The following is a 57516-nucleotide window of genomic DNA, read 5'->3' as shown; positions in this document are numbered from 1 at the left end:
CAGGTGGTGGCGCGAGAGCGCGCGAATGCCGTGCGGCGAGAGGAACTCGTCTTCGTCGAGGAGACGGGCCAGCACGCGGCGGAGCTTGTCGGGCCCGAGGATGCCGAGCATCCGCCGCCCGCCGAGCCCCGGCGCCAGCGGCGCGATGCCTTCCGTGACCTCCGGCCGCCGCGCGAGGAAGCGCCGGATGCGCGCGAGCAGGTTCGGGAAGCGCGTCTCGAGCCCGGCGGGGAAGACCGTGGTCGCGCAGAGCGGCAGGAGCCCGACGAGCGAGCGCACCTTGAGGCGCATCGCCGTGCCGTCGGGCAGGCGCAGCAGGTCGTAGAAGAAGCCGTCCTCGTCGTCCCAGAGGTCGTCGTGCGCCTCGCCCATGCGGTCCATCGCGGCGGCGATCCACAGGAAGTGCTCGACGAACTTGAGGGCGAGATCCTCGTACAACGGATCGTCGGCAGCCAGCTCGAGCGCGATCTGGAGCATGCTCTGGCAGAAGAGCGCCATCCACGCCGTGCCGTCGGCCTGCTCGAGGTGGCCGCCGGTCGGCAGCGGCTTCGAGCGGTCGAAGACGCCGATGTTGTCGAGCCCGAGGAAGCCGCCCTCGAAGACGTTGCGCCCGGTCGGATCCTTGCGGTTCACCCACCAGGTGAAGTTGACGAGCAGCTTGTGGAAGGCGTCGCGCAGGAAGGCGTGGTCGCCGGTGCCGCGCATCGCCCGCTCCATCGCCCACACGTGATAGACGGCCCACGCGTGCACCGGCGGGTTGACGTCGCCGAAGTTCCACTCGTAGGCGGGCATCTGGCCGTTCGGGTGGAGGTACAGCTCGCGCAGCATGAGCGTGAGCTGGCTCTTCGCGAAGTCGACGTCGACGGGCGCCAGCGCGACCGCGTGGAAGGCGAGGTCCCACGCCGCGTACCACGGGTACTCCCACTTGTCGGGCATCGAGATGACGTCGTCGTTGAGCATGTGGAACCAGTCGCCGTTGCGCTGCCCGAGGCGGCGCGGCAGCGACGGGCTGGCGCCGTGCTCGCGCAGCCACTGGTCGACGTCGAAGTAGTAGTACTGCTTGCCCCAGAGCATCCCGGCGACCGACTGGCGCAGCACGCGGCGGCCGTCCTCGCCGAGGGCCGCGGGCGCGAGCGTGTCGTGGAAGGCGTCGGCCTCCGCCCGGCGCGTCGCGACGCTGGCGTCGAAGTCGGCGAACGGGTCGGTCGCGTCGGGGCGCCGCAGGCGCAGGCGCATCACCATCGTCCCGCCCGCCGGCACCTCGGCGCGGCGGTGTGCCGCCGCCTTCGTACCGCGGCGGCCCGGATTCACCGCGCCGGGACGGCCGTCGACGAGCCAGGTGTGGAAGGCGTCCTTCACCCACGGCGTCGCGTTGGGTCGTCCGCCGAGGCGCGCGGTGTTGGTCTCGTTCTCGGTGAAGACGAGCGTCGCGACGTCCTCGACGTGGAGGTGCATCGTGCCGAGCGCCGGGTGCTCGGCGATCACCACGCCGGCCGCGTCCCAGAGGAGAGGGCGCTCGGCGTCGGGCCGATGGGACCACGTGTTGCGGAACCACAGCGTCGGCAGGAGGTGCAGCACCGCCGCGTCGGGGCCGCGGTTGTGCGCCGTGATGCGCACCAGGGTGTCCTCGGGCGACGCCTTCGCGTACTCGACCTCGACGTCGAAGTAGCGGTCGTCGGCGAAGACGCCCGTGTCGAGCAGCTCGTACTCGAGCTCGGTGCGCGTGCGCGCGCGGTTGGTCTCGACGAGGTCGGCATAGGGGAAGGCGCGCTGCGGGTATTTGTAGAGGCAGCGCATGTACGAATGGGTCGGCGTGCCGTCGAGGTAGAACCAGTACTCCTTCACGTCCTCGCCGTGGTTGCCCTCGCCGTTGGCGAGCCCGAACATGCGCTCCTTCAGGATCGGGTCCTTGCCGTTCCAGAGCGCGAGCGCGAAGCAGAGCCGCTGCTGGTCGTCGGACCAGCCGGCGATGCCGTCCTCGCCCCAACGATACGCGCGCGAGCGCGCATGATCGTGCGGAAACGACTCCCAGGCCGAGCCGTCGGGACTGTAGTCCTCGCGCACGGTGCCCCACTGGCGCTCGCTGAGGTACGGCCCCCAGCGGCGCCACGGGACCGCCTCGCGGCGGCATGCTTCGAGTCGCTCGTGCTCGGCGGACATCGTCTCTCGATAGATGGCGGCGCGGCGTCGCGCCAGACAGCGTAGACAGCTCGGCCGAATCCGCATAAGGCGCGAGACGATGACCCGTCACCTCGCGGCCTCCACCCTCGCCCTCACCGCCGTCCTCGCCGCCGGCTGCGCCAAGAGGCAGCCCGAGGCGCTGCCGGCGCCCACGACCACCGTCACCAGCAGCACGAGCCAGACCGGCATCGAGCAGCGCAAGATCACGACCATGACGGCCGAGGTCGTCGCCATCGACCAGGCGAAGCGCACGGTCACGCTGCGCGGACCCGAGGGCAACGAGGCCACGCTGAAGGTCGGCGACGAGGTGAAGAACCTCGCCCAGGTCCGCAAGGGCGACCAGGTCACCGCCGCGTACTACGAATCGCTCGCCGTCAGCGTGAAGAAGCCCGGCGAGGTGAAGCCGGGCATCGTCGCCACGGACGACATCCAGACCGCCCCGCCCGGACAGAAGCCCGGCGGCGCCGGCGCGACCACCCTCACCATCGTCGCCAAGGTGAAGAAGGTCGACAAGGAGCGGCAGACGCTGACCCTCCAGGGCGGCGACGGCAGCACCACGACCGTCGACGTCCAGGACCCTGCCAACCTCGAGAAGGTGAAGGCCGGCGACCTGCTCGAGATCACCTACACCGAGGCGGTCGCGATCGCCGTCGACAAGCCCTGAGCCGGGCGGCCGTCGGGCTCCACGAGATCGCGGAGCCCGACGCCGAGCCGCATCACCACGCCGGCCATCGTCGCGACCGGCACGTCGAGCGGCCGGACGCGGTCCGGCGGAAGCAGGTAGACGGTGCCCGCCGCCGGCGTCGGCACGCTCGGCACGAAGACCGTGCAGAGCCCGCTGCGGTGGCGCTCGACGATGAACGCCGGCACCCAGCCGTCCTCGACCCGCGCGAGCGCCGTCTGCACCTCGGACGTGCCCTCGAGGCCGACGAATCCCTGCGCCGCGCTCTTGAGGAACGTGAAGCCCGGCATCTTGCGCAGGACCGCATGCTCGAGCCGCCGCCCGACGAGGACGCCCGGTCGCGTCCGCGCGACGAGCCCGGCGACGAAGCAGGCGACCAGCAGCAGCACGCCGGCGATGACGTTGGCCGCCGCGAAGCCCGCCACGCTGCCGAGCGGCAGGACGTGCGCGATCGGCGCGAGAACCCTCGCCGCCAGCCGCAGGGCCTGGCTGACCACGAGGACGCTCAGGACCACGGGAACGAGAAAGAGCAGTCCACCAACGAGGATGGTGACGATCGTCCGGACGAACGCGCGCATGCGGAACCCTCCTTGGCTCCGCCTCTAGCAAGCCGGGCCGCCCGTGGGCACCCGGACGAGCGCCGCGAGCGCGCGGCCTATGCGCCCGTCGCGCCCATGCGCGGGGTCATCGCCTCGGCCGCGGCGTGCTCGGCGCGCTGGATCCGGCGGCGCTCCTCGGCGTACTTCACCGCGAAGTGCGGCTTGAAGAGCGACACCATGGGCGGGATGAACATGAGCGCGCCGAGAAGGTGGAAGCCGAGCAGCAGCACCAGCAGCAGCGCCATGTCCGCCTGGAACTTCATCGGGAAGAAGCACCAGAAGATGATGCTGGCGGTGAGCGAGACGCCGGTGAAGAGCACCGTCTTCCCGGTGGTCTCGAACATCGCGCGGATGGCGCTGTCGAAGCCCTCCTCGTCGCCCGCCTTCAGCTCCTCCACGATGCGCGAGAGCACGTAGTAGCCGTAGTCGATGCCGATGCCGATGCCGACCGCGGCGACGGGCAGCGAGTTGATGTTGAAGTCGATGCCGAGCAGATACATCATCGCCTCGCTGAGCGGCTGCGCCACCAGCGACGGCAGCATCACGATGAGCGCGCCGACCACCGATACGTAGGTCGCGTAGCTCAAGAGGAACACCACCACGAGGATCAGGAGGAGGTTGACCTTGTACGACCACTCCACCTCCTCGTTGACCGCGGCGAGGATGCCGATGAGGCCGCCGGCCAGACGATAGCGGACGTGGTGCTCGTCGTTCGCGTGCGCCGCGATGTACTCCTTGGCGCGGGCGATCGACGACATGATCGTCTCGTGGGTGTAGTCCTTGTAGAAGATCGCGACGGTCGCGTTCTTGTAGTCGGCGTCGAAGAAGCGGTCCATCTCGCCGCGCCGCGTGTTCGACGTCAGCAGGAAGAAGAGCTGCGCGATGTGGTCGTTGCGCGTCGGCAGCATCTCCCACTTGGGATCGCCTTCGCGGAACGTGCGGAAGATCTTCTTGAGGAGCGACGCCGCGGTGACCGTGCCGCCGACCTCGTCGCGTTGCCCCATGTAGCGCGCGAACAGGTCGAGGTTGTCGAGCGTGTCGGCGTTCTTGATCGCGCCCTCGCGCTGGACGCACTTCTCCGTCGCCCCGCACACGCCCGCGACGTCGGGATCGCACTGCGTGCAGGCGTCGCCCTCGCAGGGCTTCTCGCCGACGGTGCAGTACGCGAGTCCCTCGGCGATGATGACGAGCTGGCTCGCGCCGGTGAACTTCTGGTTCACGCGCGCGAAGGCCACGTTGTACGGATGGTCGGCGTAGAGCAGCGCCGCCCCGGGCGTGGTGTCGCCGACCTTCAGCTGGTGCTGGTAGTAGAGGCCGACGACGAGCAGGGCGACCAGCGAGAGCCCCATGCCGATGCGCCGCCAGCCGCCGGAGCACCAGATGAGGGAGCGCTCGATCCGGAGGTAGAGCATGCCGCAGAGCGACCCGAACGCGTCGAGGAAGAGGCTGACGGCGCGGCCGACATGGCTGTAGACCGGCAGCACGAAGCCGAGGAAGTCGGCCAGCGCACCGAGCGCCGTGAAGGCCAGCATGGCGACCAGCGGCTCTCCCGGCATCCAGCCGTAGAGCCACACGATCCACCCGATCGACACCAGCACCATCCACGACATGAAGCGCTCGAGCGGCCCCGGCTTGCCGATGTCGGCCTCCTCGGGCGGCGGCGTGTAGGCGAGGATGATCGGGTGCAGCGTGACGACGCTGACGAAGATGGACGCGATCCAGAAGAAGCACAGCAACGCGAGCTTCTGGATGATCGGGATGCGGGCCACGAGGAGGGTCAGGACCGCGAGGCCGTCGGCGGCGAGCGACACCATCGCCGGCGCGTAGATCTCGGTGTACGACTTGACGATCGCCTGATTCTTGTCGCGCAGGCGATGGTACTCCTCGTGATAGCGCTCCATCGACTGCACGGAGTGCGAATGCGCTCTGGCCGTGATGAGCAGCGGAATCACGAGGACCAGCGGATCGAGGTTGATCCCGAACATCGCCGCGAATCCGAGCCCCCAGATCGCCGACAGCGCGCCCGAGAAGGCGGGGATGACGACCCCCTGCCAGCTGCGGAACTCGATCCAGAGGATCAGGAGGATCATGACGATGGACGCCGCGAGGACGTTCACCATCTGCGGCATGATCTCCTGGAAGTAGCCGAACAGCACCGGCATGCCGGTGATGTAGATGTGATGATTGGCGTCCTCTTCGCGCTCCTTCATCGCCTGGAGCTTCTTCCACATCGTCTCGACGTCGAAGTACTCCTCCCAGAAGCCGGCGACGATCTGGGTGGCCTTGTCGTCCTCCGAGACGAAGAAGCCGTGGACGCCCTCGGTCGTGTAGACCTTCTGCTTCAGGAAGGCCAAATCCTCGGCGGTCTCGGGCAGCCGCGGATACATCAGCGGCACGACCTTGATGCCCGAGCCCGCGGTCATCGTCGTCTTCAGCTTCGGGTGCGTGATCGAGATGATCTGCTCGCCGTTCACGCCCGGCACTTCCTGGAGCAGCTCGACGGTGATGCGGTCGACCTTCCGGACCGTCTCGGGGTCGTCGAAGATCGTGCCGTCCTTCACCTCGACGACGATCTGGACCGTGAACGCCGTCCCGAACATGTGCCGGTAGGCGTTGTAGAGCTGAATGTACGGATGCTTCGGCGGATAGAGGCTCGCGAAGTCCGGCCGCACGTGCATCCGCGTGTAGGTGAGCCACGCCAGGCCGAGGGTCATCGCCGCGACGACCAGGGAGACCGCCACTTTGTGGCGGAGCAGGAAGAAGAGATAGGCCTCGATCGTCTTACGGGAGAGCATGCGACCTCGCGACGCCTACGACGCTGGAACGGCTGCCTTACCCGTTCGGGGAACCGTGACCGTGCCGTCCTGCACCTGCGCCGCGAATCCGCCCGCACCGACGAGGAACCCGCCCATCCCCGGTGCGAAGCTAACGTCGCGCAGCCAGAGCAGCTGATCCTTGCCGGGGAGCTCGCGGCGCTGCCACGTGCGTCCGCCGTCCGTCGACACGAGCAGCATGCCGACGTCGCCGACGATGACGCCGTTGCGGCCGTCGACGCGCACGGCGTACATGCCCGGGTTCTGCATCGACTCGACGAAGCTGATCTCGTCGACCGCCGCCGCCTCGGGATGCCCGCGCTGGACGTTCCAGGTCTCGCCGCCGTCCGTGGTGTGGAGCACGAGGCCGTCGATGCCGACCGCCCAGCCCTCGCGCGGGGTCGTGAAGTGGAGGCCGAAGAGCGTCTTTTCGGTCGGCGTCCGCAGCTGGCGCCAGGTGGCCCCGGCGTCGTCGGTGGCGAGCACGGTGCCGAACTCGCCCCCGATGAACCCGTGCTTCGGGTCGGGGAAGGAGACGTCGTAGAGGATGGTGTCGTCGGAGACGGGCAGCGGCGCCTGGTCGCCCGCGGCCGCCGGCGGAGCCACCGTGAGCTTGCCGAGCGAGCGGTCCTGCCAGGTGGCGCCGCCGTCGTCGGTGACCGCGATGGCGCCCCAATCGCCCACCGCCCAGGCGGTCCTGGCGTCGATCGCCTCGACCTTGAACAAGTGTTTGTCTGTCGGAATGGGGCTTTCCTGGAGCTTCCAGCGCTTGCCGCCGTCGCTCGTCCCCAGGATGACGCCCGACTTGCCGACCGCCCAACCAACTGTTTGGTCGGCGAAGTCGATGCCGAAAAGCGGGAGCTTCGTGCCGCTCTCGGCGAGCGTCCACGACTTGCCGCCGTCGTCGGTGCGATAGAGGGTGCCGAAGTTGCCGGCCGCCCAGGCTTCCGTGGCGGACAGCGCCTTCACGCCATAGAAGTTGTCGCGCACGTCGGCCGCATGGGCGAGCACCGGGGCACAGACGAGCAGCCCCCACACCAGTACCCGGGCGCACGGACGCCGCATCGGTGGGGGTCGTTACATACGCGCTACTCGGCCGTCAACAGAACGGCGCGTCAGCTCGTTCCTTGACCCCATGCCGGACGCTGCCGCATGACGAGCCTCGTGCCGCCGCTTCGCTCGACCCGCCCGCCGGCGCGCGCCGCCGCGTGGCGCGCGAGCGGGGCCTGGCGCGACGAGACGCTGTGGGAGGCGTTCGCGGCGACGGTCGCGCGCGCGCCCGCCTGCACGGCACTGATCGAAGACGCGCACCGGCTCGACTTCGCGACCCTCGCCGCGCGCGCGGAGCGGCTCGCCGCCGGCCTCGCCGCGCGCGGCATCGGCGCGGGCGACGTGGTCGCGTTTCAGCTGCCGAACTGGTGGGAGACGGTGGTCGTCTTCTTCGCCGCGGCCCGCCTCGGTGCGACGGCGCAGCCGGTGCTGCCGATCGCGGGCGCGCACGAGCTGCGTTTCATGCTGCGCCAGAGCGGCGCGCGCGCGCTCTTCGTGCCGGGCCGCTGGCGCGACGTCGACCATCGCGCCCTCGTCGCGACGGTCCGCGCCGACCTGCCCGCGCTCGCGCACGTCGTCGTCGTGCGCGACGCACCGTCCGCCGCGATGGAGACGTGGGACGTCGTCGCCGCCGGCGTTGCCGTGGCGCCGTCCCCGCCGCACGATCCCGACGCCGTCGCGCTCCTCATCTATACCTCGGGCACGACGGCCGAGCCGAAGGGCGTGCTGCACACGCACGCGACGCTGCTCGCGGAGGCGCACAGCCTGGGTCCGGTGCACGGCCTCGCTCCCGGCGACGTGACGCTGATGCCGTCGCCGCTGACGCACGTCTCGGGGATCGTGCACGCGATGCTCGTGCCCGCGGCGCTCGGCACGACGGCGGTGCTGATGCCGCGCTGGGATCCGGCGCGGGCGCTCGCGCTGATCGCGGCGGAGCACGTCACCTACATGGTGGGCGCCCCGACCTTCCTGCGCGACCTCGCCTCGCATCCGGCGCTCGCGGACACCGACGTCACGTCCTTCCGCCTCTTCTCGTGCGGCGGCGCCGACGTCGACCCCGCGCTCGTCGCCGAGGCGGCCGCACGCCTCGGCTGCGTCGCGAAGCGCGTCTACGGCTCCACCGAGTTCCCGACGATCACGACCACCGCGCCCGACGACCCGCCCGCGCGCCGCGTCGACTCCGAGGGCCGCGCGATCGGCGCCGCGGAGATGCGCGTCGTCGACGAGGACGGCGCGCCGGTCGCCGCCGGCGCCGAGGGCGAGGTCGTCGCCGTCGGGCCGGAGTGCTTCCTCGGCTATCTCGACGCCACCGCCAACGCCGAGGCCTTCACGCCCGACGGCTGGTTCCGCACCGGCGACCTCGGCGTCGCCGACGCCGACGGCTTCCTGCGCATCACCGGCCGCAAGAAGGACATCCTCATCCGCAAGGGCGAGAACGTGAGCGCGCGCGAGGTCGAGGAGCTGCTCGTCACGCATCCCGCCGTGGCCGAGGCGGCGCTGGTCGGCGTCCCCGACGCTGCCGCGGGCGAGCTGATCGGCGCGGTGCTGCGCCTCCATCCCGGCGCGCCGTCGCCGACGCTCGCGGAGCTCGCGACACATCTGCTCGCTCGCGGTCTGTCGAAGCGCAAGCTGCCCGAGCGGCTCGCGATCGTCGACGCGTTTCCACGCACCGCCAGCGGCAAGATCGTGAAGCGCGCGCTGCGCGACGGCCCGTGGCGCTGAGGTCCGCCCCGGGCCGACGACGCCCCGCTCGCGGGTCGCGGGCTCGGCGTCAGCGGCGGCGCGTGCGTCCGCCGGGGCCGTCCGTGGCGCCGGCGAGCAGGCTCCACGCGCCGAGCGCGATTCCGATTCCGACCACGAGCATGCCCGCGGGGGCGATCATCAACGCCAGCGACGTCCCCGCCAGGACGAGGACGAGCGACAGGCCGAGGGGGCCGAGGCGCCGCCGTCGCGCCGGCGCCCCGGGACCGTCGTCGCCGGGACGCGATTCCGGACGGGGAACGCCGCGGGCCGCGAGCGTCGGGGGAACGTCGTGCAGATCGGATGGCGCCATGTGCGTGCTCCGTGTCGCGAGCGATCGATTCGCGAGCACACGGTGCACACCGCGTGCCGGACGGCGGCGCGTGGCGCCCCGCGTGCGGCGGCACGGAGGGGCTGTACATTGTGCAGACGGGCGCGCCGGCGTGGCAGGGTCTACGCGGTCCGGCGAGCGCTCGTCGTCGCCGGGCTCGGCCCGGCGGCCGCGACGCGGCCGGCCGGTGACGTGGCCACGAGCGCTAGCGCAGCGCCGCGACGACCGCGCGCCACCGCGCCCGGTCGCTGGTCTCGAGCCCCGAGTAGGTCGACAGGCTGAGGCGCTCGACGCGGCGGCCGTAGCGCGCCCGTAGCTTCGCCGGCAGCTCCTCGGGGGTGCCGCGCACGGCGAAGGTGTCGAGCATGTCGTCGGTGATGCGATCGCCCATCTCGACCCACCGCCCCTGCTTGGTGAGCGCGTGCAGCTCGGTCTGGAGATCGCCCCAGCCGTGCACCTCGAGCACGGGACGGTACGCCGGCGTGGAGGCGTAGAACGCGAGCTGCTGGCGCACCATCACGGCGCTCTGCGCCATGGCCTCGTCGTCGACGCCGGTGACGAGCAGCACCTGGGCGCCGATCTCGACGTCGCCGCGCGCGCGCCCGCTCTTCGCGAGGCCGAGGCCGAGCGCCGGCAGCAGACGCTCGTCGAGGAAGCGCGTCGAGTGGAACGGGTGGACGAAGACGCCGTCCGCGACCTCGCCCGCCACCTCGGTCATGCGCGGCTGGACGGCGGCGAGGAAGACCTTCGGCGGCCCCCACGGCGACGGCGGCGGCACGAAGATCGGCGTCATCAGGGTGTGCGTCCAGTACTTGCCGCGGAAGTCGAGACGCTCGCCCTCGTTCCAGCAGCGCCAGATGGCGCGCAGGGCGAGCACGTACTCGCGCATGCGGGCGACGGGCGGGTTCCACGCCGCGCCGTAGCGCTTCTCGACGTGGACCCGGATCTGCGCGCCGAGCCCGAGCACGAAGCGCCCGCTCGACTGCACCTGGAGGTCGTGGCCGACGTAGGCCAGCGTCATCGGGCTGCGCGGGAACGCGAGCGCGACGGCGGTCATCAGCTGCGGCCGCGTCGTGTGCTCGGCGGCGAGCACCAGCGGCAGGAACGGATCGGTCTGGCCCTCGAAGGTGAAGAGGCCGTCGTAGCCGAGCGCCTCCAGCTCGCGGGCGCGCTGCGGCACGTCCGCGAGCTGGGTGATCGTGAGACCGGCGTCGATGCGCATGGCGCGCCTCAGTGATGATGATCGTGGTCGCCGCCGTGCGGGTGCCCGTGCTCGATCTCGGTCGAGGTGGCGTCGCGCAGGGTAGCGATTTCGACCTCGAAGTCGAGGTCGACGCCGGCGAGCGGGTGGTCGATGTCGACGTGGACGGTGGTCGCGTCGACCTTCGTCACCCACAGCATCACCTGCCGGCCTTCGCCCTCGTCGGCGATGAACTGCATGCCGGGCTCGATGGGGGCGTCGGACGGGAAGGCGCTGCGCGGCACCGCCTGCGGGCCCTTGCTCTGGCGCTCCCCGTAGCCGTCGACGGCGGGCACCTGGACGCGCAGCTTGTCGCCGAGCGAGCGGCCTTCGAGCGCGCGCTCGAGCCCGGGGACGATGTTGCCGGCGCCGTGCAGGTATTCCATCGGCGCCTCGTCGGTGCACTCGTCGAGCACCGTGCCGGAGGCGTTGCGGAGCGTGTAGCGGAGGCCGACGACCTTGCCCTTCTCGACCGCGGACGGATTCGTCATTCGGGCTCGCTACCAGGGTCGGCGCGCGGCGACAAATCGCCCCGTGCGAGACCGCCGGTCGCGTCCCGGCGCGGGGCTCCGCAAGGCCGCGGTCGCGCCGGGCGGCGCGATCCCACCCGATCTCCGGCAACGAGCTTCGGACTCGGGACACTAGATCACGCCGTCGCGGCGCAGCCGATCCCGCTCCTCGGCCGAGAGCCCGAGGAGCTCGCCGTACACGGCGTCGTTGTCGGCGCCCAGCGTCGGCGCGCCGTGGGGCGCGTCGCCCGGCGTGCGCGAGAAGCGCGGATAGACGCCCTGCATGCGAGTGGGGCCGATCACCGGATCGTCGACCGTCGCGATCGCGCCGCGCGCCGCGACGTGCGGGTCCGCAAAGATGTCGGCCACCGAGTAGGCGACGCCGAACGGCACCTCGTGCCGCTCGAGGATCGCCTGCAGCTCGGCCGAGGTGCGGCCCCGCACCCACTCGGCGACGATCGCGTTGATCACGTCGCCGTGCTCGGCCCGCGTCGCCATCGAGCGGAAGCGCGGGTCCTCCAGCAGGTCGGGACGCTCCATCGCGCGACAGAGACGCGGGAACAGGCCGTCACCGGCGGCGATGATGCACAGCCATTTGCCGTCGGCCGTCTCCCAGTTGTCGAGCGGCGCCGAATTGCGCAGCCGGTTGCCCTCGCGCTCGCGCACGACACCGAGCCGGTCGTAGGTCGCGAGCGTGTGCTCCATGATCCGCAGGATCGACTCGTAGAGCGACAGGTCGACCCACTGCCCGCGCGGCGGCGCCCCGGTCTCGCGTGCGCGGCGGTCGCGCTCGTAGATCGCGGCCAGGATCGAGAAGGCGTTGAAGACGCCGGTGAGGTAGTCCGAGACGATGACGCCGGGCCGCACCGGCGGGCGGTCCGGATAGCCGGTCACGTACATGAGCCCGCCCATGGCGATGCCGTTGCGATCGAGCCCGGGGCGATCGCGGTACGGCCCGGTCTGGCCGTAGACCGAGACCCGCGTCAGCACGATGCCGGGGTTCAGCTGCGCGAGGACCTCGTAGCCGAGCCCCCAGCCCTCGAGCGTGCCCGGCTGGAAGTTCTCGACGATGGCGTCGGCGAGCGGCACGAGGCGCTTCAGGAGCGCCTGGCCGTCCGGCTTGCGCAGGTCGAGGGTGATCGATTTGCGGCTCCGCCCCTCGACCGCCCAGAAGAGCGAGTGGCCGCCCACGAAGGGGCCGATGGTGCGCATGAAGTCGCCCTGCCCCGGCAGCTCCACCTTGATGACCTCGGCACCGAGGTCGCCGAGCAGGGTGGCGGCGAACGGCGCACCGATGCGCGTGCCGAGGTCGAGGATGCGCAGACCTGCGAGCGGGCCGGACATGCGCCGGCAGTACCAAGCCGCGCCGCCACGCGGCAAGGCGCGAGCCGTGGAGCCGCGGACCTTGACACCCTCGACGGCGGCCGCGCACGATGGCGAAGCTCGCCTCGCGGCGGGTCACCCATGCCGTCACCGCGGATCCGCGTGCTCTCACGCCCGGTCGCATCCGAGTTCCCGAGCGAGTGGTACGGCCTCGCGACGGCGGAGCACTTCTGGATGGCGTGGCGGGTCGCGGCCTTCGTCCGGCAGCTGCGCGCGCTCGGCGTGGACGTGGGCGTGCCGCTGCACGTGCTCGAAGTCGGCTGCGGCAACGGTGTGCTGCGCCGTCAGCTGGAACGTGCGACGCGATGGACCACCGACGGCACCGACCTCAACACGACCGCGCTCGAGCAAAGCGTCGCGACGCGGGGCGAGACCCTCTTCTACGACGTGCACGACCGGCTGCCGGCCTTCGCCGATCGTTGGGACGCGATCGTGCTTTTCGACGTGCTGGAGCACGTCCACGAGCCGGGACCCTTCCTCGACTCGGTTCTCTTCCACCTGAAGCCGGGCGGATGGCTCTTCGTGAACGTGCCCGCGCTGGAGGCGCTTCGCAGCGCTTACGATCGCGCCACCGGCCACCTGCGCCGCTACGACCGCCCGACGATGCGCGCGACGCTCGCGCCCCATGGCCTCGTCGTGCGCGACCTGCGCTACTGGGGGCTCACGCTGGTGCCCGTCCTCCTGGCACGCACGGTGTGGACGGCGACGCGCGACGGGACCGGCGACGTCATCCGCAGCGGCTTCGAGCCGCCGGCCGCTTGGATGAACCGCGCCCTTCTGCAGCTCATGCGCTGCGAGACCGCCGTCGTGCGACGGCCGCCGATGGGTACGTCGCTGCTCGCCGCCGCCCAGAAGCCGGCCGCGACGACGGCGTCCGCCTGAGGCGCGACGCGACGATGCTGCGACGCTTCGTCGACCGCCTGCTGGAGCACGAGACCGTCTATCGTCTGTGGCAGGGTCCGTTCGTCGAGGGGAAGCTCGACGCCGTCCGCGCGCACACCGACCTCGGCCGCGTGCGTCGCGTGCTCGACGTCGGCTGCGGCCCCGGCAGCAACACGCCGCATTTCCATCACGCCGATTACACCGGGCTCGACGTCAACCCGCGCTATACCGCATGGGCCGCCGCGCGCTACGGGCCGCATTTCGTCACCGCCGACGCGGTGTCGTTCGTCCCACGCGCCGGCGCGCGCTTCGACTGCATCCTCGTGAACAGCTTTCTCCACCACGTCGATACAGACGGCGTGAGCCGCATCCTGCGACGTCTGGCCGGCCTCCTCGACGCCGACGGCCACGTGCACGTCATCGACCTCGTGCTGCCCGAGCGCAGTGGGCTGCCGCGGCTGATGGCGCGCCTCGACCGCGGCCGCTTTCCGCGGCCGCTCGCCGCCTGGCGGGCGCTCTTCGCGGAGGCGTTCGAGCCGGTCGTCGTCGAACCGTTTCCCCTCGGAATCGGGGGCGTGACGCTCTGGGAGCTCGTCTACCTGAAGGGCCGGCCACGAACGTGAGACGCCTCGTGCCGCTGCTCGTCGTACTCGCTGCCGGCGCCTGGTTCGCCTTCGTGCGCGCCGGCGCCGTGCCGTTCGATCTCTGGGTCGGCGACGGGCTCGACACGGCGCAACCGCCGCTCGTCGCCCCCGACGGCCGCACGGCCTCGCACGACCTCTACGCCTACTTTTTGCCGCAGATGATCCAGCTCCGCCGCGCGCTCGTCGCCGGCGGCAGCGGGCTCTTCTGGTCGCCGCTCCTGAACGCCGGACAGCCTCTCTACGCCGCGCAGGGCCTCCTCTATCCGACGAGCCTTCTCGCGCTGCTGCCCGACGTCGACCTCGCCGTACGCCTCGCGATCCTCCTGAACCTCGCTGCCGGCGGCCTCTTCTTCTATCTCCTCTGCCGTGAGATGAGCCTCGGCGTCCCCGCGGCGGTCGCGGGCACGCTGGCGTTCGAGCTCGGCAACTCGGCGATCGCGCTCGCCAGCTGGGCGCCGCAGATGCTGGCGCCGTATCCTTGGATGGCCGGCGCGTTGTGGTGCACGGAACGGCTGCTGCGGCGGGGCGGCACACGCCCGGCGGCGGGCCTCGCCGTCATGCTCTGCCTCGGCCTGCTCGCCGGCTATCCGCAGACGGTCTTCTTCACCTATCAGGTCGTCACGCTGCGCGTCGCATGGGAGGTGCTGACGAGCCGCCACGCGGTCACGCGGCGCGCCCTCCTCGCCTTCGGCGGCGCGCTCGCGCTGGGGCCGGCGCTGGCGGCGATCCAGTTCCTGCCGAACGCGATGTCGGCCCTCGGCTCTGCACGGAGCGGCCCGCTGACCGCCGCCGAGCTCATGCCAGGCCAGGTGATGACGCTGACCGGATGGCTGGGGCAGCTCGCCCGCCGCGCCGCGCACGGGCAGCCGGTGATGCTCGTGCCCCTGTTCCTCGCGGCGGCGGCGCTCTTCGCCCCGCGCTGGCGACGGGTCGCGGCGTTCCATCTCGTGCTCGCGGTGCTCTACGGCGCCCTCATGCTCGGGCCGGCGACGCCGCTCTACGGCCTCTACACGGCGCTTCCCGGCGGCGCGATGTTCCGCCTGCCGCAGCGCTTCGCGTGGATCGTGAGCCTCGCGCTGGCCACGCTGTGCGCGCTCGGCGTCGAGGCGCTTGCGGGACGCACGCGGCTCGGCCGCCTCGCGACGACGCTCGCGGTCGCGGCGTCGGCGCTCGCCGTGCTGATCGCCGACCTCACGCTCGGACTCTCGCCATCGGAGCGCGTGCTCGGCGCGGCGGTCGTCGCGTGCGGGGCGTTCGCTGCGTGGACACCGCAGCGCAGCGCCGCCGGCGTCGCGCTCGCCGTCGTGATCGCGCTCGCCGTCGGCCTCGTGCCCATGCGGCCGACGCTCTTCGAGCTCGCCGACTCCGAGCGGCTCTGGCGTCACGCCGACACATACGCGCGGCTGCGCGACTGGACCGGAAGCCAGTTCCGGATATACCAGGCGTTCCGGAATCCGGGGGCCAGCGGCTTCGCCTTCATGCACAAGACGGCGCTGCTACACGGCGTTCGCTCGCTCCACGACAACGAGCCGCAGCCGGGCGGACGCTGGGCGCCGTATATGATCAAGCTGTGGACGGGAGCCGAGTACCGCAGCATCAACCAGTGGTACTATCAGCCATGGACCTTCGCGCCCGGTATGCGACCGCAGCTGCTCGACGTCGCCGCCGTGCGCTTCATCGTAGTGGCGGCGAGCGTCGATCGACCCGACGTCCTCGGCTCGGGCATCCACCTGGTCGAGGAGGCCGACGGTTTGCGCATCTACGAGAATCCGGACGCACAGCCGCGCGCACGCTGGGTGCCGCGGGTCGAGATCGTCACGCCGCCGACCCGCCTCCTCGAGCACCTGGCGACGGCCGACCTCGATCTCGCCACCGTGGCGCTCGTCGAAGCCCCACTCGCGGGCGGGCCCGGCATCGCCCCGTCCGGCACGACCGGTACCGTGGTGTTCGAGCGCGACGACCCCGAGCATGTCGAGCTACAGGTAACGGCGCCGGCCCCGGGCTTCCTCGTCCTCGCGGACCAGTGGAATCCGGGCTGGTCGGCGACGGTCGACGGCCGACCGGTGTCGATCGAGCGCGCGAACTACGCCTTCCGCCTGCTGCCGGTGCCCGCGGGCGCGTCGCGCGTCGCGTTCCGCTATCGGCCGCCGGGTCTCGTCGCCGGCGGCGCACTCACGGGCGGGGCGCTGCTCGTGCTCGGCGCCATGCTCTGGGGCGGCCGGCGCGCTGCATTCGGATCGTCGTCGGCGAGCACGTAGAGCGGCCGCCCGCGCACCTCGTCGAGAATGCGCCCGACGTAGAGCCCGATGATGCCGAGCGCGAGTAGCTGCGCACCCGACAGCAGACCGACGGCGAGCACGACCGACGCCCAGCCCTGCGGCCCCGTGCCGAGAATGAGCTTGGCCCAGAGCGCGAAGAGGATCAGCGCCAGGCTCGCGAGCGAGAGCGCGAAGCCCATGTACGTCGCGAAACGCAGCGGCGCGGTCGAGAAGCTCGTGATGCCGTCGAGCGCCAGCCCGACGAGCTTGCGATACGGATATTTCGTCTGGCCCGCGAACCGCGGCTGGCGGCGATACGCGACGGTGCATTGCCGAAAGCCGACCCACTGCGCGAGGCCGCGCACGTAGCGGTGCCGTTCCGGCAGGCGGCACAGCACGTCGACGACGCGCCGATCGAGCAGCCGGTAGTCACCCGAGTCGGGCGTCAGGGGGAGCGACGCGAGCGCACCCAGCAGGCGGTAGAATGCGCGGATCAGCACCAGCCGCACGGGGCTCTCGCCCTCGCGCACCGTCCGCACCGCCGACACCACCTGGAAGCCGTCGCGCCAGCGCGCGACCAGCTCGGGGATCAGCTCCGGCGGATCCTGTAGATCGCCGTCGATGGTGATCACCGCCTCACCCATCGCGTGCTCGAGCCCGGCCGTCACCGCGGCCTGGTGCCCGAAGTTGCGGCTGAAGCGCAGAACGCGGACGCGGGCGTCGTTGGCCACGACGCCGCCCAGGACGAGCGGAGACGCGTCGTGGGAGCCGTCGTCGACGTACACGATCTCCCACCGACCGGTGCAGCCGTCGAGCGCGGCGACGAGACGCCGGTGCAACTCCGCCAGCACGAGCGCTTCCTCGTAGACCGGAACGACGACGGACAGCTCCGGGTGCAACATGCGCGGCCGGCCGTACCACAGAGACACCCGCGGCTGCCACCCGCACCTCGGCGAACACACGCCGCCGCCGTCGAGATGGCCTCAATGTGATCCGGTTCAAGAGGGATTGAAATGGACAGGAAAGGTCATAAGCCCTGCCTGCTCGCCTTCTGAGCGACACCACCGATGCCCGGCGCGCACCTCGTCTTCGCCCTGGCGACGACGGCCTACGTCCCGGTCGCCGTTCGCTTCGGGGAGCGCGCCCTGCTCGACGTGCACCGCGAGACGTAGCGGCGCTCCGCGAGGACGTGCCGATGCCCGTGCCCGCGTCGCCGCGACCCGCTCGACGCGTGCGCGCGGGCACGTTCGCGCCGCCCCGCGAGCCGCCGGCGGGCAGCCGGCGCCGCTGCTCGCAACTCGCCGCGGCACCCGGCATGTCGTTACGAGGACACGCGGCATGGGGACGCGGGAGCAGATCGCAGACACCGGTTGCGCGCCGGCCGACCCGGCCCGGGGGTGCACCGCCGTGCTCGCCGCCCTGCTGCTGGCGAGCCCGCTGCTCGCCGGCCCGGTCGCGGCCGAGCACGGTCCCGATCCGGTGAGCCACAAGGTCGCGCGCGAGCTGCGCCACGCCCCACCCGTCCCGCGCACCCGCGCCGGGGTCGGCCCCGCCGACGCCTGGCGCCGCGGCGACCGCATGCACGTCTACGTGCGCGTGACCGGCGTCGACCCGGGCACGCTCGAGACGCTGCGCCGCCGCGGCCTCGAGATCGTCACCGCGAGCGACGCCTTCGGCGGCCTCGTCGACGGCTGGACGGACGTCGCGACGCTGGACGCGCTCGCCGACCTGCCGGCCGTGACCATGATCCGCCCCGTGGCGCCGCCGATCACGCAGGCGGGCGCCGTCGTCAGCGCCGGCGACGCCGGGCTCGGCGCCGACGCCGTGCGCGCCGCCGGCTGGACCGGCGCGGGCGTCGTCCTCGGGCTGATCTCCGACGGCATCGACTCGCTGGCGCGCTCGCAGGCGGCGGGCGAGCTGCCGGCGGTGACGGTGCCGAGCGACCCGCGCTGCAACGCCTTCGGCGGCGACGAGGGCACGGCGATGCTCGAGATCGTGCACGACGTCGCGCCCGGCGCCGCGCTCCTCTTCGGGTCGTTCGGGCAGAGCGGCGCGCAGATGGGCGAGACCGTCCGCTGCCTCGCCGACGCCGGCGCGCGCGTGATCGTCGACGACGTGACCTTCCCGGACGAGCCGTTCTTCCAGGACGGCCCGCTGGCGAACGCGGCCCGCGAGGTGGTCGGGCGCGGCGTCTCGTACCACACGTCCGCGGGCAACCGCCGGCGGGAGTTCATGGAGCACGCGCTCGCGCCGGCGTTCTACGGGCCGCCGCTCGGCGTGATCCACGACTTCGGCGCCGCCGCGGGCGGGCCCGGCGACCCCGGCAACGAGATCAGGCTCGCGCCTGGCGGCGGCGCGACCTGCGCGCTCCAGTGGGACGAGCCGTTCGGCGGCGCCGGCACGGACCTCGATCTCGTCGTCGTCCAGGGCTCGGCCGCCAACGTCATCGCGCAGAGCACCAACCCGCAGACCGGCACGCAGGATCCCGTCGAGGTCGTGTCGATCGGCAACCCGACGAGCACGGAGCAGGTCGTGTCGCTGGTCGTGACGCTCTTCTCCGGCAACCCGGCGCGCACGATCCGCCTCGTCTGCTTCCGCTCGGTCCACATGGAGCACGTGTCGCTCGAGGGGGCGATCTACGGCCAGCAGTCCCCGCCCGAGGTGGTCGCGGTGGCGTCGATCGACGTCGCCGACCCGGGCCACGACACCATCGAGGCCGAGAGCTCGCCGGGACCCGCGACGATCCGCTTCCCCGCCTTCGAGATCCGCGAGAAGCCGGACCTCGCGTCGTTCGACGGCGTCGCCACCAGCGTGCCGGGCTTCGAGACGTTCTTCGGCACCTCGGCCGCGGCGCCGCACGCCGGCGCCGTCGCGGCGCTCATGCTCGGGAAGAACCCGACGCTGTCGCCGGCGCAGGTGAAGCAGCTCATGCAGGCGACGGCGGTGGACATCGAGGCGCCCGGCTTCGATCGGCTCTCCGGCGCCGGCCGGCTCGACGCGCGTGCCGCGGTCGGCGCCGTGCCGTGCCTCGACGCGGCCGCGTTGCCGGCGCAGGCCACGTGCGCCGGCGAGCGGCCGCCGAAGCCCGCGACGGCGGGCTACCGCGCGGCGCGGGCCAGCCTGGTCGCACCGGTGAAGTCCGCGCGCAAGACCGCGAAGCGGCTGACCGCCGCCGGACGCCGACTCGCGAAGGGCCTGCGCATCGTCGACAAGAAGAGCGCGCGCGGCGCCCTCGGTGCCGGCTGCGCCGCGGAGCTGCGCGCGCAGCTGTCGCTCGTCGGGCGCGCGCTCGTCTGCCGGTTGGCCGGCTGACCGCGCGTCGCCCGCCGGCCGACGTTTCGTCGGATCGTCCGCGATCGGTCACCCTCCCCTAACACGCCGCTCATAGAAGTCCGGCGGCCGCCGCACCCGGCGTGCCCTGCGAACTTCCGAGAGGTGACCAGATGACGATCAGGACGTGGACCCTTGCGGCAATGGCGCTCGCCGGGCTCGTGGCTGCTCCGGCTCCCGCGCACGCGCAGGCACCCAACGCCTGCGCCGCGGCGAAGATCCGCGCCACCGTGCGCGCCGCTACGTGCGCCGCGAAGCTCGCCGGCAAGCAGACCGCGACCGGGCTCCCCCCCGACGCGGCCAAGGTCGCGGCCTGCGCGGGGAAGCTCGCCGGAGCCTTCGCGAAGTGGGATCGCCGCGGCGGCTGCCCCACGACCGCCGACGCCGCGACCGCCGGCGGGCTCGCGACGGCGTTGGTCGCCGACCTCGGCGCGCAGCTGTCGGTCGGCATCCCGAACGCCTGCCAGGCCGAGAAGCTGCGTGCCGCTGCCCGCAGGGTCTACTGCACCGGCGCCCTGGAAGCGCGGCAGGCCGCGCAGGGCGGCGATCTCCCCCCGACCCGCGCCGCCCGCTGCGCGAGCGCGCTCGCGGCCGGGTTCGCGCGCGCCGAAGCCAAGGGCGGCTGCACGACCGCCGGCGACGTCGCCGCGATCGCCGGCATGATCGACGCCTTCCTCGCCGCCGTCGACGGCGCGCTCTTCCCCCCACCCACGACGACGACCACGACCAGCACCACGACGACCACGACCACGCCGCCGCGGTTCGACCTCGTGTGGAAGGGCTCGTACGACCCGCCCGTGCGCGGCGCCGAGATCGTCACCGTCGACCCGGCCAGCCGGCGCATGTTCATCGCCGCGGGCAACCGCGTCGACATCGTCGATGTCGCCGACGTGACCAGCCCGACCCTCGTCACCTCGGTCAGCATGGCCGCGTTCGGCAGCGACACGACCAGCGTCTCGGTGCGCAACGGCCGCGTCGCGGTCGCCGTCGTCAACGGCGTCAAGGAGAACCCCGGCAGGGTCGTGTTCCTCGACGTCGACGGCAACCTGATCACGTCGGTCGCCGTCGGCGCCGTCCCGGACATGGTGGTGCACAGCCCGAACGGCCTCGTGCTCGCGGTCGCGAACGAGGGCGAGCCGCGCTGCGACGGCTCCACCTACGTCGACCCGGTCGGCTCGATCTCGCTGATCGACCTGTCGTCCGACCCGATCACACAGACCGACGTGACGACCGTCTCGTTCGCCTCGCTGAACGGCACCGAGAACGCGCTGCGGGCCGCCGGCATCCGCATCTTCGGCCTCGGCATCGACGCCGCGCACGACCTCGAGCCGGAGTCGGTCGCCTTCTCGCCGGACGGCACGACGCTCTACACCTCGCTCCAGGAGGCGAACGCCTACGCGACGATCGACGTCGCCAGCGCGTCGCTGACGTCGATCCGCTCGTTCGGCTACAAGGACCACAGCCTCGCCGGGAACGCGCTCGACCCGAGCGACCGCGACGGCAGCGGCAACGATCCTGCCCTGGCCATCGCGACCTGGCCGGTGCTCGGCATGTACCAGCCCGACGGCATCGGGACGTTCACGATCGGCGGCGTCACGTATCTCGCCACCGCCAACGAGGGCGACAGCCGCGGCGACTACGCCGCCTGCGGCGGCAACGAGGAGGTTCGCGGCGGCGACCTCGCCGGCCGCACGCTCGCGGGCGGCCTCGCGGGTCTCGACCGCGACGGCGACGGCATCCCGGCGCTGGCCGACAACGACGAGCTGTCGCGCCTCCAGGTCACGAACCAGTTCCCGCTGCCGGCCGCGCCGAATCCGATCGCGAGCCTCTACGTCTTCGGCGGCCGGTCGATGTCGATCTGGAACCCGGCCACCGGCGCGCTCGTCTTCGACTCGGGCGACCAGATCGAGCAGATCGTGGCCGCCCAGCTTCCCGCCTTCCACAACTCGGGCGTCGGCAAGTCGCCCGGCGACGGCTTCGACACGCGCTCCGACAACAAGGGGCCCGAGCCCGAGGGCCTCGTGGTCGGCGAGGCCGAGGGGCGCACCCTCGTGTTCGTCGGCCTCGAGCGCGCGAACGGCATCATGGTGTGGGACGTGACCGACCCCGCCGCCCCGATCTTCCAGGAGTGGGAGCGCACGCAGGTGGTGTTCGACGGCGACCTCGTCACCGCCGGCGCGCAGCCGGCCGGCGACCTCGCTCCCGAGGGCCTCGCCTTCGTGCCGGCGGCGCAGAGCTGGACCGGCAAGCCGCTGCTCTTCGTCGCCCACGAGGCCGACCAACCGGGCACGGCGCTGCCGACACGGACCAGCATCTTCGAGCTCACGACCGTTCCGTGAGCCCGGAGGCGGCGGCGTGCCGGGATCCGGGCCCCGGCGCGCCGTCGTTCCGCCTACTCGAGGAGCCGCATGTGGCCCTGGTCGTTCAGGGCCTGCGCGAAGGGCGCCTCGTAGGCCAGCTCGGGCTGCTCGCGTACCATGCGGTCGAGGACGCGCGCGTCCTCGCCGACGAGGATGCGCCACCGGTCGGTGCGCACGCCGTCGAGGATCGTCGTCGCCGCCTGCCCCGCCGACGTCGGCGCGAGGTCGCGGAACGCGGTCGCCATCTGCTGCATCGCCGCGACCAGCTGCTCGTCGGTGAGCTGGTCGGCCGGCAGACCGCGCCGGGAGAGCATCTCGCGCATCCGCGCCGCCGTCTCCGCATCGGTGGTGCCGTGCACCGCGCCGGTGTTGAAGACGATCGAGGTGCCGACATGCCCCGGCATCACCAGGGCCGCCTTCACGTGCGGGGCGTTCAGGCGCAGATCGGTGATCAGCGCCTCGGTGAAGCCCTTCACCGCGAACTTCGCCGTGCTGTAGGCGGTGTGCGACACCGCCGGGCCGAGCGACGCCCAGAAGCCGTTCACGCTGCTGGTGTTGATCACGTAGCCCTCGTCGCTCGCGATCAGCAGCGGCAGGAAGGCGCGCGTGCAGTAGTAGACGCCGTACCAGCACACCGCGAACGTCCGCTCCCACTCCGCACGATCGTCACGCACGAAGCTGCCGCCGCCGGCGATGCCGGCGTTGTTGAAGAGCAGGTTCAGGTGCGACGTGCCGTGCGCGGACAGCACCGCGTCGCGGAACGCCAGCACCTGCGGCTCGTCCGACACGTCGCAGACGTGCGTGGTGATGCGCGCGCCGGCGATGGCCAGCGCCTCGGCCTGCGCCTTCGTCTCCGCCATGTTGTCGGTCGAGACGTCGCAGATGGCGACGTGACAGCCGTCGGCGGCGAGCTGCTTCGCCAGCTCGCGTCCCATGCCCGTGCCGCCGCCGGTGACGACCGCGATCTTGCCTCGGAAGCTCTGCATCCCCGAGCGAGTAGCGCGGCCGCGCAGGCAGTGTCCACCGTTCCGGATTGCCATGACCTCGGGGCGTAGATAGTCGACGCCCAGGAGGGCACGTCCACATGCGTGACGCATCCAGGTTCGGTGAGGCGACGACGGCCGATCAGGTTCTCGAGGGCATCGACCTCACTGGACGCCGCGTGCTGGTCACCGGCGCCTCGAGCGGCATCGGCCAGGAGACCGCACGCGCCCTCGCGGCCCACGGCGCCGAGGTGATCCTGACGGCGCGCGACGTGGCGAAGGGCGAGGCCGTCGCCGCCGGCATCCGCGAGAGCGCGGGGAACCCGCGCGTGGTCGTCGAGTCCGTCAAGCTCGGCTCGCTGGCGAGCGTCCGCGACTTCGCCGCCCGCTTCCTCGCGCGCTGGGACACGCTGCACGTGCTCGTCAACAACGCCGGCGTCATGGCGTGCCCGCTCGCGCACACCGCCGACGGCTTCGAGCGACAGCTCGGCACGAACCACCTGGGCCACTTCCTGCTGACGGGCCTGCTGCTGCCGGCGCTGCGCCGCGGCGCGCCGGCGCGCATCGTCTCGGTCAGCTCGCGCGGCCACCACCTGTCGCCCGTCGTCTTCGAGGACGTCCACTTCGCGACGCGGCCCTACGACAAGTGGCTCGCCTACGGGCAGTCGAAGACCGCCAACGTGCTCTTCGCCGTCGGCCTCGAGCGCCGGCTCTCCGCGCAGGGCATCCATGCGCTCGCGCTCCATCCCGGTGCGATCGTGACCGAGCTCGGCCGCCACCTGGTCCCGGAGGACATGGCCTTCCTGCAGCAGCGCAGCGGCCCCGGCGGGCTCCGCCTGAAGACCGTCCCCGCCGGCGCCGCGACCTCGGCGTTCGCGGCCACCGCGCCCGAGCTCGAGGGTCGCGGCGGCCTCTACCTCGAGGATTGCCACGTGGCGCAGGTGAACGACGCCGAGGGCGCGCTGGACGGCGTCAAGTCCTACGCGATCGACCCGGCCCTGGCGGACCGGCTGTGGGCACTGTCGGAGGCGGCGGTCGGCGCACGCGTCGCCGGTTGAGCGCGGCGGCGTGGAGACCTTCCTCCTCGCCTTCATCCCCCTCTTCGTCGCCATCGACGCGATCGGCGTCCTGCCGCTCTTCGTCGCGCTGACGCAGCGCCTCGACGCGGAGGCCCAACGGCGCCTCGCAGGCGAGGCGACGCTCACGGCGTTCGCCATCTCGGTCGTGTTCCTCGCCGCGGGGTCGGCGATCTTCCGTTTCCTCGGCATCTCGTCGCACGACTTCCGCGTCGGCGGCGGCATCGTCCTCCTGACGCTCGCGGTACGCGAGCTGCTGAGCTCGTCCGAGGCCGAGCGCAGCCCCGACCGCGACGTCGGCATCGTGCCGATCGGCGTGCCGCTCATCATGGGGCCGGCCGCGCTGACGACGATCCTGCTGCTGCACGACGCCTACGGCTGGACGTGGACCGCCGGGTCGCTGTGCGCGAACCTGCTCGTCGTCTGGCTGGTGTTCCGCGCCGCCCGCCCGGTCACGCGCGTGCTCGGTCGCGGCGGCGGGCGCGCCGTGGCGAAGGTCACCGCGCTGTTCCTCGCCGGCATCGCGGTCATGATGATCCGCACCGGCGTCACCGCCATGCTCGACGCCGGCAGCGCCGCGGCGAGCATCGAGCGTCATCGGTAGAGGCGCGGAGCTGCCCGACGTCCCCGGCGGCTTCGACGCGCGCGACCCGAACCGGCGGCGCGCCGCAGACCGCCGGCTGAGAGCGCGGGCACCAGCCGGCCTGCGGGACGCGGGAGGCGGTGCGGAGGAGCGTCGCCCCGGCGAGCGCAGCGTGCAGGCGGGTCGGCGGCGGCGCCCTCAGGCACGTACCCGCATCCCCCACGGCGTCGGGTGGAAGCCGGCCTGCGCCAGCGCACGCGCGAGCGGCGTGTCGAGCACCGCCTCGCCGTCGGCACGCTGCACCTCGAGGCGGCCGAGCAGGCCGGCGCGCGCGGCCTCGGCCAACGCCTCGGCCGCCGGCTCCACCACGGCAGGGTCGCCGGCGTACGAGAGCAGCGTGCGCCCGCCGCGCTCGACGTAGAGCGCGAGGCGGCCGTCGACGAGGACGACGAACGCGCCCGCCTTGCGGCCGGGCCGATGGCCGGCGTCCTCCGGCCCGCGCTCGGGCCAGGGCAGCGCCGCGCCCCACGGGCTCGCGGGATCGGTCGCCGCCAGCACCTGCGCACGGCCCGGCTCTGACGCCGCCGCGCGCAGCCGATCGACGGCGCCGGCGTGCGCGAACTGCGCTCCACCGAGGCCCTCGACGAAGTAGCCGCGGCGGCAGCGCCCCGCCTCCTCCATCGCCTTCAGCACGGGATACACGGCGGCGAAGCCGCCCGGCACGCGGTCGGCGAGCACCGCGCCGCGCGTGACCACGCCGTGGCGGAGCAGCAGCTGCTCGACCTGCGCGTGCAGCTGGCGCGTGGTCGCCGCCTCGCGCGCCGGCACGAGGCTCCAGCGTCCGGCCCCGGCGGGTGGTCCGAGGCGCGTCAGGCGCGGCGGACGTCGTCGCAGGCCGCCGCCCGCCGGCCGCGCCTTCGTGCGCCGGCGCTGGAGGAACGCGCGCAGCGGCGCGAGCGTGTCGTTGCTCACGAGCCCTGCCCACACGAGGTCCCAGAGCGCGAGCACGACCTCGGCGTCGTCCTCGCTGCGCGTCGCCGCCGCGATCTGGCGGAAGAAGAGCGCCCCGCCGCCGGCCAGCACCTCGAGGACGCGCGGCGCGAGCGGCGACGGCGGGACTTCCAGCGCCGGCGGCAGCAGCACCGGGGCGCGGTCGGCGAGCGCCAGGACCACCCAGCCGTCGTTGTGCCCGAGCGCGCCGGCACCGGCCCAGACCAGCTCGCCCGCCGCACCGAGCTGATCGAGCAGCACCGGCGCGTAGCCGGGCAACCGGGCCGGCAGCACCTGCGTCTCCAGAGCCGACGCCGGGATGGGCACGCCCTGGAGCTGCTCGACGGCGCGCAGCACGGCGTCGAGCGACGGGCGCTCCGGCCGCATCCCGAGCGGCCGCGCGCGGACGCCGTGCCAGCCGAGCGCGAAGCGCGTGAGCTGCTCGGGCGCGACCGGCTCGACCTCCTTGTGCAGCACGGCCAGCGAGCGCCGGCGCAGGCGGCGCAGCACGTCGACGTCGATCCACTCGCGCCCGCTCCCGCCCGGGCGGAACTCGCCCTCGACGACGCGGCCCTCCACCTCCAGCCGGCGCAGCGCCTCCTCGGCCACGGCGACGCCGAGCCCGAAGCGGGCCGCCACGTCCGCGGACCGGAACGGGCCGTGGCGGCGAGCCCAGCGGCCGACGAGGTCGTCCAGCGGCGCCGCCACCGGCTCGAGAAACGCGCGCGGTACACCGAGCGGCATGGCGACGCCGAGCGCGTCGCGGTAGCGCGCGGCGTCCTCGATCGCGATCCAGCGCGCCACGCCGGCGACGCGGACCTGCAGCACGCGATGCGCGCGCTCGAGCCCCGCCAGCATGGCGTCGGCCGCCGCCGGATCGGGGAGCCGCGGCGCGACCTCGTCGCGGGACAGGTCGCCGAGCATCCGCAGCGCGTCGTGCAGGTCGTCGGGGTCGCGGACGCGGTGCCCGGCGTCGAGCCGCTGCAGCTCCAGCTCGAGCGCCGCGAGCGCGTCGTCGTCGAGCAGCTCGCGCAGCTCGGTGCGACCGAGCAGCTCGGCGAGCAGCGCGCGGTCGAGCGACAGCGCCTGCGCACGCCGTTCGGCGAGCGGCGCGTCGCCCTCGTACATGAAGACGCTGACGTAGGAGAACTGCAGCGCGCTCGCGAACGGCGACGGGAACGGCGTGTCGACCTCGACCACGCGCACGTCGCGGCTGCGCACCGCGCCGAGCAGGGCCTGGAGGGCCGGCAGGTCGAAGGCGTCCTGGAGGCACTCGCGATAGGTCTCGAGCACGATCGGGAACGACGGATGCTTGCTCGCCTGCTGGAGGAGCAGCGCGCTGCGCTGCCGCTGCTGCCAGAGCGGCGTGCGCGCCCCCGGCCGGCGCCGCGGCAGCAGGAGCGCGCGGGCGGCGCACTCGCGGAAGCGGCTCGCGAACAGCGCCGAGTCGGCGATCTCGGCGGTGACGAGGTCGTCGATCTCCTCGGGGTCGAAGAGGATCGCGTCGGCGGGCGGCACGTCGTCGGCGTCGGGGATGCGCAGGACGATGCCGTCGTCGGTCCAGAGCGATTGCACCTGGAGGCCGAGACGCTGGCGCAGGCGCGCCTCGATGGCCCGCGCCCACGGCGCGTGCACGCGGGCGCCGAAGAACGAGTGGATGCAGACACGCCAGTCGCCGACGGCGTCGCGGAAGCGCTCGACGACGAGCGTGCGATCGTCGGGCAGGACGCCCGTCGCCTCGCGCTGCTCGGCGAGGTAGCGGGCGAGGTTGCCGGCGGCGCGCCGGTCGAGCCCGACCGCGCGCAGCCGGGCCGTGCGCGCGGCGTCGGGCAGTGCAGCCAGCTCGCGCACGAAGGCGCCGATCCCCTGCCCCAGCTCGACGTCGCGCCCGGGGGCGTCGCCGCGCCAGAACGGCATCTTCCCCGGCTCGCCGGGCGCGGGCGAGACCAGTACGCGGTCGTGGGTGATGTCCTCGATGCGCCAGCTCGACGCGCCGAGCAGGAACACCTCGCCGACACGGCTCTCGAACACCATCTCCTCGTCGAGCTCGCCCACGCGGGTCGGATGCTCGCCGGCGAGGAAGACGCCGTAGAGGCCGCGGTCGGGGATCGTGCCGCCGGACGTCACCGCGAGGCGCTGCGCGTTCGGCCGCGGCGTCAGGCGGTTCGTGGTGCGGTCCCAGTTGAGCCGCGGCCGCAGCTCGGCGAACGCCTCGGACGGATAGCGCCCCGCGAGCATGTCGAGCACGCCCTCGTAGGCGGCGCGCGGCAGCTCGGCGAACGGCGCCGTGCGCCGCACGACCTCCTCCAGCCGATCGACCGTCCAGTCGTCCATCGCCACCATCGCGACGATCTGCTGCGCCAGCACGTCGAGCGGGTTGCGCGGGTAGCGCAGCGCCTCGATCGCGCCCGCGCGCATGCGCTCGACGACGACCGTCGTCTCGAGGAGGTCGCCGCGGTACTTCGGGAAGAAGACGCCGCGGCTCGTCGCCCCCACCCGATGGCCGGCGCGGCCGATGCGCTGGAGACCGGCCGCGACGGACGACGGCGCCTCGACCTGCACGACCAGGTCGACGGCTCCCATGTCGATGCCCAGCTCCAGCGACGAGGTCGCCACCACGCACGGCAGCGCCCCGGCGCGCAGCGCGTCCTCGATCTGGAGCCGCTGCTCGCGGCTGACCGAGCCGTGGTGCGCGCGCGCGACCTCCGTCTCCGCCAGCTCGTTGAGGCGCGCCGACAGCCGCTCGGCGAGCCGGCGCGAGTTGGCGAAGACGATGGTGCTGCGGTGCGCACGGATCAGCGCCAGCAGCCGCTCCTCCACGTGCGGCCAGATGCCCGTACGCTCCTCGGCGCCCGAGGCGCTGCCGCTCTTCGACGTGCCGATCGGCTGGCCCATCGCGGCGAGATCCTCGACCGGCACCTCGATGGTGAGATCGAAGCGCTTCTCGACCGGAGCCTGCACGATCGCCACCGGCGCGGCCCCGCCGAGGTAGCGCGCCACCTCCTCCAGCGGACGCACGGTCGCCGACAGGCCGATGCGCTGCGCCGGCTGCGCGAGGAGCGCGTCGAGGCGCTCGAGGCTCAGCGCCAGGTGGCTGCCGCGCTTGGTGCCGGCGACGGCGTGCACCTCGTCGACGATAACCGTCTCGACACCGCGCAGCACCTCGCGCGCCGCCGAGGTGAGGAGGAGGAAGAGCGACTCCGGCGTGGTGACGAGTATCTCGGGCGCGTCCTTCGTCATGCGCCGGCGCTCGCCGGCGGTGGTGTCGCCGGTGCGCAGCCCGACGCCGAGGTCGGGCACCGGCAGTCCGAGCCGCGTGGCCGCGCCGCGGATGCCGGCGAGCGGCGTGCGCAGGTTCTGCTCGATGTCGACCGCCAGCGCCTTCAGCGGCGACACGTACAGCAGCCGCACACCCGGCAGGGTCGGGGGCGCCGCCGCCAGCCGATCGATCGCCCAGAGGAAGGCGGCCAGCGTCTTGCCGGATCCGGTCGGCGCGCTGACGAGCACATGCGCCCCCTCGGCGATCGCGGCCCAGGCCTGCGTCTGCGCGGGCGTCGGCGCCGCGAACGCGGAGGCGAACCAGGCCCGGGTCGCCGGCGAGAAGCGCGCGTGCGCGGGATGCTCCGCTGCCACGTCGGGCAGGGGAGCACGTCCGCGCGCTCCTGGCGAGAGCGGACGTCGCCTTGACAGCCTGCGTCGAACGCGAGACACGCGCGCAAGGTGGCGGCGCCGGTCCGGCCGCCCGGGGAGGGACGATGGGCGCGTCGATGGTGGAGCGGGCGATCGGGGCCGCGCGGCTCGATCCGGCGGTGTACGAGGACGTCGAGAAGGATCCGACGGCCCTCGGGCAGGCGATGGCGGTGGTCGCGCTCGCGGCGCTGTGCTCGGGCATCGGCGCGGCACAGGGCGGCGTCGGCATGATCCTGCTCGGCGTCGTCGGCGCGCTGGTCGGGTGGTTCATCTGGGCCGCCATCATCTTCGTCGTCGGCACCATGATCCTGCCCGAGCCGAGCACCGACGCCGACCTCGGCCAGGTGCTGCGCTGCATCGGCTTCGCCGCCGCCCCGGGCATCCTCATGGCGGCGGGCTTCATCCCGCTGCTGGGCGCGATCATCGCGCTGGTGGCGACGATCTGGCAGCTCGCCGCCACGGTCGTCGCCGTGCGCCAGGCGCTCGACTACACCAGCACCGGCCGCGCCGTCGGCGTCTGCGTGCTCGGCTTCCTCGCCTACATCATCGCGACCATCGCGGTGCTGACGCCGCTCATGGTCGCGTCCAACGCGTCCTGATCACCGCGAGCGCGGCAGCCCCAGCACGCGCTCGGCCAGGATGTTGCGCTGGATCTCCGACGAGCCGGCGAACAGGCTCGCGGCGCGATAGTACAGCCACGAGCGCGACAGCCGCCCGTTCGCGACCGCGTACGGCCCGGGCTGCCAGCAGAGCCCGCGCGGGCCGAGCAGCTGCATCACGGTCTCGTGCATGCGCTGGCTCATCTCGCTCCAGAAGAGCTTCACGAAGCTCGACTCCGGCCCGAGCGGCCGCTTCTGCGCGAGACGTGTCAGCGTGCGCCAGTTGTTGAGGCGTGTGATCTCGACCTCGATGAAGTGCTGCGCGATGCGCTGGCGCAGCACGGGGTCGGCGTCCTGCTCGCGGGCCAGACGCAGGAGATCGTTCAGCAGCATGCGGTGGATGACGAGCTGGCGCGGCGACGTGCCGCGCTCGTGCGCCAGCGTCGTGTTGGCGATCGCCCAGCCCTCGTGCTCGCGGCCGACGAGGCGATCCGCGGGGATGAGCACGTCTTCGAGGAAGACCTCGTTGAACTCCTCGCTGCCGGTCATCTGGCGCAGCGGCCGCACCGAGACGCCCGGCGCCTCCATGTCGAGGATGAAGTAGCTGATGCCCTTCGCCTTCGCCGCCGCCGGATCGGTGCGCGCGAGCAGGATGCCCCAGCGCGCGAACTGCGCGTAGCTGGTCCACACCTTCTGGCCGCTGACGACCCAGCCGTCGCCGCGCCGCTCGGCGCGCGTGCGCAGCGCCGTCAGGTCGGAGCCGGCGCCGGGCTCGGAGAAGAGCTGGCACCACAGCTCGTCGGCGGAGAGGATCGCCGGCAGGAAGCGCTGCTTCTGCGCCTCGGTGCCGTGCGCGATCAGCGTCGGACCGACGAGGTTCACGCCGATGCGATTGATGATCTCCGGCGCCCGCGCCGCCGCGATCTCCTCCTGGAACAGGTAGTTCTCGATCACGGTCGCGCCGCGGCCGCCGTAGTCGCGCGGCCAGTGGATGCCGACCCAGCCGCCCGCGGCGAGGCGTTTCTGCCAGGCGCGCAGGAACGTCACCTCGTCGGCGAGGGTCGCGAGCTCGGGCGGCTCGCCGGCGCGCCAGTCGGCGGGGACGTTGGCGTCGAGCCAGGTGCGCAGCTCGGCGCGGAAGGCTTCCTCCGCGGGGGAGAAGGTCAGGTCCACGGCGGGCGTTGTGCCCGGGTGCGGTGGCGAGGGTCAACGTGTTCCGCTCGCAGGGATGTCGCCGGCTCGCCCCACCGTCTACCGGGAACCGGGTGGAGGCACGGCGATGGAGCATGCTACGGTCGGTCACATGGGCGACGCACGACGGCCCGCGACGTACGAAGATCTGATGGCGGTGCCAGAGCACCTGGTCGCCGAGATCCTCGACGGCGAGCTGATCACGAGCCCCCGCCCCGCCTCGCCGCACGCGCGGGCGTCTTCCGGCATCGGCTCGGTGCTGTTCGACCGCTTCGACGGAAGCGAAGCGGGCCCGGGCGCGCCGGGTGGCTGGTGGATCCTCGACGAGCCGGAGCTGCACCTCGGCGCCGACGTCCTCGTGCCCGACCTCGCTGGGTGGCGGCGCGAGCGCATGCCGGTCATGCCCTTGGCTCCCTGGTTCGACCTTCCCCCGGACTGGGTCTGCGAGGTCGTCTCCCCGTCGAGCGGCCGCCTCGACCGGGTCCGCAAGATGCCGAAGTACGCCAAGGCCGGCATCGGGCACCTGTGGCTGGTCGAGCCCCTCGGGCACACCATCGAGGTCTACCGCCTGGACGGCGAGCGCTGGACGGTCGAGACCGTCCTCCCCGGCGACGCGATCAGCCGCGTGCCCCCCTTCGACGCCGTCGAGATCGACCCGCGTCGCTGGTGGCTCGACTCCGACGCATAGCGGCGCCCGCGCCCGGTTGCCTCGGTGGCCGGCCTCTCGTACGACCGCTGTCGGACTCGAAGCCCCCGAGGAGGATTCCCGATGCGCGAAACCCACAAGTTCTACATCGACGGGAAATGGGTCGCCCCGAAGGCGCCCAAGGAGCTGCCCGTCCTGAACCCCGCCACCGAAGAGACGATCACCAGCATCGCGCTCGGCAGCAAGGCCGACGTCGACGACGCGGTGGCCGCCGCGAAGCGTGCGTTCCCGAGCTTCTCGCAGACCACGCGTGAAGAGCGTCTCGACCTCCTCATGAAGATCATGGGAGCGTACCAGGCGCACTACGACGAGATGGCCGAGACGATCTCCAAGGAGATGGGCGCCCCGCTCGGCCTCGCGAAGGCCGCGCAGGCCGCCGCCCCGCTCGGCCACCTCGCGACCATCCTCGACGTGCTGCGCGAGTACCAGTTCGAGCGCCAGAAGGGCAGCACGATGTTCCGCCGCGAGCCGATCGGCGTGTGCGGCTTCATCACCCCGTGGAACTGGCCGGTGAACCAGATCGCCTGCAAGGTGTTCCCGGCCATCGCCGCCGGCTGCACGATGGTGCTGAAGCCGTCCGAGATCGCGCCGCTCAACGCCATCCTCTTCGCCGAGATCCTCCACGAGGCCGGCGTCCCCGCCGGTGTCTTCAACCTGGTGCACGGCGACGGCCCGACCGTCGGCGAGGCGATCAGCTCGCACCCCGGCGTCGACATGGTGTCGTTCACCGGCTCGACGCGCGCGGGCACCGCGGTGGCGATCGCCGCCGCGCCCACCGTGAAGCGCGTCACGCAGGAGCTGGGCGGCAAGTCGCCGAACATCCTCCTCGACGACGTCGACCTCGAGGGCGCCGTCTCCGGCGGCGTGCGCGCCGTCCTCATGAACAGCGGCCAGTCGTGCAACGCGCCGACGCGCATGCTGGTCACGCGCAAGCAGCACGACGAGGCGGTCGCGATCGCGAAGAGCGTCGCCGAGTCGTACATCGTCGGCGATCCGTTCGGCGACAGCACGATGATGGGCCCGGTCGTCAGCAAGATGCAGTTCGACAAGATCCAGGGCCTCATCCAGAAGGGCATCGAGGAGGGCGCGACGCTCGCCGCCGGCGGCCCCGGCCTCCCCGAGGGCCTCGGCCGCGGCTACTTCGTGCGTCCGACCATCTTCGGCGACGTGCGCAACGACATGACCATCGCCCGCGAGGAGATATTCGGGCCGGTGCTGTCGATCCTGCCGTACGACGACGAGAAGCAGGCGATCGAGATCGCCAACGACACCGCCTACGGCCTCTCCGGCTACGTCTCATCGGGGAACCAGGAGCGCGCCCGCGAGGTCGCGAGGCAGATCCGCGCCGGCAACGTGCACCTGAACGGCGCCGGCCCCGACTTCGCCGCCTGCTTCGGCGGCTACAAGCAGTCGGGCAACGGCCGCGAGTGGGGCGAGGCGGGCTTCGAGGAGTTCCTCGAGCTGAAGGCCGTCCTCGGCTGGTAGCCGGCGCGCGTGCGCGCGTGTGATCGTGACGGGGATCCGGCGCTGCCGCCGGATCCCCGTCGTCGTTTGCGGGCTCCGCCTTCAGCCGGCGTGAGGCAGGACGCCGGCCACCACCTCGTGCGCCATGCCGTGCGCGGCCTCGGCCTCCGCACGTCCGTAGAAGTCGGACGGCGTGACGTCCTCGCTGCCGCGCAGCACGTCGGAGACGTCGTGCACGAACGGTACCGCGACCCCGAAGGTCCGCAGCAGCCCCTTCAGGGCCAGCTCCACGACCTCCTGGCTCTCGCGCACCACGTCGGCGAAGGCCTCTTCGCCCAGCAGGACGTCGAGCGCGCGAAGCCGCTTCCGCGCCCGCTGGACGTAGTCACGCCCGAGGTCGGGATTCGTCATGGAAGAAGCCCTCCGGATCCCACAGCGGAATGCCGATCTCGAGGGCTCGCCGCAGGTTCGGCTCCGCCGAAGACTTCGCGCCGCGCCCGACGAACACGGGCGCGATCGGAAAGCCGCTCGGACCCGCCGCCGGAACCGGAAGATGTGGCGCCACGACGACGTCCCACCAGGTGTAGTCGCTCCGCCGCGGGAGCCCCGCGCGGAGCACGAGCAACAGGTCGAGATCGGAGTGGTCGCGGGCCCGCCCCTCGGACACGCTGCCGATCACCATGACCGCACAGACGCGGTCGGCGATCAGCGCCGGCAGACAGGTGCGCAACGCCTCGAGGCGTCCGGCGATGGCCCGGTCGTTGTCCTCGAGAATCGCGTAGCGCCGCCCCACGACGTCCACGGTAACCCGGGACAGACCCGGCACGCCAGCGGTATGCCGCCGGCCTGCGCCTCAGCCCGCCGCGCGTGCCACGGCGAGCACGCCGGCACGCTTGCGGCTCGCGTTGAGGGTCTCCATCGACTCCAGCACGACGCCGCCGTCGGCGAGCGCGCGGCGGAACGCGTCCTCGTAGGTGACGCGGCCGAAGTCGATCGTGGTCACGAGGCGCAGGAGCGGCTTCACGATCTCGGCGGTGCGCGAGCGCTCGCGCTCGAACGTCTGCGTGAAGAAGAGCGGCGCCCCCGGCCGCAGGAGCGAGACGACGTGGCGCAGGACCGCCGGCGGGTCGGGCATCAGCATGAAGCTCGCGCTGAAGTACGCGGCGTCGTACGGCCCGCCGCGATGGTCGAGGATCGACTCAAGGCGCGCCGTGACGCGGTCCGCGAGACCGGCCTGATCCAGCGCCGCGGTGGCACGCCGCACGTAGTCGGCGTCGATGTCGACGCCGGTCACACGCAGGTCGCGCGCGACGACCAGGGTCGCGTTGGCGACCAGCGCGCCGGCCGTGCCGATGCCGACGTCGAGGAGCCGGCTTCGGGCCGGCAGCCGCGTCAGCACGGCGCGATACCAGCCGGCGGTCAGGCCGACGATCGCGGCGTCGTAGATCACGCTGCGCAGGCGTTGCCGCATCGGTGCGGAGGGATGTGGACGCCGGCGGGGCCGGCGTCCGATCGGCTCACCCCTCTGCCGCCTGCTGCGGCACGGGCCGGGCCGTGAAGGTGATCGGCAGGCGGTCGGGGCCGTTGATCCCCGCCGGCGGACGCCAGGCGGCGTCGGCACCGAGCACCGGACACGTGATGCGTGCGGTCAACGCGGTCAGCGCCTCCTGCAGCTCCGCGCGCGCCAGCGCGGCGCCGAGGCAGAAGTGCGCGCCGTGGCCGAACGCGAAGTGCCCCGACTCGGCCGACTGCCCGATACGGACCTCCCCCGGTGCGGGGAACGCCTTCTCGTCGTGGTTCGCACTCCACACCGAGAAGAACACCTGCTCGCCGGGCTGGATGACGTCGTCGCCGACCGGCACGGCTTCGACGGCCGTGCGCCCCACGCCGGTCACCGCCGAGCGATGCCGCAGCACCTCCTCGACGACCTCCTGCGCGGTGCGCGTTCCGTTGCCGACGGCGTCCCACACGTCGGGATGCTCGGCCAGCGTCGCGATGGTCCAGCCGAGCTGGTTCTTCGTGGTGTCGTGGCCGGCGAAGACGAGGCCGGCGATGAAGCCGGACGCCTCGAAGTCGCTCCAGCCGTCCTCCGCCGCCGCGGCGGCGATGCGCGACACGAGGTCGTCCTTGGGCTCGGCGCGACGCTGCGTGGCGAGCGCGGCGGTGTACGCCAGCAGCTCCGTCAGCGCCGCGTCGACGGCGGCGACGTGGAGGCCGACGAACGGGCTGAAGCCGAGCCCGATCGTGTTCGCCCAGGCGCGGAAGCGGTCGCGGTCCTCGAGCGGCACGCCGATCAGCTCGCAAAGGCCGAGCGACGGGTAGATGTCGGCGAACTCGGCGACGAAGTCGCACGTGCCGCGCGCCGCGAAGCCAGAGATCAGCTCGTGCGCAGCGGTGCGGAGGTACGGCCGCAGGCGCTCCACGCTGCGCGGCGTGAACGTGCGCGCCATGAGCGCGCGGAAGCGCTGGTGGTCGGCGCCGTCGCGGTTGAGCGGCGAGATCTTCATCCACTCGAAGAACGGCCCCTCGGTGACGCCGAAGGTGCGGAGGAAGTCGAGGAAGTTGGCGCGCAGGCGGGAATCGGAAAGCAGCGCGCGCACGGTCTCGTGGTGCACGACGCCGGTGGTCTGATCGTTCAGGTCGACGAGACCGCCGGTCTCGCGGGCGCGCTCCAGGGTGCCGAACGGATCGGACAGGAACTGGTCGAACTCGAAGCGGGGTCGCGACATGGCCGGATCCTCCCGCGCGCGACCATGGCAGGGCTGCACGGGCGTGTCACGAAGTCCGACGCTGCCCGTGGAACGGGCGTCGGATGCCCGCCCCGCGGGCATCCGCGTGCGCGGCCCTGCCCGCGTCACGCGCATGCCGTCCGGAATTCACGCCGAACGGCGACGCGACGCATTGTCTCTGCGGACACCGCACGTACGCTGGCAGTGGGGAGATCGGAGGTTTCGTTTCATGTCCTGGATGTGGTGGTGGCTCGCCGTCGGCATCGGAGCGGTCGCGGTCGGCGTCGTCGCGCGCTGGGTGCTCGTCGACCTGGTGCTCGACGTGGTCGGCGTGCCGGCCGACTGGACGTCGCGCCGACGCGACGGCGACCGCGCGATCGAGTCGCGCTGAGGATCGGTCAGACGACGCCGCGCGCGCGCAGCGCCGCACGCGCGGCGGCGTCGACGCCGATCTCGTCCAGCAACGCGTCGGTGTCGGCGCCGAGCGCGGCGCCGGGTGCGTAGCGCGGCCGGACGTCGTCGACCTTGATGGGGCAGCCCACCTGGCGGAGCGTGCCGAGCACCGGATGCTCCAGCGCGACGACCATCTCGCGCGCGACGGCCTGCTCGTCGGCGAGCGCCTCGGCGACGTCGTACACCGGCGCGACCGGCACCTGCCCGCGCAGCCGCTCCAGCCATGCCGCCGTCGTGCGCGTGCGGAACACGGCCTCGACCATCGGCACGAGCACGTCGCGGTGCGCGAGCCGATCGGCGAAGGTGCGGAAGCGCGGATCGGCCGCCAGCTCCGGCCGCTCGAGGAGCCCGCACAGCCGCGTCCAGAACTTCTCCTTCATGATCATGACGACGAGCCAGCCGTCGGCGGTCGGAAGCGTCTGGCTCGGGACGAGGCTCTGGTGCTGTCCCAGGCGATGCCGCTGCGGCGTCCAGCCGTGGGTCAGGCTCCAGCTCCCCATGTAGTTCAGCATCGCCAGCGCGGCATCGAGCAGCGCGACGTCGACGTCGCCGCCCTGCCCCGTCGCCTGCGCGCGATGGAGCCCGATCATCAGCGCCAGCGCGCCCAGCGTCCCGCCCGTGAAGTCGACGACGGATACGCCGCACTTGGTCGGCGGCGCGTCGGGCTCGCCCGTCAGCGCCATGAAGCCGGCGTAGGCCTGGAGGAGGTAGTCGTACGCCGGCTCGCCGGCGCGCGGACCCGTGCGGCCGAAGCCGGTGAGCGCACAGCACACCACCCGCGGATTGACGGCGCGCAGCGCCGCGTAGTCGAGCCCGAGCTTCGCCGGCAGGTCGCCGCGCAGGTTGTTGAAGACGGCGTCGACGCGCGCGACGACGCGGTGGAGCAGGTCGCGGCCCTCGGGCGCACGCAGGTTCAGCGTCAGGCTACGCGTGTTGCGGTTGAAGGCCTGGTAGTAGGCGCCGTCGTTCGCCGCGGCGTCGGCGTATGGCGGGACCCGCCGCGCCTCGTCGCCGCCCGTGGTCGGATCCTCGACCTTGATCACCTCGGCGCCGAGGTCGGCCAGGAACTGGAGGCCGTAGGGACCGGCCCCGAGCTGGGTGAACGCCAGGATGCGCAGGCCGTCGAGCGGCAGGGCCATCGCCCGCGTCCTTCCCATGGACGCGACGCGCCGGGCAACCGTGCGCCACCCCGTTCGGCTTGACGCCCGCGCGGCGGAGTTCCTAGAACCCCCGCATGGGTAAGCCGACGAAGGGCCGCTTCAAGAACGTCATCAAGCGCAGCACGCACGCCGACCGCGCCATGCCGGTGAAGGCGTTCCTGAAGGAGCTCGACGCCTTCATCAAGCTGCACAGCCCGTACACGCAGAACCGGGTGGTTCCGGCGATCGGCAACGGCACCGCGAGCCTCGGCATCGTGAAACGCTACGCGATGGAGCTCTACTACCTCGGCGCTTGGATGACGCCGGAGTTCCCGCTGCTCATCGCCAACGCGCCCGACACCGACGCCTTCTCGCTCGAGGACTCGGAGCATTACCACCACTGGGCCCAGAACTTCGCCGACGAGACCGGCTACCTGCGCGACCCGAACCACGTGCAGATGAAGATCGAGTACACGCGCGCGCTCGGCATCAAGGACGCGGAGCTGAAGGCGTACGTGCCCATGCCGGAGACGATCGGCTCGGTGTTCACGCTGAACTACTACTGCCGCCGCTCGTACGAAGAGGCGCTCGCCGCCCTCGGCTACGCGCGCGAGCGCGCCGCCGGCATGAGCGGCTACGCCGCCACGCTCTACACCGGCATGCTGAAGCACTACGGCATCAAGGTGCGCAACCTCGAGGTGCACGCCTATGCCGAGGAGGAGCACGGCGACAAGGCGCTCGAGCTAATGCAGCGCGTGTGCCTCACCGAGTACGTGCAGCGCCGCGTGCGCCGCGCCGTGCAGCACACCATCCTCACCAACGAGATGCGGACCTGGGCGCTGAACCGCTGGCTCGACGAGCCGGGCGCGCTGCGCGGCCCGGCCGCGGCGTAGACGCCGGTGGGCCGGCTCGACGGGAAGGTCGCCGTCGTCACCGGCGCCGGCCAGGGGATCGGCCGCGGCGTCGCGCTGGTGTTCGCGCGCGAAGGGGCGAGGGTCACGATCGCCGAGCTGAAGGTCCATCGCGCCGAGCGCACCGCGGCGGACATCCGCGCGGAGGGCGGCGACGCGATCGCCGTGCCCTGCGACGTCGGCGTGCGCGACGACGTCTTCGCCATGATCGAGGCGACGGCCGCGCGCTGGGGCAGCGTCGACGTGCTGGTCAACAACGCCCACGGCTTCGGCCCGCGCGCGGCCCTCGATGCGATTCCCGACGCGCAGTTCGCGATGTCGTGGCGCACGGGCGTCGAGGGCACGTGGTGGGCGATGTGCGCTGCCAAGCCGCACATGGCCGCGCGCGGCTGGGGCCGCATCGTCAACGTCGGCTCGCTCGCCGCCGACGCCGGCCACGCCGGGCTCGGCGACTACGCCGCGGCGAAGGGCGGCATCGCGTCGCTCACCCGCGTCGCCGCACGCGAGTGGGGGCCGCTCGGCATCACCGCGAACCTCGTCTGCCCCGCCGCGCTCTCGAAGCGCGGCCTGGACTTCCAGCAGCGCGACCCCGAGCGCTTCGCGCGCCTCATGGCCGAGCGCCCGATCGGTCGTCTCGGCGACCCCGAGCTCGACATCGCCCCGATAGCCCTCTTCCTCGCCGCCGACGAGTCGCGCTTCCTCACCGGCCATGTCCTCTACGCCGACGGCGGTGCACACCTCGGATGATCGACCCGCCCGGGACCGACTGGCGGTGGTGCCCGCGCTGCCGTACCGCGCTGGCGTTCCCCGTCCGCGGCGGGCGGCCGCGGCCGACGTGTCCCGCCTGCGGCTTCGTCCACTTCGCCAACATGGGCGTCGGCGCGGCGGTGGTCGTGCGCGACACCGCCGGCCGCGTGCTGCTCGTGCAACGCGGCCCGGCGCAGTTCGGCGCCGGCAAGTGGTGCTTCCCGTGCGGCTACGTCGAGTGGGGCGAGGATCCGCGCGCAGGCGCGGCACGCGAGGCGCTCGAGGAGTCGGGGCTCGACGTGATCGTCGGCGAGATCCTGCAGGTGGCGCCGAACTTCCACGACCCGCGCCGCCCGTCGGTGGGTCTCTGGTACGCGGCCGAGCGCCGCGACCCGGCGGCCGAGCCGACGGCCGGCGACGACGCCGTCGACGCGCAGTGGTTCGACCCCGCGACGCCGCCGCCGCTCGCCTTTCCCACCGACGCCCCACTGCTCGCGCGCCTCGCCGCCACGGCTCCCTGATGGCGACGCACGAGCGCGAGCTGACGGCGCCCGTCGACCTCTGCACGCCGGGCGGCGGCGCGCTGAGCCCCGCGGCCGTCGGCTGGTCGCGACGCCCGCTCCATCGCGCCAACCTGCGCGGCGTCTGGGGCCGCACCAAGCGCTGGGACTACTGGGCGATCCTCGCCGGCGACGTGGTCGTCGGCATCGTCTACGCCGACGTCGACTACCTCGGTCTGGCAGGCGTCACCTGGGCGAACCTCGCGACCGGCGCCTCCGGCGGTCGCGAGATCGCGAGCCCGCTCGCACGCGGCATCGCCCTGCCCGACGTGCCCGGCACGGCGCCGCTCTGCTGGCGCGGCCGCGGCCTCGAGCTGGCGCTCACCGACGAGCGGACCGGCACGACGCTGCACGCGCGCTGGCGCGAGCGCGACGGCCGCCCCGCTGCCCTCGACGCCTACGTCGCGCTGCCGCCGGGCCACGAGTCGCTGAACGTCGTCATCCCGTGGAGCGAGCGCCGCTTCCAGTTCACCTCGAAGCACCAGGCACGCCCGGTGACGGGAACGCTGCGCCTCGGCGACGCCGTGCATGCGCTCGACGGCGCCTGGGGCGTGCTCGACGTCGGCCGCGGCCGCTGGCCGTACCGCACGCGCTGGAACTGGGGCGGCGGCGCCGGCCGCGCCGTCGAAGGCCCGGTGGTCGGCATCCAGGTCGGCGGCAAGTGGACCGAGGGCACCGGAGCGACCGAGAACGGGCTCATCGTCGACGGGCGGCTCACGAAGATCGGCGAGGAGCTGGTCTGGGAGTACGACTGGGAGCGGCCGATGCAGCCCTGGCGCGTGCGCGCGCCGGGCGGCGCGCTGGATCTGACGCTGACGCCGCGCTACGACCGGCATTCGAAGGCCCAGGCGATCGTCCTCGCCACCGAGGTGCACCAGGTGTTCGGCACGTGGAGCGGCACCGTGGTGCCGGACGGCGGAGCGCCGCTGCGCCTCGAGGGGGTTCAGGGGTTCGCGGAGGAGTCGCGCTCGCGCTGGTGACGATCTGCCGCGGTTCCCATCCCGGCGCGGCCGCGCGTATACTCGCGGCATGCCCGCGGTCGACGATGTCCGACGCGTCCTCGAGGGGCTTCCGGACCTCCGGCTCGCGTACGTGTTCGGCTCCGTAGCGACCGGGCGTGATTCGGCCTCGAGCGATCTCGACGTCGCGGTGCTGTTCGCCGATCGCATCGATTCCGGGAGACTGGACCGTCTTTCGGAGCGGCTGTCCGCGGCGGCTGGCCGCCCGGTCGATCTTGTCGACCTGTCGAAGGCGCCTCCGCTGTTGGCGCACCAGGTCGTCGCCAGGGGCACGTGCCTCGTGAGCCGCGATCGGAGCACGCAGGCGTCCTTCGAGACGCGCACGGTGATGAGGTTCCTCGACACCAGGCATCTCCGGAGCATCCAGCACCGCTATCTCGGCGAGCGGGCACGGGCGCACCATGACCGTCGAGCCTGACGTCGTCCGCCGCAAGCTCCTCGAGATCGACGAGACGGTCGGGCATCTCCGCACGTGGAGCCCGACGACGGTGGATGCGCTCGAGAAGGATCGGCGGCTGCGGTGGGCGGTGGAGCGCGGACTGCAAGTGGCCGCCGAAGCGCTGTTCGATGCGGGCGCACACGTTCTCGCGGCGGAGTTCCGCGAAACTGCGGATGAGTATCGCGACATTCCGCGCCGCCTCGCAGCCCGCGGCGTTCTGACCGACGCGACGGCCAGAGCCCTGGAAGGTCTCGCGGGCTTTCGCAACGTCCTCGTGCACGACTACGCCGACGTCGATCTGGAGCGGGTCGTCGCCGGCCTCGCGCGGCTCGGCGACTTCGACGCCTTCGTCGCCGACGTCGAGCATTGGCTCCAGTCGACGACGCGCCAGCGCTGAGCGCGCCGCCGCCGTCACCCGATGCGCAGCGGCGGCGCCTCGGCGCGCGGCACCTCGTCGTCGTCCGCGCGCAGGCTCGGGTCGAACAGCGGCAGCAGCTCCGGCGCCTGCACCGCTTCGGGGACGCGGTCGATCGGCTCCAGATCGACGAGATCGTCGGTCGTGCCGGCGCCCAGCTCCTTGAAGCGGCGTGCCGCCGGCAGGACGCGGCGGTCGAGCGAGCCGACGGCGTCGTTGTAGCAGTCGACGGCGCGCACCAGGCTGCGGCGCAGGTTGTCGAAGTGCTCGGCCAGCTTGCCGATGCGCTTGTAGAGCTCGCGGCCGTTGGCGCAGACCTCCTGCGCGGTCTCGGCGATCTGCTGCTCGCGCCACGCCTGCGCGACGCCCCAGAGGAGCGCGATCAGGTTCAGCGGGCTCGCCAGGATGACGCGCTGGGCGATGCCGCGGTCGATCAGCTTGGGGTCGCGCTCGATGGCGGCGCGGAAGAAGTTCTCGCCCGGAAGGAACATGACCACGAACTCGGGCGTCGGCTGGAACTGGTTGCGGTAGCCCTTCGAGGCCAGCTTGGTCAGGTGCTCGCGCACCAGGCGGGCGTGCTCGGCGAGCAGCGCGTCGCGCTGCTGCGGGTCGGTGGCGAACTCCGCGTCGACGTAGGCGCGCATCACCGCCTTGGCGTCGATGACGATGTTGTGGCCGCCGGGGAGCCGCACGACGAGATCGGGGCGCAGCTTGCCCTCGTCGCCGTCGGTCGTGACCTGCTCCTCGAAGTCGCAGTGCTCGAGCATGCCCGCCAGCTCGACCACGCGGCGCAGCTGCACCTCGCCCCAGCGGCCGCGCACGCCCGGTGCGCGCAGCGCCATCGACAGCGCCGAGGTCTCGGCGAGGAGGCGCTGCTCCGCCTCCTGCAGCGCCTTCACGCGCTCGTTGATCGAGCCGTGGTTGGTCTCGACCTGGCGCAGGCCCTGGTCCATGCGGGTCAGCTGCTCGGCCATGGGCGCGAGGAGCGCCTGGATCGCCTGCTGGCGCGTCTCGAGGTCGCCCTTGGCGCCCTGCTGGAACTCGCCGAGCTGCGCGCGTGCGATCTCGAGGAAGGTCTGGTTGTTCTGGCGCAGGGCCTCCGACGACAGGGTCTGGAAGGCGTCGCGCAGGCGCTTCTCGGCCTCGGCCACGACCGCGAGCTTCTCGCTCGCGGCGCGGCGCTCGTGCTGCAGGTCGGCCTCGACCCACGCCCGCTGCTTGTCGGCCTCTTCGAGGCGCAGGCGGGTGGCGCCGAGCGCCTCTTCCAGGGCCGCGACCCGCTTGGCGCTCTCGTCGAGGCGCGCCGTCGCCTCGACGGCGCGCGGGCGCGCCAGCACCCACGAGACCAGGGCTCCGACCACGAGACCGGCCGCCGCAGCGACCGCCACCACTCCGATCAGCGGCTCCATGGGGGGCGTCTCTAGCTTGCCTCGCGGGAGCGATCCAGCGCACCATGCGCGCGGAGGTCGCCCATGGTCGAGAAGACGATCGAGCTCACCGGCACGTCCACCAACTCCATCGAGGACGCCGTCGGCCTCGCGGTGTCGCGCGCCTTCCAGACGATCAAGGGCATCCGACCCGAGATCGAGATCGACAGGATCACCGCCGTGGTCGAGGACGGCGGCGTGATGGCCTGGCGCGTGCGCGTGCGGGTCAACTTCGCGGTCCAGGAGCAGATGCACGAGTGAGCACGCCGGAGGCGGCGAGGACGCGCGAGGTGGCGGACGGCGTCTGGCAGGTGTGCCTGCCGCTGCCGATGCGGCCCACCATCGTCAACGTCTGGCTGGTGCGCGGCGAGCTCGGCTGGACGCTCGTCGACACCGGCATGCACACCGGCGACAGCCTGCGGGCGCTCGAGGGCGCGCTCGCCGGCGTCGGCATCGGCTTCCGCGACCTCGCGCGCATCGTCTGCACGCACCATCACATGGACCACTTCGGCACCTCGGGTCCGCTGCGCGAGCGCACCGGCGCGGAGATCTGGCTGCACCCGCTCGAAGCCGAACGCGCCGCCGCGGCCGCGCACCACACGGGCGAGGACGCCGGGTGGTTCCGCCGCGTCGGCGTGCCCGAGGTGCCGCCCGAGAAGCGCATGCCCGGCATGCGCACGATCGTCGGCAATCTCTACTGCCCGGCCGTGCCCGATCAGCTGCTCGCCGACGGCGACGAGCTGGCGCTCGGCGGCCGCTGGTTCGACGTCGTCTGGACGCCCGGCCACACGCCGGGCCACTGCGTGCTGCTGCTGCAGCCCGACCGCGTGCTCTTCGTCGGCGACCACCTGCTGCCGAAGATCACGCCCCACGTCGGCATCCAGCCCGGCGGCCCGGAGAACCCGCTCGGCGACTTCCTCGCCTCGCACGAGAAGATCAAGCGGCTCGACGTGCGCCTCGTCTGCCCCGCGCACGGCGGCGTCTACGAGGACGCCCACCGCCGCGCCGTGCAGCTCATCGACTTCCACCGCGTGCGCAAGCTCGCGATGCTCGAGCTGCTGCGCAAGCGCCCGATGACGCCCTACGAGGTCGCCCTCGACGCCTTCGCGATCAGCCCCGACAACCGCTTCCAGGTGACGGCCGCCACGTCCGAGACGCTCGCGCACCTCGAGCTGCTGCGCTTCGAGGGCCGCGCGCTGCGCAGCGACGACGACGGCGTCGTGCGCTACCGCGCGCGCTGACGGGCGACCGCCGGCACGCGGCGCCGGCCTTGCGCCGGGAACCCGTCCGCGGGATGAGCCGCTGCCATGCGCATCGTCGCCGTATTGGCCGCCCTCGCCTGCTGCGCCGCGCTCGCCGGCGCGAAGGACTTCGCAGCCACGGAAGCCGACTTCCGCTGCCTCCTCGAAGGCGCCCAGGTGCGCAACATGCGCGTCTTCCACCGCAAGCCGAAGCAGCTGAAGAAGGCGGTGCGCACGCTCGAGAAGGCGAAGCCCGGCCGGCTTGGTGAGGTAGTCGACCATCCCCATGGCATGTGCCTGCTGCGCGATGCCGCCGTGGCCGGACAGCGCGACCGTGGGAACGGCGGCGAGCCTCGGGTCGCGCAGCTGCCGGGCGCGGACCTCGCGCCCCGACATGTCGGGCAGCTGGAGATCCAGCAGGACGACGCACGGTCGGCCGCCAGCCCGCAGCGCCGCCAGTGCATCCTGCCCGTCGGCGACCGCCGTCACCTCGTGGCCGTCCAGACGCAGCAGCTCGACGACCGCGCGGCGCAGGTCGTCCTGGTCCTCGACGAGCAGGATGCGATGGCGATGGTGAGGGGGCATACGCGATGGCGTAGGAGAGCTGCACGTCGCGTGCCGGCAGCGGGGGCGCAACCCGGGCGCACGGAACCAGGCGAGGCGACGGCCACCGGGACCCCGGCGCATGCAGCGGATTGCAGAATGTACAGGCGACGCTCGCGCGCCGGTTCAGACGTCGCGTCGTGCTCGCGATCCGTCAGGAAGACCCCGAAGCCCGACTGGTGTCGCGGGCACCTGGGCCTCGACCACATGAGCCCACTCATGCGCGCTGCGCGACGCGGACCTGGAGCGTCTTGACGCGGCTTGACCCGTCATGACCTGGTAGCCGGGGTGGCTGCCGCCGGGCTCGAGAGACGCTGCTCCTCACGCTGGAGGAAGTGGTCGAGCTCCACCAGCAATTGCTCCAGCGGTTCGGGGAGCACGAATGGGGTGCGCGATCCGGGTCTGCTCGAGAGCGCGCTCGCACGCCCGCGGTGCGGCTACTACGCATCCCTCTCGGAGCAGGCTGCGGCGCTGATGCAGAGCCTCGCGGGCAACCACGCCTCCCTCGACGGTAACGAGCGCGTCGCGGTCGCCGCACCCGCCGTGCTCCTCCGAATGAACGGCTGCGCGCTCCGTGTTGGCACCGACGAGGCCGAGCGATTCCTCCGATGCGGAGTAACGATCCGCTTCGAACCGCAGGATAGCCCACCCTCATCGCCTGTCGTCCGTCCGGCGCCGTGACGCCCTTCGTCTCGATAGTCGTCCCGACCCACGATCGCCCGGATCACCTGGGACGATGCCTCGCGGCGCTGGCGCGCCAGACCCGCGCGCCTGACCGCTTCGAGATCATCGTCGTGGACGACGGCGGGACGCTACCGGCGGCGCCGATCGTGCACGACTTCGCCCAGCGATCGTCCGTGCGGTGCCTCAGGACGGCGCATGCTGGCCCGGCCGCGGCGCGCAACGCGGGGGCAGCGTCGGCCCGGGGCGACGTGCTGGCCTTCACGGACGACGATTGCGCTCCCGCTCCCGGGTGGATCGACGCGCTCCTCGGGGCGGCGGCACGTCACCCCGAGGCCGCGTGGGGCGGCCCGACACGCAACGCCCTGACGGACAACGGCTACGCCACGGCGACCACGCTCATCGTGGACCACCTGGCCCGCCACGACTTCCTGCCGTCGAGCAACCTGGCGATGCGTACCGGTGCGGCACGATTGGCTGGACCGGATCCTCGCCGCGCAGACACGGGGCGATGCCGTCGTCGGCGGAGCGATCGCGAACGCCAATCCCGAGTCTCGTATCGGGTGGGCGGCGTGGCTGCTCGAGTGCGCGGCGTGGGCCCCCGGACGACCCGCGGCGGACGTGGTCGAGATCCCGACGAGCTGCCTCGCGATCCACCGCTGGGTGTTCACCGCACACGGACCGTTCGCCATGCGGGGGTACTCGTCGGACACGGCGTTCCACTGGCGCCTTGCGCAAGCGGGCGTCCGCCGTCGCTTCGACCCGAGCATCGAGGTGGCGCACGTCAACCCCGATCGCCTCGGAGTCCTCCTCGCCAAGAAGATCCGCCACGGACGCGACTTCGCCCGCATGCGCGTGGCCGAGCGGCGGTTCTCGATCGGACGGCGGGCGCTCTATGTCGTTCTCGCGCCGTTGCTTCCGCTTCTCCTCTGGGCACGGATCGCCCGACTCGTCCGACCCGTTCGTGCGCTGCACGGCCCCCTCGTCCGATCGACGCCGCTGCTCCTCCTCGCGCTCGCCGCGTGGGCCGCCGGCGAGGCCGTCGGATACGCTTCGGCGGGCACGCGCCGGCACGATCGCGTCGCGGATGCCGACGCAGTGGCGTGACCGTACCCGGCACGCTCATCCCCTGCTGCGGGATGTGGCGCAGGAGCGCCTGCCGCGCTGAACCGCGCACCCACGGTGGCCGCGCCGGTCGGGCTCCCCAAAGACCTTCGCTGTACCCGCCCGGGGGCGGTGGTATCGATCGCTCGTGCCGGAGACGCTCACCGTCGGCCATCCGTTTCTCCGCAGGGTGGTCGAGGCGCTGGATCAGACCTACGGCGCGCGGCTTGCGTCGGTGGCGGTCTTCGGCTCCGTGGCGCGCGGCTCGGCGCGGCCGGACTCGGATCTCGACCTCTTCGTCGTCGTCGACGGTCTGCCCCCGTCGCGACGGGCACGCCTGCGGACGTTCGACGCCGTCGAGCAGCACCTCGCTGCCGCGCTTCGGGATCTGGCTCGTCGCGGGGTGCACACACGTCTCGCGCCCCTGCTCCGCACGCCGGACGAGGCCGTGATCGCGACCCCGCTCATGCTCGACCTCACCGAAGATGCCGTGATGCTGGTGGACAGGGACGGCCTGCTGGCGACGGCCCTCGCCGCGCTGCGCACCCGGCTCGCGCGCGCCGGCGCCCGCCGCATCTGGCGCGGCACGCAGTGGTATTGGGACTTGAAGCCCGATTTTCGCCGCGGCGACATCGTGCGGATATGACGAGCCTCTCGCTCGCCCACAGCTGCTTCGACAAGGCGCGGAAGCGCCTGCGCGCGCTGCGCGTGCTGCTCGAGGACGAGGCCTACTCCGACGTCGTGTGCGAGGCGCAGGAGCTCGTGGAGCCGGCGCTGAAGGGAATGCTGCGCTTCATCGGCCTCGAGCCGCCCAAGTGGCACGACGTCGGTCCACTCGTCCTCGAGCACCGGGAGCGGCTGCCGGCTTCGGTCGCTGCGGCCGCCGAGCGCCCGGCCGAGATCTCGTATCGACTGCGACAGGAGCGCGAGTTCGCCTTCTACGGTGACGACGAATTCATCCCGACCGACGAATACACCCGCGACGAGGCGCAGGCCGCACTCGACGACGCGTGCTTCGTGCTGTCGATGCTCGACGCGTTCCAGGGCCCGGACTGACGCGCGGTTCGCACCCCGGCTGCGCCGACTCGCCGTCGTCGGCGGCGGTGAGCCGCGCTCAGTGCCGCCGGCCGCCGAGCACGCTCATCCCGCCGTCGAGCTCCATCGCCGGCTCCTCGCCCAGCGCCCGCTGCGCGTCCTGCATCGCGGCGCGGTAGATGCCGCGCGCCATCAGCGCCTCGGCGTCGTCGGTGAGCTTGCGGTAGACGTCGCGCTTCAGCGCCTGTGCCTCGGCATCCGACGGCGACGCCTGCGTCGCCCACTCGGCGCAGTGCGCGGCCATGGTCGCGTCGCCCGCCGCGAGGAACGCCCGGCCGCGCGCGACGATCGCACCCGTGCCGCCCGCCAGCTCCGCGATGACGCCCGCCTGCGCCGCCAGCGGCGCCGGCAGCAGGTCGGACGCGACGCCGTTCCACCACCCGCCCCACAGCCGCAGCAGGTTGCGCACGATGAACTTCGGGTGGTCGTAGGTCGCGCGCAGGAACGGGCGCGTCGCCAGCTCCGGGTCGGGCTCGACGGCGTGGACGATCTCGTCGGCCGTCTCGCCGAGGTTCAGGCGCTCGCGCACCTGGTCGACGATGACGCGGAGGTAGCGCGCCGTCTCGGTCAGCAGCTGGCGGACGGCGGCGCGGCCGTGCACGACGAGGCCGTGGCCGGGGAACAGCCACTCGGCCTCGAGGCCGGCCATCGCCTCGAGCGCGTCGGCCCACTCCTCGGGGTAGCGCTGCACCTTCTGCGGATTGCCGCAGTTCGGCGCCTGCCAGATGACCAGGTCGCCGGTGAAGAGATAGCGGCCCTGCTCGACCCACACCCACAGATGGTCGTCGGTCTCGCCGCGGGCGGCGTGATAGGTCACGTCGAGGTCGCCGAGGCGCTGGCCCATGCGGTCGCGCACCAGCAGCGTCGGCCAGTCGAACTCCTGCGGGAACATCGGCCCGGGGAGGCTGAACTGCCGCTGGTTGATGCGCGCGTTCTGCCCGTGCATGAGCCGGTAGCGATGGAAGCGGGCGACGCAGTTCTCCTGCGCCACGATCTCGGGACGCTCGCCCGCCTGCAGGAAGGCGCGCAGCCCGAAGGCGTGGTCGGCGTGGCCGTGGGTATAGACCGCCGTGTGCAGCGGCGCGGCGCTCCAGGCGCGCAGCTTGCGCTGCAGGCGGTCGCTGTTGTGGCCGAAGCCGGGGTCGATCAGCACGAGGCCGTCCGGCGTCCGCAGCGCGTACGTGTTGATGAACGCGGGATGGATGAAGACGTCGTCGGTGATCGGGGCCGCAGGGCCGAAGAAGTCGGGCTTGGCGGTGCCCGGGTCGGTCGTCACCATCGGGTGCGGGTCGGACGGCATGGCTCCGGCTCCTATCGGAGCCCGCGGAGCCGCGGCAAGGCGCTGCGGCCGGCATGACGGCCGAGCGGTCGATCGACCCCCTCCTGCCGGCGATCGTGGACGCCGCCCGGCATGTGGGCTGCCTGGTCCTGCGGGCCGCGCCGGGCGCCGGCAAGACCACGCGCGTGCCGGGCGCGCTGCTCGACGCCGGCCTCGCGGGCGGCAAGCGTGTCGTCGTGCTCGAGCCGCGTCGCATCGCGGCGCGGGCCGCGGCCGGCTTCGTGGCCGCGGAGCGCGGCGGCACGGTCGGCGGCGAGGTCGGCTACCGCGTCCGCTTCGAGTCGCGCGGCAGCGCGGCGACGCGGCTCTGGTTCCTCACCGAGGGCGTGTTCTCGCGTGACCTGGCGCGCGATCCGTTCCTCGAGGAGGTCGGCGTGGTGGTGCTCGACGAGTTCCACGAGCGCCACCTCCAGGGCGACCTCGCGCTCGCCGTCGTGCGCGAGCTGCGCGCGACCGTGCGCCCCGACCTGCGCCTCGTCGTCATGTCGGCGACGCTCGCCGCCGACGCGCTCTCGCGCCACCTCGGCGACGCGCCGGTGCTGGTCGCCGAGGGCCGCACCTGGCCGGTGGCGCAGACCTGGCTGCCGCCGCCGCCCGGCCGGCGCCTGCACGACCACGTCGCGACGGCGCTCGGCGGCCTCGTCGGCGCGCCCGACGACGACGGCGGCGACGTCCTCGTCTTCCTCCCCGGCGCCGCCGAGATCCGCCGCACCGCCGAGGCGCTCGCGCCGCTCTGCCGGGCGCGCGGCATCGACGTCGTCACGCTGCACGGCGACCAGCCGCTCGACGAGCAGCAGCGCGCGCTGCGCCGCGGGCCGCGCCGCCGCGTCGTGCTCGCCACCAACGTCGCCGAGACGGCGCTGACGGTCGACGGCGTCACCAGCGTCGTCGACTCCGGGCTCGCGCGCAGCGTCCGCTTCGACGCGCGTCACGGGCTCGACCGGCTCGTGCTGGCGCCGATCAGCCAGGCGTCGGCGATCCAGCGCGCCGGCCGCGCCGGCCGCACGGCGCCGGGCCGCTGCGTGCAGCTGTGGAGCGAGGCGGAGCACGCGGGACGGCGCGCCCATGATCCGCCGGAGATCCGCCGTCTCGACCTGGCGCGGCCGCTGCTCGAGCTGCGCGCCTGGGGGCTGCGCGACGCGCGCACGCTGGGCTGGCTCGATCCGCCCCCGGAGGCGTCGCTGGCGCACGCCGAGCGGCTGCTGGTGACGCTCGGTGCGGTCGACCCCGCGAGCGGCGACCTCACCGACGTCGGCCGCCGGCTGCTGGCGCTGCCCGCGGCGCCGCGGCTGGCGCGCATGCAGCTCGCCGCCGCCGACGCCGGCTGCGCGCGCTCGGGCGCCCTCCTCGCCGCGCTCGCCGGCGAGCGCGACATCGTCGCGGCGCAGCGCACCTTCGGCGCGGGCACCGCCGACTTCCCGCCCGGCCCGTCCGACCTGCTGCTGCGTCTCGAGCTGTTCGAGGACGCCGCGCGCCGCGGCCTCGGTGCCGACGCCTGCCGTGCGCTCGGGCTCGATCCGCGCGCCGTGCATGCCGTCGAGCGCGCGCGCCGCCAGCTCGTGCGCGGTGCGGCACCCGATCGCGACGACGATCCCGCGCGCCTCCTCTGCTGCGTGCTGGCCGGCTTTCCCGATCGCGTCGCCCGCCGCCGCGCGCCTGGCTCCGATCGCGCCGTGCTGGTCGGCGGCGTCGGCGCGGTGCTCGACGCCGCCAGCGTCGTGCGCGAGGCGGAGCTGTTCGTCGCCGTCGACCTCGAGGGCGGGCGCGGCGCCGACGCGCGCGTGCGCATGGCCAGCGCCGTCGAGCGCGCCTGGCTCGAGACCGCCTTCCCCGGTGCGGTCACACGCGGCGAGGAGCTGACCTTCGATGCGGCGCGCGGCGCCGTCGTCGCCCGCCACGTGACGCGCTATCAGGACCTCGTCCTCGCCGAGCGCGTGCGCGGCGACGTCGACCCGCGCGCCGCCGGGGTCCTCCTCGGCGACGCCCTCACCCGCGACGCCGGGCGCCTCGCGACCCTCGCCGCGCCGCACGAGGCGCTGCTCGCGCGCCTGCGCTTCCTCGCCGAGGCCATGCCCGAGCTGGCCTTGCCGGCCGATCCGCTCGCGCTCTTCGCCGAGGCGGCGCGCGCCGCCGCCGCCGGGCAGACGCGCGCCGCCGCGGTCGCCGCCGCCGACCTCGGCGGCATGCTCCGCGGCCTCCTGTCGGCGCCGCAGCGCCGCGCCCTCGAGCGCGAGGCGCCGTCGCACTGGACGCTGCCGACCGAGCGCGCCGCGCCGATCATCTACGAGACGGGGCGTCCGCCGCACGTTGCCGCGCGCATCCAGGAGTGCTTCGGCCTCACCGCGACGCCGCGCCTCGGCGGCGGCCGCGTGCCGCTGGTCTTCGAGCTGCTCTCGCCCGCGCACCGCCCGGTGCAGGTGACCGACGACCTCGCGAGCTTCTGGCGCAACGGCTACTTCGACGTGCGCCGCGAGCTGCGCGGCCGCTACCCGCGCCATCCCTGGCCCGACGACCCGCTCGCCGCGCCGCCGACGGCGCGCGCCAAGCGTCGCGGCACGTGACGGCAGGGTCCGACGGCTCAGCCGCGGCCGGTGGTGATCGTGTAGTTGCCGTGCGCGTCGACGCTGGCGCGCTGGCCCGGATAGACGACGATGGTCGTGAACGGCTCCTCGACGATCGCCGGCCCGGGGATCGTCTGGCCCGGCGCCAGCGTCGGCCCCGACCAGACCGGCGTCGCCACCCAGCGCCCGGCGAGGAACGCCTTGCGCGCGCCGAGCCGCGGGCTCGCCTTGGTGCGGCGGCCGAGGCGCGGCAGGGCCGGCTTCTCGTCGAGCGCCTGCGCGGTGACGCGCAGGCCGCGCAGGATCGGCTCCTGGTCGCGGCTGGCGTACGTGTGCAGCGCCTCGTGCATGGCGTGGAAGCGCTCGACGGTCCGCGCGATGGTGCGCGCCGTCACCTCGCCCTTGCCGGCCAGCGGCACCGGCATGTCGAACGTCTGGCCGGGGTAGCAGAGGGCGACCAGACGCTCGGAGCGCACCTTGCGCCGGCGGCCCGCGCCGCCGCCCGCCAGCGCCGCCTGCGCCGCCGCCTCCATCTCGGCGTAGAGCCGGTTCACGCGCGCGAGGTCGACGCGCGACGTGGGCGTCACGTAGGAGCGCAGCTCGTCGACGACGTGGTCGGTGAGCAGCAGCCCGAGCGCCGAGAACGCCGGCGACAGCTTCGGCACGAAGATGCGCGCGATGCCGAGCTCCGCCGCCTGCATGCCGGCGTGCACGGGGCCGTTGCCGCCGTACACCACCAGCGTCAGCCCGCGCGGGTCGACGCCGCGCCGCGCCGACGCCTTGCGGACCGCGTTCGCCATGTTGGCGTTGACGATGCGAAAGACGCCCTCCGCCGCCTCGACGACGGACAGCCCGAGCGGCTTCGCCAGCTTCTCGCGGATCGCCGCCGTCGCACCCTCGGCGTCGAGCCGCATGCTGCCGCCGCAGAAGCGGTCGGGATTGAGCAGCCCGAGGACGACGTTGGCGTCGGTGACCGTGGGCTCGGTGCCGCCGCGGCCGTAGCAGACGGGCCCCGGCTCGGCGCCCGCGCTGCGCGGCCCGACCTTCAGCGCGCCGGCCTCGACGCGCGCGATCGAGCCGCCGCCCGCGCCGACGGTCTCGACCTCCACCATCGGCAGGCCGACGAGGTAGCGATGATGCCAGTTCCAGCCCGTCTTCACCTCGGGCGCGCCGTCGCGCACCAGGCAGACGTCGTAGCTGGTGCCGCCCATGTCGACCGAGACGAAGTCGCGGATCCTAGACGCGCCCGCGACGTGCACCGCGCCCATGACGCCGCCCGCCGGCCCCGAGCCCATCACCGCCACCGCGCGCTGCGCGACGTAGCCGCCCGGCATGACGCCGCCGTTCGACTGCATGATGAGGAGCTCGCCCGCGAACCCTGCCTCGCGCAGGCGCGCGTCGAGCCGCGAGAGGTAGCGCTCGATCTTCGGCCCGACGTAGGCGTTCACCAGCGTCGTGCTGGTGCGCTCGAACTCGGGCGCCGACGGCATCACCTCGTGCGACAGCGACACCATGACCCCGGGCAGCTCCTCGGCGGCGAGCTCGCGCACGCGGCGCTCGTGCGCCGGGTTGACGAACGCGAACAGCAGGCAGACGGCCAGCGACTCGACGCCCTGCTTCGTCATGCGGCGCAGCGCGCGGCGCACCGCCTCCTCGTCGAGCGGCACCACGACGTTGCCCTCGTAGTCGAGCCGCTCGGGCACGCCGTAGCGCTGGCGGCGCGGGCAGATCGGCTTCGGCGGCGGCAGCGCCGGGTCCCAGATGTCCTCCTTGTAGCCGCGGCGGATCTCGATCTCGTCGCGATGGCCGTCGCTGGTGACGAGCCCGGTCACCGCGCCCGACATCTCGATCATGGTGTTGTCGGCGGTGGTGGTGCCGTGGACGATCATCGCGGTGCGCGCGAGCAGCCCGGCCAGATCGAGCTCGTGCCGCGCCGCCAGCTGGCGCAGGCCGCCCAGCACGCCCTCGGACTGGTCGCGGGGCGTGGTCGGGTGCTTGTCGAGCGTGATGCCGCCGTCGTGCACGAGGACGAGGTCGGTGAAGGTGCCGCCGACGTCGACGCCGACGCGCCAGGTCGGATGCACCGGGGAACGGGCCGCGGAACGGGTCGCCGGACGGGTCGCCACGTCGGGTGGCTACACCGGTGGGACGCCGCGCGACAAGACATGCGGGGGGTTTGGCGAGCACGCCGTCGCCTTGACCGGTGCGCGCGGGCGTCGCTACGGGGAGCGATTCGCGCCCATCCGCAGCCCGCGCCGCGCTCCCGCCGCCTCGGATGGGGCAGCATCGTCGCGCTCGGCGCCTGGGCGGTGGGCGCGATCGCGTTCCGCTGGGACGTCGTCGCGAGCGGCTTCGCGCGCCTCGCGCTCGCCCCCGGCGACGGGCGCCTCCAGGTGTTCCTGCACGAGCATTGGCTGCGCGTGCTCGCGGGGCGCGAGCGCTGGGACCACCTGCCGATGCTGCATCCCGCGACCGGCCTGCTCGGGTACACCGACGCCGGGCTGCTCGACACCGTCGTCTACGCGCCGCTGCGCGGGCTCGGCCTGGACCCGTTCGTCGCCTACCAGACGACCTGGCTCGTCCAGAGCCTGCTCGGCTTCGGCGGCTTCGCGCTCGTCTGCCGGCGGCTGCTCGGAACGCCGCGCTGGGTGGCGATCGTCGCCGCGTGGCTCTTCACCTTCGCCGGCGCCTACCACGCCACCACGCCGCAGGCGCACCTGTTCGCCGTCTACTACCTGCCGTGGCTCGTGCTCGGCGTCGCCTGGGCGCTCGCGACGGCGCGCGTCGCCCCGGCGCGCGGGGCGGCCGGGGCGGCGATGTGCGCGGCGCTCTTCGCGCTCCTCTTCGCGACCGCGTACTACGTCGCCTGGCTGGCGACGATCGCGGGTGCGGTGTTCGTCCTCGCCCGCGTCGCAGCCGGCGGCGCGTGGCCGCGGGTCTCCCGCGCCGGCGTCGGGCGCGTGCCGTGGCCGTTCCTCGGGGGCGCGCTCGCCGGCTTCGTGCTGGGGCTCGTCCCGTTCGTGCTGATCTACCTTCCGGCCGTCGCCGAAGGCCGCACGCGCACCTTCGCCGACGCCTTCGGATCCCTCGGCACGCTGCCCGATCTCGTCAACCCGGGTGCCGGCAACCTGCTCTGGGGCGCGCTCCTGGAGCGCCTTCCCGGCTACCCCGGCGCGCGCCTCCACGATCCGAACGCGTTCCGGACGATCACGCCGCTGGTCCTCGTCACGGCGCTGGCCGCCGCCGCGACGCTGCGGCGCGGGCGCGACCGCGCGACGACGCTCGCCCTCCTCGCGACGCTCGTCGTCCTCCTCTGCCTGCCGCTGCGCATCGGCCCGTTCACGCCGTGGCGGCTCGTCTGGGACCTCGTGCCCGGCGCGCGCGCCGTCCGCCTCGTCTGGCGCCTCCAGCTGATCAACGTCGCGGTCGCGACCTGCCTCGTCGCCGTCGTGCTGGCGACGCTGGCGCGGGCGCCGTCGCGCGCGGCACACGTCCTGGCCGTGGGCCTCGCCGCGACGCTGCTGGTCGAGCAGCTGAGCCGCGACGACTGGGGGGTGCTCGACCTCGCCCGGGAGCGCGCGGAGCTCGCGGCGGTGCCCGCCCCGCCGGCACAGTGCCGCGCCTTCGTGCTGACCGACGAGGTCGGCGTCGTCGACACGCCGAACACGTTCGCGATGACGCTCGCCCACCGGCTCGGGATGCCGACGGTGAACGGCTATACCGGCTTCACCCCGGACGGCTGGGAGCTCTACCGCGACCCGCGCCTCGCCATCCGCCCCGCCGCAACGGTCCTCGCCGCGGCCGGCACCTGGCTACGCGAGCACGACGCGCTCGCCGGCGTGTGTCGCTACGACCTGCCGTCGCGCGCGTGGACGGCCGATCCGTTCCGGGGCTGGTGGGCGATCGATGCCGGCACGACCATCGAGTTCGGCGCGGGGGGCACGGGCGACCGCTACACGCTCGGGCGCGGATGGAGCCCCCCCGGGGCGGCGAGCCGCTGGACCGAAGGGCCGCGGGCCGAGCTCGCCTTCGAGCTGGGCGACGGCTTCGCCGAGGCCAGCCAGCCGGTCGTCCACCTGCTCGTCGGCGCGTTCCTGTTCGGCCCGCTGCAGGAGCAGCGCGTCGACGTGGAGCTCGACGGCCGGCCCGCGGCGCGATGGCGCTTCACGCCGACCGACGCCCCGCGCTGGGAGACGATCCCCCTGCCGGCGCGCGGCGACGGCCGCGTGCGCCTCACGTTCCACAACCGTACCCCGACCTCGCCCGCGTCGGTGGGCTTCAACGCCGATCCCCGCCGCCTCGGCCTCTCGCTGGCCCGCCTGCGCGTGGAGCCGCGGTGAGATGCGAGCGGGCGACTTTCAGTCGCAGCCGTGGTCGTTCACGTCGTCCTGTGGATCCGAATCGGGACAACGGTCGCACACGTCGCCGACGCCGTCGCCGTCCTTCTGGTCGGCGTTCCGCTTCCGCGGACAGTTGTCACGCCAGTTGAAGACGCCGTCATCGTCGGCATCGATGTCGCAGGCATCGCCCCAGCCCTTGCCGTCGGTGTTCCGTTGGCCGGGGTTGCGGGTGCGGGGACAGTTGTCGTCGCACCCCGTCGTCGCGCCTCCCGTACAGGGGGCATCCCAGCGCACGCCGTTGCCGTCCCCGTCGTCGAGGACCCCGTCGCCGTCCCGATCGTTCGGCAAGCTCTGGATCGTACCGCACGCCGCACCTCGCAGCCGCGCCGCCAGCTTCCGCCGCTCGCTCCGCGTGACCCGATCGAGCCGCTCCAACCGGCGGGTCTTGCCCTGGACACAGCGGAGATACTCCAGGCGGCCGCTCCAGGTGCGCAGCTTCGTCCGCGGCCCGAGGCATGGACACGCCTCCGCGGCGGAGCATCCGAACTGATCGGCGGCTGGCGTCGCCTCGGGCGCGCGGCCGGGCACGTCGACCACGGTGCCGGGACACTCGTCGCACGCGTCACCCACCCCGTCGCGGTCCGTGTCGACCTGGTCGGCGTTCGCGACGCTGCGGCAGTTGTCCGCCCCGTCGACGATGCCATCCCCGTCACGATCCGCCGTACCGGCCGACAGGGCCCCCGCCATCCCCCCGCCCAGGAGCACGACGAGGACCGCCGTCGCGACGACGATGCGCCGCCGAGGCCCGGCGGCCGCTCGTCGGACTCCGTGGCGCACGCGGCGCATGCCAAATGCCGGTACTAGCCGATTAGTGTGCTGTCAACTTCTCTGCTCGATCATACACGAGGCTGGCTCGCGATATCTCAGCCAGCATTGACATGGGATCGGCGTTCATGTGATTCGCGTTCCCATCTCCACCGTGGAGGCCCGATGACTTTCATGCGACCCGCGGGTCGAGTCCGAGCGATCGCCCTTGCTCTCGCAGCGGGCATGGCGTCGAGCTGTACACACCTCGGCGTGCGTCCCGACCTTCCCGAGTACAAGGCCAACGGCCGTGTGTGCGACGAGTTCGCCGGTCTCCTCAATTATGCGCAGGAGCTTCAGGAGGCCTATCACGCGCGCGCGAGCCTCAACCGGTTCAGCATCTATGTCGCGGGCGCCCTCGCGCTCGGAACGGCGGCGGCGGGCGGAGGGCTCGGAGCCGCGGGCGCGGCGACCTTGACCATCGCGCTGCTGTCCATCTCCGGCGGCTTCACGAGCGGCATGTTCGCCGTCGTCGACAACTCGACCCTGGCCGACATCTACACCCTGAGCGCAAATCAGATCGCCGAAGGCCTGAAGGAAGCCCGCGACCTCGCAAGCCCCAACG

47 protein-coding genes and 2 pseudogenes (2 of these 49 running past the window's edge) are annotated in these 57516 nt (G+C 73.0%); 27 read left to right on the top strand and 22 right to left on the bottom strand.

What is annotated here, in order from left to right:
- Positions 1–2160, bottom strand: partial view of a glucosidase gene (locus KIT14_06540; GenBank protein ID MCW5890194.1) — the 5' portion only. It extends 528 nt beyond the left edge of the window; only the first 2160 of its 2688 coding nucleotides appear in the window; its start codon is at positions 2158–2160; its stop codon lies off the left edge, out of view.
- 79 nt (positions 2161–2239) lie between these two features.
- Here KIT14_06540 and KIT14_06535 point away from each other — a divergent pair, with 79 nt between their 5' ends.
- Positions 2240–2845 carry a hypothetical protein gene (locus KIT14_06535; GenBank protein MCW5890193.1) on the top strand — a complete coding sequence of 202 codons (606 nt, stop codon included), beginning with the start codon at positions 2240–2242 and terminating at the stop codon, positions 2843–2845.
- Here KIT14_06535 and KIT14_06530 read toward each other — a convergent pair.
- The 3 genes from KIT14_06530 to KIT14_06520 form a co-directional block, all read right to left on the bottom strand.
- Positions 2806–3441, bottom strand: a complete 636-nt coding sequence (locus KIT14_06530) for a hypothetical protein (GenBank protein MCW5890192.1) — start codon at positions 3439–3441, stop codon at positions 2806–2808. The genes KIT14_06535 and KIT14_06530 overlap by 40 nt on opposite strands.
- Before the next feature lie 77 nt (positions 3442–3518).
- Positions 3519–6257, bottom strand: a complete 2739-nt coding sequence (locus KIT14_06525) for an MMPL family transporter (GenBank protein MCW5890191.1) — start codon at positions 6255–6257, stop codon at positions 3519–3521.
- A gap of 15 nt (positions 6258–6272) precedes the next feature.
- The gene (locus tag KIT14_06520) at positions 6273–7340 is read right to left on the bottom strand and encodes a hypothetical protein (GenBank protein ID MCW5890190.1); all 1068 of its coding nucleotides are present in this window, start codon (positions 7338–7340) and stop codon (positions 6273–6275) included.
- A 99-nt stretch (positions 7341–7439) separates the two neighbouring features.
- On the opposite strand from KIT14_06520, the gene KIT14_06515 reads away from it, so the two are divergent.
- Entirely contained in the window at positions 7440–9047 is a 1608-nt protein-coding gene (locus KIT14_06515) for an AMP-binding protein (GenBank protein MCW5890189.1), read from the top strand.
- 49 nt (positions 9048–9096) lie between these two features.
- Here KIT14_06515 and KIT14_06510 read toward each other — a convergent pair whose 3' ends face one another.
- From KIT14_06510 to KIT14_06495, 4 genes are all read right to left on the bottom strand, one after another.
- Positions 9097–9378: a hypothetical protein gene (locus KIT14_06510; GenBank protein ID MCW5890188.1), complete on the bottom strand. Its 282-nt coding sequence runs from the start codon at positions 9376–9378 to the stop codon at positions 9097–9099.
- 223 nt (positions 9379–9601) lie between these two features.
- Positions 9602–10618 carry a TIGR03617 family F420-dependent LLM class oxidoreductase gene (locus tag KIT14_06505; protein MCW5890187.1) on the bottom strand — a complete coding sequence of 339 codons (1017 nt, stop codon included), beginning with the start codon at positions 10616–10618 and terminating at the stop codon, positions 9602–9604.
- 8 nt (positions 10619–10626) lie between these two features.
- A complete protein-coding gene (locus KIT14_06500; GenBank protein ID MCW5890186.1) occupies positions 10627–11127 on the bottom strand; it encodes a peptidylprolyl isomerase in 501 nt (166 codons plus the stop codon).
- 150 nt (positions 11128–11277) lie between these two features.
- Positions 11278–12489 (bottom strand): CoA transferase, encoded by a 1212-nt coding sequence (locus KIT14_06495; GenBank protein ID MCW5890185.1) that lies wholly within the window; start codon positions 12487–12489, stop codon positions 11278–11280.
- Between the two features lie 120 nt (positions 12490–12609).
- Between KIT14_06495 and KIT14_06490 the strand changes: the two genes are divergently transcribed.
- Positions 12610–13410, top strand: coding sequence for a class I SAM-dependent methyltransferase (locus KIT14_06490; GenBank protein MCW5890184.1), 801 nt, complete (start codon positions 12610–12612; stop codon positions 13408–13410).
- Between the two features lie 14 nt (positions 13411–13424).
- Positions 13425–14033 carry a class I SAM-dependent methyltransferase gene (locus KIT14_06485; GenBank protein ID MCW5890183.1) on the top strand — a complete coding sequence of 203 codons (609 nt, stop codon included), beginning with the start codon at positions 13425–13427 and terminating at the stop codon, positions 14031–14033.
- A 2158-nt stretch (positions 14034–16191) separates the two neighbouring features.
- On the opposite strand, the gene KIT14_06480 is transcribed toward KIT14_06485, so the two are convergent.
- Positions 16192–17214 (bottom strand): glycosyltransferase family 2 protein, encoded by a 1023-nt coding sequence (locus tag KIT14_06480; protein MCW5890182.1) that lies wholly within the window; start codon positions 17212–17214, stop codon positions 16192–16194.
- A 505-nt stretch (positions 17215–17719) separates the two neighbouring features.
- Here KIT14_06480 and KIT14_06475 point away from each other — a divergent pair.
- Both KIT14_06475 and KIT14_06470 read left to right on the top strand, forming a co-directional pair.
- Positions 17720–19624 carry a S8 family serine peptidase gene (locus KIT14_06475; protein MCW5890181.1) on the top strand — a complete coding sequence of 635 codons (1905 nt, stop codon included), beginning with the start codon at positions 17720–17722 and terminating at the stop codon, positions 19622–19624.
- A 131-nt stretch (positions 19625–19755) separates the two neighbouring features.
- The gene (locus KIT14_06470) at positions 19756–21981 is read left to right on the top strand and encodes a choice-of-anchor I family protein (GenBank protein ID MCW5890180.1); all 2226 of its coding nucleotides are present in this window, start codon (positions 19756–19758) and stop codon (positions 21979–21981) included.
- Between the two features lie 53 nt (positions 21982–22034).
- Here the strand turns inward: KIT14_06470 and KIT14_06465 are convergent, their stop codons facing one another.
- The gene (locus KIT14_06465; protein ID MCW5890179.1) at positions 22035–22988 is read right to left on the bottom strand and encodes an SDR family NAD(P)-dependent oxidoreductase; all 954 of its coding nucleotides are present in this window, start codon (positions 22986–22988) and stop codon (positions 22035–22037) included.
- Between the two features lie 98 nt (positions 22989–23086).
- Here KIT14_06465 and KIT14_06460 point away from each other — a divergent pair, with 98 nt between their 5' ends.
- The gene (locus KIT14_06460) at positions 23087–24043 is read left to right on the top strand and encodes an SDR family NAD(P)-dependent oxidoreductase (GenBank protein MCW5890178.1); all 957 of its coding nucleotides are present in this window, start codon (positions 23087–23089) and stop codon (positions 24041–24043) included.
- Between the two features lie 10 nt (positions 24044–24053).
- The gene (locus tag KIT14_06455) at positions 24054–24665 is read left to right on the top strand and encodes a MarC family protein (protein ID MCW5890177.1); all 612 of its coding nucleotides are present in this window, start codon (positions 24054–24056) and stop codon (positions 24663–24665) included.
- Positions 24666–24842: 177 nt separating this feature from the next.
- Here the strand turns inward: KIT14_06455 and KIT14_06450 are convergent, their stop codons facing one another.
- Positions 24843–29267, bottom strand: coding sequence for a DEAD/DEAH box helicase (locus KIT14_06450; protein ID MCW5890176.1), 4425 nt, complete (start codon positions 29265–29267; stop codon positions 24843–24845).
- 122 nt (positions 29268–29389) lie between these two features.
- On the opposite strand from KIT14_06450, the gene KIT14_06445 reads away from it, so the two are divergent.
- A complete protein-coding gene (locus tag KIT14_06445) occupies positions 29390–29923 on the top strand; it encodes a YIP1 family protein (GenBank protein MCW5890175.1) in 534 nt (177 codons plus the stop codon).
- On the opposite strand, the gene KIT14_06440 is transcribed toward KIT14_06445, so the two are convergent.
- Positions 29924–31096 (bottom strand): acyl-CoA dehydrogenase family protein, encoded by a 1173-nt coding sequence (locus KIT14_06440; GenBank protein ID MCW5890174.1) that lies wholly within the window; start codon positions 31094–31096, stop codon positions 29924–29926. It lies immediately after the preceding gene.
- A gap of 130 nt (positions 31097–31226) precedes the next feature.
- On the opposite strand from KIT14_06440, the gene KIT14_06435 reads away from it, so the two are divergent.
- A complete protein-coding gene (locus KIT14_06435; protein ID MCW5890173.1) occupies positions 31227–31802 on the top strand; it encodes a Uma2 family endonuclease in 576 nt (191 codons plus the stop codon).
- Between the two features lie 81 nt (positions 31803–31883).
- Positions 31884–33305: an aldehyde dehydrogenase family protein gene (locus KIT14_06430; protein MCW5890172.1), complete on the top strand. Its 1422-nt coding sequence runs from the start codon at positions 31884–31886 to the stop codon at positions 33303–33305.
- Positions 33306–33386: 81 nt separating this feature from the next.
- Here KIT14_06430 and KIT14_06425 read toward each other — a convergent pair whose 3' ends face one another.
- The 4 genes from KIT14_06425 to KIT14_06410 are packed head-to-tail and all read right to left on the bottom strand — an operon-like array spanning position 33387 to position 36013.
- Positions 33387–33695 (bottom strand): HEPN domain-containing protein, encoded by a 309-nt coding sequence (locus tag KIT14_06425; protein ID MCW5890171.1) that lies wholly within the window; start codon positions 33693–33695, stop codon positions 33387–33389.
- Entirely contained in the window at positions 33670–34077 is a 408-nt protein-coding gene (locus KIT14_06420) for a hypothetical protein (protein MCW5890170.1), read from the bottom strand. The genes KIT14_06425 and KIT14_06420 overlap by 26 nt, the downstream gene beginning before the upstream one ends.
- A 60-nt stretch (positions 34078–34137) precedes the next feature.
- Entirely contained in the window at positions 34138–34743 is a 606-nt protein-coding gene (locus KIT14_06415) for a class I SAM-dependent methyltransferase (GenBank protein MCW5890169.1), read from the bottom strand.
- Positions 34744–34801: 58 nt separating this feature from the next.
- Positions 34802–36013, bottom strand: coding sequence for a cytochrome P450 (locus KIT14_06410; GenBank protein MCW5890168.1), 1212 nt, complete (start codon positions 36011–36013; stop codon positions 34802–34804).
- 229 nt (positions 36014–36242) lie between these two features.
- Here KIT14_06410 and KIT14_06405 point away from each other — a divergent pair, with 229 nt between their 5' ends.
- The gene (locus KIT14_06405) at positions 36243–36404 is read left to right on the top strand and encodes a hypothetical protein (GenBank protein MCW5890167.1); all 162 of its coding nucleotides are present in this window, start codon (positions 36243–36245) and stop codon (positions 36402–36404) included.
- Positions 36405–36411: 7 nt separating this feature from the next.
- Here KIT14_06405 and KIT14_06400 read toward each other — a convergent pair whose 3' ends face one another.
- Entirely contained in the window at positions 36412–37605 is a 1194-nt protein-coding gene (locus tag KIT14_06400; protein MCW5890166.1) for a CoA transferase, read from the bottom strand.
- Between the two features lie 95 nt (positions 37606–37700).
- Between KIT14_06400 and KIT14_06395 the strand changes: the two genes are divergently transcribed.
- The 6 genes from KIT14_06395 to KIT14_06370 all read left to right on the top strand — a co-directional run bounded on the left by KIT14_06395 (position 37701) and on the right by KIT14_06370 (position 41678).
- Positions 37701–38498 (top strand): iron-containing redox enzyme family protein, encoded by a 798-nt coding sequence (locus KIT14_06395; GenBank protein MCW5890165.1) that lies wholly within the window; start codon positions 37701–37703, stop codon positions 38496–38498.
- A gap of 6 nt (positions 38499–38504) precedes the next feature.
- Positions 38505–39263: an SDR family oxidoreductase gene (locus KIT14_06390; GenBank protein MCW5890164.1), complete on the top strand. Its 759-nt coding sequence runs from the start codon at positions 38505–38507 to the stop codon at positions 39261–39263.
- On the top strand, positions 39260–39784 hold the full coding sequence (locus tag KIT14_06385; GenBank protein MCW5890163.1) for an NUDIX domain-containing protein: 525 nt from the start codon (positions 39260–39262) through the stop codon (positions 39782–39784). Before KIT14_06390 ends, KIT14_06385 begins: the two co-directional genes overlap by 4 nt.
- Positions 39784–40803, top strand: a complete 1020-nt coding sequence (locus KIT14_06380; GenBank protein MCW5890162.1) for a DUF2804 domain-containing protein — start codon at positions 39784–39786, stop codon at positions 40801–40803. Before KIT14_06385 ends, KIT14_06380 begins: the two co-directional genes overlap by 1 nt.
- A gap of 49 nt (positions 40804–40852) precedes the next feature.
- Positions 40853–41260, top strand: a complete 408-nt coding sequence (locus KIT14_06375; protein ID MCW5890161.1) for a nucleotidyltransferase domain-containing protein — start codon at positions 40853–40855, stop codon at positions 41258–41260.
- A gap of 70 nt (positions 41261–41330) precedes the next feature.
- Complete coding sequence (locus KIT14_06370; GenBank protein MCW5890160.1) at positions 41331–41678, top strand: DUF86 domain-containing protein; 348 nt, start codon at positions 41331–41333, stop codon at positions 41676–41678.
- A 14-nt stretch (positions 41679–41692) separates the two neighbouring features.
- Here KIT14_06370 and rmuC read toward each other — a convergent pair whose 3' ends face one another.
- A complete protein-coding gene (gene rmuC, locus KIT14_06365) occupies positions 41693–43105 on the bottom strand; it encodes a DNA recombination protein RmuC (protein MCW5890159.1) in 1413 nt (470 codons plus the stop codon).
- Positions 43106–43168: 63 nt separating this feature from the next.
- Here rmuC and KIT14_06360 point away from each other — a divergent pair, with 63 nt between their 5' ends.
- Together KIT14_06360 and KIT14_06355 are read left to right on the top strand one after the other, a co-directional pair.
- Positions 43169–43384: a dodecin domain-containing protein gene (locus KIT14_06360; protein MCW5890158.1), complete on the top strand. Its 216-nt coding sequence runs from the start codon at positions 43169–43171 to the stop codon at positions 43382–43384.
- A complete protein-coding gene (locus KIT14_06355; protein MCW5890157.1) occupies positions 43381–44364 on the top strand; it encodes an MBL fold metallo-hydrolase in 984 nt (327 codons plus the stop codon). Before KIT14_06360 ends, KIT14_06355 begins: the two co-directional genes overlap by 4 nt.
- A gap of 237 nt (positions 44365–44601) precedes the next feature.
- On the opposite strand, the pseudogene KIT14_06350 reads toward KIT14_06355, so the two are convergent.
- Positions 44602–45051 (bottom strand): annotated as a pseudogene (locus tag KIT14_06350) (response regulator).
- A 569-nt stretch (positions 45052–45620) separates the two neighbouring features.
- Here KIT14_06350 and KIT14_06345 point away from each other — a divergent pair.
- The 4 genes and pseudogenes from KIT14_06345 (at position 45621) to KIT14_06330 (ending at position 47808) form a co-directional block, all read left to right on the top strand.
- Positions 45621–46100 (top strand): annotated as a pseudogene (locus tag KIT14_06345) (glycosyltransferase family 2 protein).
- 10 nt (positions 46101–46110) lie between these two features.
- Positions 46111–46755: a hypothetical protein gene (locus KIT14_06340; protein MCW5890156.1), complete on the top strand. Its 645-nt coding sequence runs from the start codon at positions 46111–46113 to the stop codon at positions 46753–46755.
- Between the two features lie 145 nt (positions 46756–46900).
- Positions 46901–47398 carry a nucleotidyltransferase domain-containing protein gene (locus KIT14_06335; GenBank protein ID MCW5890155.1) on the top strand — a complete coding sequence of 166 codons (498 nt, stop codon included), beginning with the start codon at positions 46901–46903 and terminating at the stop codon, positions 47396–47398.
- Positions 47395–47808 carry a HEPN domain-containing protein gene (locus KIT14_06330; GenBank protein MCW5890154.1) on the top strand — a complete coding sequence of 138 codons (414 nt, stop codon included), beginning with the start codon at positions 47395–47397 and terminating at the stop codon, positions 47806–47808. The genes KIT14_06335 and KIT14_06330 overlap by 4 nt, the downstream gene beginning before the upstream one ends.
- 58 nt (positions 47809–47866) lie before the next feature.
- Here the strand turns inward: KIT14_06330 and KIT14_06325 are convergent, their stop codons facing one another.
- Positions 47867–49147 carry an MBL fold metallo-hydrolase gene (locus KIT14_06325; protein MCW5890153.1) on the bottom strand — a complete coding sequence of 427 codons (1281 nt, stop codon included), beginning with the start codon at positions 49145–49147 and terminating at the stop codon, positions 47867–47869.
- Between the two features lie 53 nt (positions 49148–49200).
- On the opposite strand from KIT14_06325, the gene hrpB reads away from it, so the two are divergent.
- Positions 49201–51747: an ATP-dependent helicase HrpB gene (hrpB, locus tag KIT14_06320; GenBank protein MCW5890152.1), complete on the top strand. Its 2547-nt coding sequence runs from the start codon at positions 49201–49203 to the stop codon at positions 51745–51747.
- A 17-nt stretch (positions 51748–51764) separates the two neighbouring features.
- Here the strand turns inward: hrpB and KIT14_06315 are convergent, their stop codons facing one another.
- The gene (locus KIT14_06315; GenBank protein ID MCW5890151.1) at positions 51765–53831 is read right to left on the bottom strand and encodes a hydantoinase/oxoprolinase family protein; all 2067 of its coding nucleotides are present in this window, start codon (positions 53829–53831) and stop codon (positions 51765–51767) included.
- 225 nt (positions 53832–54056) lie between these two features.
- On the opposite strand from KIT14_06315, the gene KIT14_06310 reads away from it, so the two are divergent.
- A complete protein-coding gene (locus KIT14_06310; protein MCW5890150.1) occupies positions 54057–56087 on the top strand; it encodes a hypothetical protein in 2031 nt (676 codons plus the stop codon).
- Between the two features lie 18 nt (positions 56088–56105).
- Here the strand turns inward: KIT14_06310 and KIT14_06305 are convergent, their stop codons facing one another.
- On the bottom strand, positions 56106–56834 hold the full coding sequence (locus KIT14_06305) for a thrombospondin type 3 repeat-containing protein (GenBank protein MCW5890149.1): 729 nt from the start codon (positions 56832–56834) through the stop codon (positions 56106–56108).
- Between the two features lie 330 nt (positions 56835–57164).
- Between KIT14_06305 and KIT14_06300 the strand changes: the two genes are divergently transcribed.
- Positions 57165–57516 carry the 5' portion of a hypothetical protein gene (locus KIT14_06300; protein MCW5890148.1) on the top strand. The gene runs 209 nt beyond the window's last position, so only the first 352 of its 561 coding nucleotides appear in the window; it begins with the start codon at positions 57165–57167; the stop codon falls past the right edge of the window.

Source organism: bacterium (assembly GCA_026129405.1).
Classification (GTDB): Bacteria; Desulfobacterota; Binatia; order DP-6; family DP-6; genus JAHCID01.
This window is presented reverse-complemented; position numbering and strand designations above follow the sequence as displayed.

What these genes read in the sequence shown, in the direction of transcription:
- KIT14_06430 (MCW5890172.1), top strand. Translation starts at nt 31,884, where the DNA reads ATGCGCGAAACCCACAAGTTCTACATCGACGGGAAATGGGTCGCCCCG.
- KIT14_06400 (MCW5890166.1), bottom strand. Translation starts at nt 37,605, where the DNA reads ATGGCCCTGCCGCTCGACGGCCTGCGCATCCTGGCGTTCACCCAGCTC.
- KIT14_06405 (MCW5890167.1), top strand. Translation starts at nt 36,243, where the DNA reads ATGTCCTGGATGTGGTGGTGGCTCGCCGTCGGCATCGGAGCGGTCGCG.
- KIT14_06435 (MCW5890173.1), top strand. Translation starts at nt 31,227, where the DNA reads ATGGGCGACGCACGACGGCCCGCGACGTACGAAGATCTGATGGCGGTG.
- hrpB (MCW5890152.1), top strand. Translation starts at nt 49,201, where the DNA reads ATGACGGCCGAGCGGTCGATCGACCCCCTCCTGCCGGCGATCGTGGAC.
- KIT14_06375 (MCW5890161.1), top strand. Translation starts at nt 40,853, where the DNA reads ATGCCCGCGGTCGACGATGTCCGACGCGTCCTCGAGGGGCTTCCGGAC.
- KIT14_06490 (MCW5890184.1), top strand. Translation starts at nt 12,610, where the DNA reads ATGCCGTCACCGCGGATCCGCGTGCTCTCACGCCCGGTCGCATCCGAG.
- KIT14_06460 (MCW5890178.1), top strand. Translation starts at nt 23,087, where the DNA reads ATGCGTGACGCATCCAGGTTCGGTGAGGCGACGACGGCCGATCAGGTT.
- KIT14_06325 (MCW5890153.1), bottom strand. Translation starts at nt 49,147, where the DNA reads ATGCCGTCCGACCCGCACCCGATGGTGACGACCGACCCGGGCACCGCC.
- KIT14_06305 (MCW5890149.1), bottom strand. Translation starts at nt 56,834, where the DNA reads ATGGCGGGGGCCCTGTCGGCCGGTACGGCGGATCGTGACGGGGATGGC.
- KIT14_06520 (MCW5890190.1), bottom strand. Translation starts at nt 7,340, where the DNA reads ATGCGGCGTCCGTGCGCCCGGGTACTGGTGTGGGGGCTGCTCGTCTGT.
- KIT14_06470 (MCW5890180.1), top strand. Translation starts at nt 19,756, where the DNA reads ATGACGATCAGGACGTGGACCCTTGCGGCAATGGCGCTCGCCGGGCTC.
- KIT14_06480 (MCW5890182.1), bottom strand. Translation starts at nt 17,214, where the DNA reads ATGTTGCACCCGGAGCTGTCCGTCGTCGTTCCGGTCTACGAGGAAGCG.
- KIT14_06395 (MCW5890165.1), top strand. Translation starts at nt 37,701, where the DNA reads ATGGGTAAGCCGACGAAGGGCCGCTTCAAGAACGTCATCAAGCGCAGC.
- KIT14_06425 (MCW5890171.1), bottom strand. Translation starts at nt 33,695, where the DNA reads ATGACGAATCCCGACCTCGGGCGTGACTACGTCCAGCGGGCGCGGAAG.
- KIT14_06500 (MCW5890186.1), bottom strand. Translation starts at nt 11,127, where the DNA reads ATGACGAATCCGTCCGCGGTCGAGAAGGGCAAGGTCGTCGGCCTCCGC.
- KIT14_06530 (MCW5890192.1), bottom strand. Translation starts at nt 3,441, where the DNA reads ATGCGCGCGTTCGTCCGGACGATCGTCACCATCCTCGTTGGTGGACTG.
- KIT14_06525 (MCW5890191.1), bottom strand. Translation starts at nt 6,257, where the DNA reads ATGCTCTCCCGTAAGACGATCGAGGCCTATCTCTTCTTCCTGCTCCGC.
- KIT14_06495 (MCW5890185.1), bottom strand. Translation starts at nt 12,489, where the DNA reads ATGTCCGGCCCGCTCGCAGGTCTGCGCATCCTCGACCTCGGCACGCGC.
- KIT14_06465 (MCW5890179.1), bottom strand. Translation starts at nt 22,988, where the DNA reads ATGCAGAGCTTCCGAGGCAAGATCGCGGTCGTCACCGGCGGCGGCACG.
- KIT14_06330 (MCW5890154.1), top strand. Translation starts at nt 47,395, where the DNA reads ATGACGAGCCTCTCGCTCGCCCACAGCTGCTTCGACAAGGCGCGGAAG.
- KIT14_06385 (MCW5890163.1), top strand. Translation starts at nt 39,260, where the DNA reads ATGATCGACCCGCCCGGGACCGACTGGCGGTGGTGCCCGCGCTGCCGT.
- KIT14_06510 (MCW5890188.1), bottom strand. Translation starts at nt 9,378, where the DNA reads ATGGCGCCATCCGATCTGCACGACGTTCCCCCGACGCTCGCGGCCCGC.
- KIT14_06485 (MCW5890183.1), top strand. Translation starts at nt 13,425, where the DNA reads ATGCTGCGACGCTTCGTCGACCGCCTGCTGGAGCACGAGACCGTCTAT.
- KIT14_06445 (MCW5890175.1), top strand. Translation starts at nt 29,390, where the DNA reads ATGGGCGCGTCGATGGTGGAGCGGGCGATCGGGGCCGCGCGGCTCGAT.
- KIT14_06505 (MCW5890187.1), bottom strand. Translation starts at nt 10,618, where the DNA reads ATGCGCATCGACGCCGGTCTCACGATCACCCAGCTCGCGGACGTGCCG.
- KIT14_06410 (MCW5890168.1), bottom strand. Translation starts at nt 36,013, where the DNA reads ATGTCGCGACCCCGCTTCGAGTTCGACCAGTTCCTGTCCGATCCGTTC.
- KIT14_06360 (MCW5890158.1), top strand. Translation starts at nt 43,169, where the DNA reads ATGGTCGAGAAGACGATCGAGCTCACCGGCACGTCCACCAACTCCATC.
- KIT14_06380 (MCW5890162.1), top strand. Translation starts at nt 39,784, where the DNA reads ATGGCGACGCACGAGCGCGAGCTGACGGCGCCCGTCGACCTCTGCACG.
- rmuC (MCW5890159.1), bottom strand. Translation starts at nt 43,105, where the DNA reads ATGGAGCCGCTGATCGGAGTGGTGGCGGTCGCTGCGGCGGCCGGTCTC.
- KIT14_06535 (MCW5890193.1), top strand. Translation starts at nt 2,240, where the DNA reads ATGACCCGTCACCTCGCGGCCTCCACCCTCGCCCTCACCGCCGTCCTC.